General features: G+C 71.8%; 39 protein-coding genes (2 of these 39 cut by a window edge). 27 read left to right on the top strand and 12 right to left on the bottom strand.

Going from position 1 to position 57,671, the window contains the following annotated elements:
• Together J5X86_RS32720 and J5X86_RS32725 are read left to right on the top strand one after the other, a co-directional pair.
• A protein-coding gene (locus tag J5X86_RS32720; RefSeq protein WP_208520326.1) for an NAD-dependent epimerase/dehydratase family protein crosses the window boundary here: on the top strand, window positions 1-36 show its end. 906 nt of this gene lie to the left of the window's left edge; the window shows 36 of its 942 coding nt (coding positions 907-942); the start codon falls outside the window, past its left edge; the stop codon is at window positions 34-36.
• A 41-nt stretch (window positions 37-77) separates the two neighbouring features.
• The gene (locus J5X86_RS32725) at window positions 78-3,518 is read left to right on the top strand and encodes an aminotransferase class I/II-fold pyridoxal phosphate-dependent enzyme (RefSeq protein ID WP_208520327.1); all 3,441 of its coding nucleotides are present in this window, start codon (window positions 78-80) and stop codon (window positions 3,516-3,518) included.
• A gap of 22 nt (window positions 3,519-3,540) precedes the next feature.
• Here the strand turns inward: J5X86_RS32725 and J5X86_RS32730 are convergent, their stop codons facing one another.
• From J5X86_RS32730 to J5X86_RS32745, 4 genes are all read right to left on the bottom strand, one after another.
• On the bottom strand, window positions 3,541-4,110 hold the full coding sequence (locus J5X86_RS32730; RefSeq protein WP_208520328.1) for a toxin: 570 nt from the start codon (window positions 4,108-4,110) through the stop codon (window positions 3,541-3,543).
• 13 nt (window positions 4,111-4,123) lie between these two features.
• Window positions 4,124-4,564, bottom strand: a complete 441-nt coding sequence (locus J5X86_RS32735; RefSeq protein WP_208520329.1) for a helix-turn-helix domain-containing protein — start codon at window positions 4,562-4,564, stop codon at window positions 4,124-4,126.
• 308 nt (window positions 4,565-4,872) lie between these two features.
• Window positions 4,873-6,027: an MAB_1171c family putative transporter gene (locus J5X86_RS32740; protein WP_208520330.1), complete on the bottom strand. Its 1,155-nt coding sequence runs from the start codon at window positions 6,025-6,027 to the stop codon at window positions 4,873-4,875.
• A 29-nt stretch (window positions 6,028-6,056) separates the two neighbouring features.
• A complete protein-coding gene (locus J5X86_RS32745) occupies window positions 6,057-6,785 on the bottom strand; it encodes a TetR-like C-terminal domain-containing protein (RefSeq protein ID WP_208520331.1) in 729 nt (242 codons plus the stop codon).
• Window positions 6,786-6,931: 146 nt separating this feature from the next.
• Here J5X86_RS32745 and J5X86_RS32750 point away from each other — a divergent pair, with 146 nt between their 5' ends.
• From J5X86_RS32750 to J5X86_RS32760, 3 genes are all read left to right on the top strand, one after another.
• Window positions 6,932-10,150, top strand: coding sequence for an NACHT domain-containing NTPase (locus J5X86_RS32750; RefSeq protein WP_208520332.1), 3,219 nt, complete (start codon window positions 6,932-6,934; stop codon window positions 10,148-10,150).
• Window positions 10,151-10,344: 194 nt separating this feature from the next.
• The gene (locus tag J5X86_RS32755; protein ID WP_208520333.1) at window positions 10,345-12,405 is read left to right on the top strand and encodes an ATP-binding protein; all 2,061 of its coding nucleotides are present in this window, start codon (window positions 10,345-10,347) and stop codon (window positions 12,403-12,405) included.
• Window positions 12,406-12,411: 6 nt separating this feature from the next.
• Window positions 12,412-13,995, top strand: coding sequence for an ABC transporter substrate-binding protein (locus J5X86_RS32760; RefSeq protein ID WP_208520334.1), 1,584 nt, complete (start codon window positions 12,412-12,414; stop codon window positions 13,993-13,995).
• 15 nt (window positions 13,996-14,010) lie between these two features.
• Here the strand turns inward: J5X86_RS32760 and J5X86_RS32765 are convergent, their stop codons facing one another.
• A complete protein-coding gene (locus J5X86_RS32765) occupies window positions 14,011-14,808 on the bottom strand; it encodes an SAM-dependent methyltransferase (RefSeq protein WP_208520335.1) in 798 nt (265 codons plus the stop codon).
• 118 nt (window positions 14,809-14,926) lie between these two features.
• Entirely contained in the window at window positions 14,927-15,856 is a 930-nt protein-coding gene (locus J5X86_RS32770) for a VC0807 family protein (RefSeq protein ID WP_243982029.1), read from the bottom strand.
• 419 nt (window positions 15,857-16,275) lie between these two features.
• Between J5X86_RS32770 and J5X86_RS32775 the strand changes: the two genes are divergently transcribed.
• Window positions 16,276-18,516 (top strand): MMPL family transporter, encoded by a 2,241-nt coding sequence (locus tag J5X86_RS32775; RefSeq protein ID WP_208520336.1) that lies wholly within the window; start codon window positions 16,276-16,278, stop codon window positions 18,514-18,516.
• Here J5X86_RS32775 and J5X86_RS32780 read toward each other — a convergent pair.
• The gene (locus tag J5X86_RS32780) at window positions 18,493-19,089 is read right to left on the bottom strand and encodes a hypothetical protein (RefSeq protein WP_208520337.1); all 597 of its coding nucleotides are present in this window, start codon (window positions 19,087-19,089) and stop codon (window positions 18,493-18,495) included. The two genes, J5X86_RS32775 and J5X86_RS32780, sit on opposite strands and share 24 nt — an antisense overlap.
• A gap of 249 nt (window positions 19,090-19,338) precedes the next feature.
• Between J5X86_RS32780 and J5X86_RS32785 the strand changes: the two genes are divergently transcribed.
• Window positions 19,339-20,685, top strand: coding sequence for a WS/DGAT domain-containing protein (locus tag J5X86_RS32785; RefSeq protein WP_208520338.1), 1,347 nt, complete (start codon window positions 19,339-19,341; stop codon window positions 20,683-20,685).
• 151 nt (window positions 20,686-20,836) lie between these two features.
• Here J5X86_RS32785 and J5X86_RS32790 read toward each other — a convergent pair whose 3' ends face one another.
• Window positions 20,837-21,994, bottom strand: a complete 1,158-nt coding sequence (locus J5X86_RS32790) for an SDR family oxidoreductase (RefSeq protein WP_208520339.1) — start codon at window positions 21,992-21,994, stop codon at window positions 20,837-20,839.
• 451 nt (window positions 21,995-22,445) lie between these two features.
• Between J5X86_RS32790 and J5X86_RS32795 the strand changes: the two genes are divergently transcribed.
• Window positions 22,446-30,743 carry a type I polyketide synthase gene (locus J5X86_RS32795; RefSeq protein WP_208520340.1) on the top strand — a complete coding sequence of 2,766 codons (8,298 nt, stop codon included), beginning with the start codon at window positions 22,446-22,448 and terminating at the stop codon, window positions 30,741-30,743.
• Complete coding sequence (locus J5X86_RS32800; RefSeq protein WP_208520341.1) at window positions 30,740-31,675, top strand: diiron oxygenase; 936 nt, start codon at window positions 30,740-30,742, stop codon at window positions 31,673-31,675. The genes J5X86_RS32795 and J5X86_RS32800 overlap by 4 nt, the downstream gene beginning before the upstream one ends.
• A gap of 24 nt (window positions 31,676-31,699) precedes the next feature.
• Here the strand turns inward: J5X86_RS32800 and J5X86_RS32805 are convergent, their stop codons facing one another.
• Window positions 31,700-32,173: a hypothetical protein gene (locus tag J5X86_RS32805; RefSeq protein WP_208520342.1), complete on the bottom strand. Its 474-nt coding sequence runs from the start codon at window positions 32,171-32,173 to the stop codon at window positions 31,700-31,702.
• A gap of 221 nt (window positions 32,174-32,394) precedes the next feature.
• Here J5X86_RS32805 and J5X86_RS32810 point away from each other — a divergent pair, with 221 nt between their 5' ends.
• Complete coding sequence (locus J5X86_RS32810; protein WP_208520343.1) at window positions 32,395-34,659, top strand: hypothetical protein; 2,265 nt, start codon at window positions 32,395-32,397, stop codon at window positions 34,657-34,659.
• An 81-nt stretch (window positions 34,660-34,740) separates the two neighbouring features.
• On the opposite strand, the gene J5X86_RS32815 is transcribed toward J5X86_RS32810, so the two are convergent.
• Window positions 34,741-35,697 carry a hypothetical protein gene (locus J5X86_RS32815; RefSeq protein WP_208520344.1) on the bottom strand — a complete coding sequence of 319 codons (957 nt, stop codon included), beginning with the start codon at window positions 35,695-35,697 and terminating at the stop codon, window positions 34,741-34,743.
• A gap of 298 nt (window positions 35,698-35,995) precedes the next feature.
• Here J5X86_RS32815 and J5X86_RS32820 point away from each other — a divergent pair, with 298 nt between their 5' ends.
• The 10 genes from J5X86_RS32820 (at window position 35,996) to J5X86_RS32865 (ending at window position 46,406) form a co-directional block, all read left to right on the top strand.
• Window positions 35,996-38,167 (top strand): HAMP domain-containing protein, encoded by a 2,172-nt coding sequence (locus tag J5X86_RS32820; RefSeq protein ID WP_208520345.1) that lies wholly within the window; start codon window positions 35,996-35,998, stop codon window positions 38,165-38,167.
• A gap of 10 nt (window positions 38,168-38,177) precedes the next feature.
• Window positions 38,178-39,710, top strand: a complete 1,533-nt coding sequence (pgsB, locus tag J5X86_RS32825) for a poly-gamma-glutamate synthase PgsB (protein ID WP_208520346.1) — start codon at window positions 38,178-38,180, stop codon at window positions 39,708-39,710.
• Window positions 39,707-40,189: a poly-gamma-glutamate biosynthesis protein PgsC/CapC gene (locus J5X86_RS32830; protein ID WP_014056460.1), complete on the top strand. Its 483-nt coding sequence runs from the start codon at window positions 39,707-39,709 to the stop codon at window positions 40,187-40,189. Before pgsB ends, J5X86_RS32830 begins: the two co-directional genes overlap by 4 nt.
• Window positions 40,190-40,210: 21 nt before the next feature.
• Complete coding sequence (locus J5X86_RS32835) at window positions 40,211-41,272, top strand: NlpC/P60 family protein (protein WP_208520347.1); 1,062 nt, start codon at window positions 40,211-40,213, stop codon at window positions 41,270-41,272.
• A 114-nt stretch (window positions 41,273-41,386) separates the two neighbouring features.
• On the top strand, window positions 41,387-41,824 hold the full coding sequence (locus J5X86_RS32840; RefSeq protein ID WP_208520348.1) for a Fur family transcriptional regulator: 438 nt from the start codon (window positions 41,387-41,389) through the stop codon (window positions 41,822-41,824).
• 33 nt (window positions 41,825-41,857) lie between these two features.
• Window positions 41,858-44,086, top strand: coding sequence for a catalase/peroxidase HPI (gene katG, locus J5X86_RS32845; protein WP_208520349.1), 2,229 nt, complete (start codon window positions 41,858-41,860; stop codon window positions 44,084-44,086).
• A gap of 219 nt (window positions 44,087-44,305) precedes the next feature.
• A complete protein-coding gene (locus tag J5X86_RS32850) occupies window positions 44,306-44,716 on the top strand; it encodes a Tat pathway signal sequence domain protein (protein ID WP_208520350.1) in 411 nt (136 codons plus the stop codon).
• Window positions 44,713-45,327: a class F sortase gene (locus J5X86_RS32855; RefSeq protein ID WP_208520351.1), complete on the top strand. Its 615-nt coding sequence runs from the start codon at window positions 44,713-44,715 to the stop codon at window positions 45,325-45,327. The genes J5X86_RS32850 and J5X86_RS32855 overlap by 4 nt, the downstream gene beginning before the upstream one ends.
• A gap of 85 nt (window positions 45,328-45,412) precedes the next feature.
• Window positions 45,413-45,904: an RNA polymerase sigma factor gene (locus tag J5X86_RS32860; protein ID WP_014056466.1), complete on the top strand. Its 492-nt coding sequence runs from the start codon at window positions 45,413-45,415 to the stop codon at window positions 45,902-45,904.
• Entirely contained in the window at window positions 45,888-46,406 is a 519-nt protein-coding gene (locus tag J5X86_RS32865) for a hypothetical protein (protein WP_208520352.1), read from the top strand. Before J5X86_RS32860 ends, J5X86_RS32865 begins: the two co-directional genes overlap by 17 nt.
• 51 nt (window positions 46,407-46,457) lie before the next feature.
• On the opposite strand, the gene J5X86_RS32870 is transcribed toward J5X86_RS32865, so the two are convergent.
• A complete protein-coding gene (locus J5X86_RS32870) occupies window positions 46,458-48,053 on the bottom strand; it encodes a cation acetate symporter (RefSeq protein ID WP_078639624.1) in 1,596 nt (531 codons plus the stop codon).
• Entirely contained in the window at window positions 48,050-48,445 is a 396-nt protein-coding gene (locus J5X86_RS32875) for a DUF485 domain-containing protein (protein ID WP_208520353.1), read from the bottom strand. The genes J5X86_RS32870 and J5X86_RS32875 overlap by 4 nt, the downstream gene beginning before the upstream one ends.
• A 537-nt stretch (window positions 48,446-48,982) precedes the next feature.
• On the opposite strand from J5X86_RS32875, the gene J5X86_RS32880 reads away from it, so the two are divergent.
• The 7 genes from J5X86_RS32880 to J5X86_RS32910 form a co-directional block, all read left to right on the top strand.
• Entirely contained in the window at window positions 48,983-50,368 is a 1,386-nt protein-coding gene (locus tag J5X86_RS32880; RefSeq protein ID WP_208520354.1) for an OFA family MFS transporter, read from the top strand.
• Window positions 50,369-50,660: 292 nt separating this feature from the next.
• Window positions 50,661-53,504 carry a nitrate- and nitrite sensing domain-containing protein gene (locus tag J5X86_RS32885; protein ID WP_208520355.1) on the top strand — a complete coding sequence of 948 codons (2,844 nt, stop codon included), beginning with the start codon at window positions 50,661-50,663 and terminating at the stop codon, window positions 53,502-53,504.
• 30 nt (window positions 53,505-53,534) lie between these two features.
• Window positions 53,535-53,984: a roadblock/LC7 domain-containing protein gene (locus tag J5X86_RS32890; RefSeq protein ID WP_078639620.1), complete on the top strand. Its 450-nt coding sequence runs from the start codon at window positions 53,535-53,537 to the stop codon at window positions 53,982-53,984.
• A gap of 16 nt (window positions 53,985-54,000) precedes the next feature.
• On the top strand, window positions 54,001-54,612 hold the full coding sequence (locus J5X86_RS32895; RefSeq protein ID WP_208520356.1) for a DUF742 domain-containing protein: 612 nt from the start codon (window positions 54,001-54,003) through the stop codon (window positions 54,610-54,612).
• 304 nt (window positions 54,613-54,916) lie between these two features.
• Window positions 54,917-55,756 (top strand): endo alpha-1,4 polygalactosaminidase, encoded by an 840-nt coding sequence (locus J5X86_RS32900; protein WP_208520357.1) that lies wholly within the window; start codon window positions 54,917-54,919, stop codon window positions 55,754-55,756.
• 71 nt (window positions 55,757-55,827) lie between these two features.
• Complete coding sequence (locus J5X86_RS32905) at window positions 55,828-57,156, top strand: ABC transporter substrate-binding protein (RefSeq protein WP_208520358.1); 1,329 nt, start codon at window positions 55,828-55,830, stop codon at window positions 57,154-57,156.
• Between the two features lie 10 nt (window positions 57,157-57,166).
• Window positions 57,167-57,671: the 5' portion of a carbohydrate ABC transporter permease gene (locus J5X86_RS32910; protein WP_137968514.1), read on the top strand. Its footprint extends 446 nt past the window's final position; only the first 505 of its 951 coding nucleotides appear in the window; it begins with the start codon at window positions 57,167-57,169; its stop codon lies beyond the right edge, outside the window.

The raw sequence follows: 57,671 nt of genomic DNA on the forward strand, positions 1-57,671 counted from the left end.
GAGTGGTGGCGTGAGCGACTGTCCACCGCCGGGTGACATCTGTGACAGCGAAGGGATCCCAAGTGGGTTCAGCTGGTATGCGGCGTGATGACGTCGCGATCGTGGGAATGGCCTGCCGGTTCCCGGGGGCGCGCAACGTCAACCAGTACTGGCGGCTCCTCAGCGAGCCGCGGGCGCAGTTCGCCACCGTCCCCGACTCGCGGTGGCGCACCGCCACCTTCCTCAGCGACAACTTACGCGACTCGTCCTCGGCCTATACGGACACCATGGCCCTGCTGCCGGACGTGGGCCACTTCGACGCGGCGCACTACGGCATCCCGCCACGGCGGGCCAGATCGATGGATCCGCAGGGCCGGCTGCTGATCGACCTGGCCCGGGAGGCGATCCAGGACGCGGGATGGGAGGCCGAGGGCTTCGATCGCGAGGAGACCTCGGTGATCACGGCGCTCACCGAGAGCGGCTACCGCGAACTCAGCACCATGCAGATCCGGATGCGCCAGCTCACCGGCGGCGAGTTCGGGGCGCGGGCGAGCGACCCCCGGTGGCCGGAGACGGTCCGCGCGGTGGACGGGCTGCACGGCTCCTCGGTGGCCGGGCTGCTGCTCAACATGGGCCCGAACACGGTCAGTTCGGTCTTCGATCTGCACGGCGAGAGCTATGCGCTGGACTCGGCGTGCTCCGGGGGACTCATGGCCGTGGCCAACGCCGTGTTCGCGCTGCGCGCGGGCCGGTGCCGGATCGCGCTCGCGGGCGGCGCCCAGTTGATCCTCGCCCCGGACCTGCTGGTGGGGCTGTGCCGGATCGGCGCCATCTCGCGCAGCGGCAGATGCCTGCCGTTCGGCGCGGAGGCCGATGGCTTCGTCCTGGGGGAGGGCGCCGGGGTCCTGGCGCTGCGCCCGCTGGCCGACGCGCTGGCCGCCGGTGACCGGGTCTACGCGGTGATCCGGGGCGTGGGGACGGCCAACGACGGGACCGTGCAGGGCGGTATGCACCCCCAGGCGGCCGGTCAGCTCAGGGCCCTGCGCCGGGCCTACCGCGACGCGGACCTGGCCCCGGACGCGGTGGGATACCTCGAGGCGCACGGCACCGGGACCACGGTCGGCGATCCGGTCGAGGTCGGTGTGCTGCGGGAGCTGCGGGGCGAGCGGGGCGCACCGGCGTTCCTCGGCGCGGTGAAGGCGGTCGTCGGCCACGCGCTCAACGCCGCGGGGATCGCCGGACTCGTCAAGACCGTGCTGGCCGTGCACCGGGGGGTGATACCGCCGCAGCCGGACTTCGACCTGGCCGACCGCTTCGGACTCGACGCCGCGCGGCTGACCATCCCGACGAAGCCGACCGGCTGGCCCGACGCCGGGCAGCCGCGCCGGGCGGGGGTGAGCGCCTTCGGCTTCGGCGGCACCGGTGTCCATGTGGTGGTGGAGGAGTGCGTCACGACGCCGGCCCGTCCCACACCGGACGGCGGGCCGCATCTGCTGGTGCTCAGCGCCCGCGACCGGGCCGGGCTGGCCCGTTATGCCCGGGAGCTGGCGCACACTCTCGCCGATGACCGGCCGCCGCTGGCCGGGGTGGCGGACACCCTGGCCCGCCGGGCTCCCCTCGCCGAACGCCTCGCCCTGGTGGCGGAGGACGCCGCCGACGCCGCCACCCAACTGACCGTGGCGGCCGAGGCCGTGGCGGCCGGGCGTACCGGAGAGCTCGGGGCGGGGCTGGCGGTCGGCACGGTGCCACCCGGTGAGCTGCCCGAGGCCGCCGTGCCGGAGCCGGGCTCGCTGCCCGCCGACGCGCACTCGGCCGCACTGGCCCAGCTCGCGCGGCGCGCGGTCACCGGCGCGGGGCTTCGCCCGGTGAGGGAGCGCATACCCCCCATCACCCTGCCGCCGAGCCCGCTCGCCCCGCGCCACCACTGGGTGGTGGACGAGTCGGCGCGCGCTCCCGAGGACGAGGGCACCGCCCACGACCTCGGGGCTATGGGGGAGGGCCGGACCGGGCCGGTGGGCTCGCCCGCGGCGGCGCGGGCCGACGGGGCGTCCGCCGGGTCCATCGTGCTCGAAGAGCTGTCGCGGACCGGCGTCTTCCCGCTCGCCGACCTGACCGAGCGGATGGGGCTGGTGACCGACCTCGGCTTCGACTCCCTGATGCTGCAGGAGCTGGAGGTCAACATCGGCAAGCGCATACCGGGATTCCGCACCGAGGAGATCTTCTCGCCCGACCTCACCGTGGAACGGCTGGTCGCGCTGGTCGATCCGCACCTCACGCAGGAGCCGGCCGCCGGTGCGCCGCTGCCCCAGCAGACGCGGGCGGACTGGGACGCGGCGAGTGCCTGCGCCGATGACTTCCCCGAGGTGCGGCAGTTCGAGGAGCGCTTGAGCGCGATCGCCGGCAGTGGCGCGGACTTCCCGTACTTCCGGGTCCATCAGGGCAACATCCGCGACACGACCATGATCGACGGACGGCCTTACCTGTCCTTCGGCAGCTACAACTACCTGGGGCTCTCCGGCCATCCGGCGGTCAACGAGGCCGTGCACCAGGCGGTGGACCGGTACGGCACCTCGGTCTCCGCGAGCCGGGTGCTCTCCGGCGAACGGGAGCTGACCGTACGGCTGGAGCGGGCGCTCGCCGACTTCCTCGGCGTCCCCGACTGCCTGGCGCTGGTGAGCGGCCACGCCACCAATGTCACCGCGATAGGGCATCTCGTCGGCGCTCGGGACCTCGTGATGCACGACGCGCTCGCCCACGACAGCATCCTCCAGGGCTGCGCCCTGTCCGGGGCGGCGCGGCGCCCGTTCCCCCACAACGACATCGAGGGGCTGGAGGACGCGCTGCGGCGCAACCGGTCCCGGTTCAGACGGGTGCTGATCGCCGTCGAGGGCGCCTACAGCATGGACGGCGACCTGGTCGACCTGCCCGCCGTGATCGAGCTGAAGCGGCGCTACGGCGCCCTGCTGATGGTGGACGAGGCGCACAGCATCGGCACGGTGGGCGAACGCGGCCGTGGGGTGGGCGAGTTCTTCGGCGTCGACCGGTCCGGTGTGGATCTGTGGATGGGCACCCTCTCCAAGACGTTCGCCAGTTGCGGCGGCTATCTCGGCGGCTCGGCCCGGATGGTGCGGTGGCTGCGGCATACGCTGCCCGGCTTCGTCTACAGCGTCGGCCTGACCCCCGCCAACGCGGCCGCGGCGCTGGCCGCCACCGAGCTGATCCTCGCGGAACCGCACCGGGTGGCCGCCCTGCGGCGCAACGCGGAGCTCTTCCTGGGCCTGGCCGCCGCGGCCGGTCTGGCGACCGGCTCCAGCGCCCACACCCCGATCGTGCCGTGTGTCCTCGGCGACTCGGCGCGGACCCTGCGCGTCGCGGACCGGCTGTTCGAGCGCGGTGTCATCGCCGATCCGATCTTCCACCCGGCCGTCGAGGAGGGGCTCGCCAGGCTGCGGTTCTTCGTCACCAGCGAGCATCGTGAGGACGACATCCGCCGCACCGTGGCGATCCTGGCCGAGGAGGTGGCAGCCGCCGGGGGATGAGGGGGACACCGTCGGATCCACGTCAGATCAGGGTGCGTTCGATCCGGCTGAGCATGGCGTCCTGTCCGGATTCCCCGGAGTCCTCGGCCGGGGCGGTGCCATGCCGCTCCTCGATGCCGCCCACCCGCTGGGAGAGCAGATAGGCGATGATCTCCGCCTCCTGCTCCTGGACGTCGTCGTAGGTCGCGCGCAGGAGCATGTCACGCACGAGGTCGGGGTCGAGGTTGGGGAAGAGAAGGCGGGCGCTCGCCTCGTCCAGCCAACCCGCCCCGCGATGGCAGCAGATGATGTGGCCCAGCTCATGCAAGATGATGTGCTCCTGATGCGCGCTGGTCGTGTTGGCGTCGTAGAAGATGAGGTCCTCGTCGCGGGCGGCGACCCACATGCCGCACGGGTGCGTCGCGGGCATCTGCATCGGGACCAGCGTGATGGGGCGGCCGCGGACCTCGCCGAGATGGCGGCAGAGCTCGGCCACATCGGCCACCTCCGGCAGGTCGAGGTCGGCGATCCGCCGCGCACCGGCCTTCCGGAGCTTCTTGAGCTGACTGCGCCGGTCGTGGTCGGCCGACCGTCCCTTGTTGGCGCCCCTCACCCAGCCGCACCCCTCATTCCTGGTCCGAGGTGTCGGTGACGGGCGGAAGGCCCTGAAGCTGCCGGTACTGGTCCATGATGGTCGTGATGGCCGCGAGGTTCTCCTTCTTCATCCCGGCCGCCCGCATCGCCACGGCGCGCACCCCGGCCTGCCGGAGCGCCTCGATGGCGGCGACCTCGCTGAGCACCGATTCGGCGACCTGGTCGTCGAAGAAGTAGGCCACCGACACGCCGAAGAAGCGCGCCAGGGCGGCCAGCAGGTCCGGTGAGGGATTGGAGCGCTTGCCCGTCCGCAACTGCGACAGATACACGCCCCCGACCTTGAGCTCGGGGCTGGCCTGCTTCAGCTCCTCAGCCACCTCGGCGTTGGTCCAGTGCCTGCCCTTGGGACGAACCGTCTTGAAGAGGTTGTCCAGACGCACTGCCAGCGTGGGCCGGTCGTCAGTCTCGGACATGCGAATCTCCCTCCCTCACCTCCTCGGCTTTGCCCCCGGCTAATCGTCAGTTTCGCAGATTAGCGGTCAGTTGACAATCTGGCCCAACTCCGCCAACGTGGACCTTGTCGATAGCTGCCAGCTAACTCCGCTCACGGGGGTGGCCGAGTGGGTTGTCAGTCCTATCGGCCCGGCTCGGCCCGGCTCTCAGGGCTGTGCCGAGCTGGGCCGGGCGGGGGCCACCCGCTCGGCCCGGAAGAGGAAAACGGGGGAATCACGGGGGAAATCCCGCTCGGCCTGACGGGGGCAGACCGGGCGGGATCCCTCTCTCAGCGCGCTTTGGCGAGCCGCCGGTAGGCGGATGCCACCTTGGTGAGCCAGACGACCTCGGCGGTGAAGTTGTCCGTGTCGCGGTCCTCGAAGTCGCCGGTGTCCGCGTTGTCATCGGGAATGGTGCCGGTGCGCTTGGCGTGCAGGGCCTGCCTGATCTGCGCCGCTTCGGCGAACGCCTGCCGGGACTCCTCGCTCCCCTTGGGGGCCGCCTGGCCGTCGCCGCCCGAGGTGCGGTCGATGTAGGGGCGCAACTCCCGCCAGCCGTCCCGTATTTCGATGACCCGCCGGTGGAGCCGGTAGTTGAGGTCGGAGACCGCGGCCCCCGGCGGCTCCAGGACGATGTCCGGGGAGGACTCGTACAGATCCCGCCACAGCGGATACAGGGCCCGGTAGGACCGGTAACCGCGCGCCCATTCCAGCAGCTTGGTGGCCGAGGGCCCCCAGGAGGAGATCGTCAGGGCGAGCGAGAGGGTGACGATGCCCAGCGCGCTGAAGACGGAGGCGGCGAGCGTCCAGCCGCCGATGTCGAGCCCGCCCGCGGCCGTGAGGACGTTGACCACCCTGGCCAGGCAGTAGAGGAAGAGGATCACCGCGGCGACGGAGAGCATCCGCAGCGCCTGCCCCAGCGAGGTCTTGCCCGCCATCCGGGCGTAGGGCACGCACTGGCGCAGGATGGTGACGCACGGAACCGCCTGGGAGACCATGAAGACCAGGAGGTAGGTGAGGATCAGCGGCTTGCCGCTGCCGGTGTTGAAGTCCTCGGCCGGCCGCCCGGGACCGTCGGCGATGAAGAACAGCGCCGTCAGCAGCGCGTCGAGGGCGACGCCGATGATCAGCCAGTAGCGGGCCCTGCGCCCCGACTCCTCGGTGGCGGACGCCCAGTGCAGCAGGATGATCTGCGCGCTGACGCAGAAGGCGACCGCCGACAGATGCATCACCAGGATCGCGAGGTTGCCGACGCCCAGGAAGCGCTCGCTCCCCATGGCGAAGGCACCCATCGTGAAGGTGAGGCACTGCAGCAGCAGGGTGATCACGAGTGTGCGGTAGGCGGTGTCCCGCCAGCTGCGCCTGATCTGGAACAGTCGGTAGATCAGCGCGGCATACGACGAGAGCGCCGCGATGACGAAGCAGAGAGTTTTGATGGTGGTCACGGCCCTTTCCCCCACAGGTGCCGAACGGTTCAGTCGGTGTGCTCGCCCAAGGGAACCACGAGTCCGATTCCTTCGGCCGCCACCGCGATGGCGTAGTCGAAGAACGCGGTCTCGTCCCGGACGCTGTCATGGGTACGGCTGAAGACCTGGAAGACCAGGAGCCCGACCAGGCTGCTCCACAGCACGATGCCGCGCTCGATGAGGTCCGAGAACGGGGCCTCGGGCACCCCGCCGAAGAGCGCCTCGGCCTCCGGCAGGAGCAGCGGCGGCCCCGGCATCTGACGCCGGGGCGCGGTGAGTTCACCGGCCTCCAGCGCCGAACGCACGATGCCGGCCAGCACCGCGGGGGTGCGTGAGGCGGGCGGGACCGTGTCCTGCGGGGCGTGGTAGTCCGGCACGGGCGAGCCGTAGACCAGCGTGAACTCGGCGGGGTTGGCGAACGACCACCGCCGTAGCGCGCGGGTGGCCGCGAGGAGCCGCGCGCCCGCCGGCGCGCCGGCGTCCCTGGCGGCCTGATCGGCCTGCTCCATCGCGGCGCCGGAGTCGTTGTAGGCGTCGATGAGCAGCGCGGTCAGCAGGTCGTCCCGATGCGGAAAGACGGCCTCCACATCGCTGACGGCGAGTCCGCCCTCACGGGCGACGGCGTCCAGGGTCAGCCCTCCGGCCCCCAGTTTCACCAGCAGTTGGCGCGCGGTGGTCTTGATGACCGCCTGCGGCCTGGTGTTTTCATCGGCGGAAGCTGTTCCGGAAACATCCATGGGCCAAACCGTACCGGTGCGACCGCGCTTCGCGCCCTGTGGACCCTCACCCTGGAGGGGTCTTCGCGGCTATGGTGAGCGGGAGGTGAGGGGTTGCACGGGGCTCGGCCGGGAACGCGCGCCGACGCCGCGAGGGAGGGGCTGCTGTGGACGGCGGCACGGTGGGGCTGCGGATCGCATCGGCAGTGGTCGTACCGGTGGTCAAACGGCTGCTGCTGCCGCCCGCGAGCGCGCCGGGGGCGGAGTACGGCGAGCGGCCCGTGCCGATCCGCCGGCTGGTGTCCTTCGCCCGGGAGCACCGCACTCTCACCGAGGACGATCTGCACAAGCTCGCCCGCGAGTTGGTCCGCCGCGCCGTGCGGGCCGCCGGGCCGCACGATCCGCCGATCGGTGCCGACGAGCACGACTCCGTCGGGCAGGCGCTGACCCGCACCCTGCACGCCCTCGGCGATCTCGACATGGACGACGTCCACGCCTTCGCGCTCGGCCCCGAGCGGCTGGCCGCGGAGCTGTCCCGGCGCGCGGGCCCCGACACGCGCAGGCTGCTGAGTGACGACGCCGCCCGCTTCCACGACCGGCTCCTGGAGACGGCCTGCCTCCACCTCATGCGCTTCTTCAGCCAGCGGCCCGGATTCGCGGCCCGAGCCCAGATCGAGCAGAGCCGCGAGATCCGGGAGCAGAGCGAGAAATTGGACTCAATCCTGCGGCGGCTGCCGGACATCAGCCACCAGGACATCCAGTTCGAGGAGGAGTACGCGCGCTACGTCGTCGAGTGCCACGGCAGGCTCACGATCTACGGCGTCGACCTCCGCGAACCGGACGGCCAGGACTGGCCGCTGGAGACCGCCTATCTGAGCCTGGAGGCCAGGCCGTACCGCGACGGCACCGACCGGGTCCCGGTGGTGAACGGCGAGCCCGGCGCCGACCGGGACACCGAGGCCGAGCGGGCCGCGGGCCCCGCCGAGGCGGTCTTCGCCAGCCATGAGCGTGTCCTGCTGCGCGGCGTCGCCGGCACCGGCAAGACCACCCTCGTCCAGTGGCTGGCCCTCTCCACGGCGCAGCAGGAGCGGGTGCCGGGCGGCCTGTCGCAGCTGTTCGGGCGCGTCCCCTTCGTCCTGCCGCTGCGCACCCTGGCGCGCAGGGACACCGAACTGCCCATGCCCGAGGACTTCCTGCGCTGGATCGGCTGCCCGCTGGTGGGCACCGAGCCCGACGGCTGGGCCGCGCGGGTGCTGCGGCACGGGCGCGGCGTGCTCCTGATCGACGGGGCCGACGAGATCCCGAAGGACGACCGGACCCGTGTGCGGGCCTGGCTGAAGAAGCTGCTCGCGGTCTTCCCCGGCAATCTGTGGCTGCTCACCTCCCGCCCCTCGGCCCTGGAGCGGGGCTGGCTGGCCCGCGAGGGCTTCCAGGAGTTCGCGCTCGCCGCGATGCGGCCCGCCGACATGAAGCAGTTCATCCGGCGCTGGCACATCGCGGCCGGAGCCTCGCAGGAGCTCGGCGAGTCCCTCTCGCTGTCCCTGCGCAGCAGCCCCGAGCTGAGCCGCCTGGCGACCAATCCGCTGATGTGCGGCCTGATCTGCGCCCTGCACCGGGAGCGGCGCGGCTTCCTGCCCCAGGGCCGCGCCTCCCTCTACGAGGCGGCGCTCTCCATGCTCCTGGAGCGCCGCGACCTGGAGCGCGAGGTCTACGGCCGCGGCCGTCCGGCACTGGACCAGAAGTCGGCCACCGAGCCGCTCCAGAGGCTCGCGTACTGGCTGATCCGCAACGAGCGGACGCAACTGGACCGCCCCGACGCGGTGAACGTGGTGCGGCGGCTGCAGCCCTCCGTCCCCCGCCTCGCGGACGTCGGAACGGCGGAAGAGGCCCTGCAGCATCTGCTGGAGCGCTCCGGTCTGCTGCGCGAACCGGCCCCGGGCGCGGTCGACTTCATCCACCGCACCTTCCAGGACTTCCTGGGCGCCAGGGCCGTGCTGGAAGAGCGCGACATGGGCATGCTGGTGAACAACGCACACCTGGACCAGTGGGAGGACGTGGTGCAGATGGCCGTCGCACAGGCTCGTCACCAAGAGCGTGCCGACCTGCTGACCCGCCTGCGCGAGCGGGGCGACCGGGAGCAGGACGCCACGGTCCAGGCGCGGCTGCGGCTCCTCGCCCTCGCCTCCCTCGAACAGGCCACCCGCCTGGAGCCGACGGTGCGCGAGGCCATCGAGGACCGGGCCGCCCGGCTGCTGCCGCCGCGCAGCCTGCGGGAGGCCAGGTCACTGGCCCAGACGGGCCCGCTGCTCCTGGGCCTGCTGCCCGACGCCAAGGACCTGGAGGGCGACGAGGAGCTGGCCACCGTCCACGCGATCTGCCAGATCGGCGGGGACGCCGCCATACCCAGGCTCCGGGAGTTCCTCGGCACCGGCCAGCCCGCGGTGCGCGCCCAGCTCCTCGCCCACTGGGACCGGTTCGACACGAAGGTGTACGCGGAGGAGATCGTACGGCCGCTCCTCGACACCGCCCCCGAGGAGATCGTCACGGTGCGCTCACCCGCCGAGCTGGAGGCGCTGCGCACCATCTCCGGCTATCAACGCGTGGGCCTGCACGGCGACTTCGCCCCGGAGGACATCCGCGCCGCGCTCGACCCGCGCCACCTGCGCGAGCTGCGCCTGCGGGGCACCCTGCAACTGGAGGACCTCACCCTGCTCTCCGCCTACCCCGAGCTGGAGACGGTCGCCCTGCAGGGATGCCGGAACGTCAAGGACCCCACGCCGCTGACCCGGCTGCCCCATCTGCGGAGGCTGGAGCTGCGGGACCTCCCCCAGTTCGAGCCGCTGCTGAAGCTGGCCGACTGCCCCCGGCTGGAGGGGCTCCTCGTCGGACCGGAGGTGCCCTGGCGCGGTCTGCCCGACCTCCCGCGCCCCGCCGAGCTGCGGCTGCTCTCCCTGCCGTCATCGGCGGCGCAGCTCGCGGGGATCGTGGAGTGCCGGGGGCTGGAGGAGCTGCGTCTGCAGGACGCCAGCGAGCGCCTGGCGCCGGACGAATGGGGCTCCCTCATCGCCGAGTTGCCTCAGCTGCGCAAACTGACGCTCTCGCCGCAGCAGCTGAGCATGCTGCTCTTCGCCCCCCGCACCGAGATCCCCCAGGTCACGCACCTGGATGTATGGGCCAGGGCCGGTTCCGCGGTACCGCTGCGGCGGATCGCCCGGCGCCTTCCCGGGCTCGAGGAGATCCATCTGTCGCAGGTCGCGGAGCTCGATCTCGCCTCCCTCGCCGGGCTGCCCCGGCTGCGCCGGGTGCGGCTCGTCTACCCGGGCGAGATCCGCGGCGCGGACTCGCTCCCCGACAGCGTGGAACTCGACATATACCCGCACCCCTGACCGGCACCCCCTCAACCCGGCTCACACCCGGTGCCGCGATTACCTGGTGGGATGTTTACCCAACGGGTAAGTTCATAAATGTAGGCGTAGTTGGTACGGATGTCAGCGGCTGATGTCTCGGGGGAGCGGTGCCGCCCGTCTCCGAGGTCACGGCTGCCGGGCAGCAGAGGACGACTGAGGCGGGACGCAGCAGGATGCGCGTATCGGAAGGGTCACCGCTCTATGGCCGCGACCCTCTGCTGCGTTCGCTCGTTCCCCGGCTGACCGGCCTGGCCTACGACGAGCGGTCCCGGGTGGGCCGGGAGCACCAGGGCGACCTGCCCGTGGTGCTGGTCACGGGATACCACGGCATGGGGCGCAGCGCGGTGCTCGAAGAGCTCGCCGCGCGCTACCGCGACCGGCTGCCGCTGGCCCACGTCCGCGCCGTGGCCACCGAACCCGAGACCTTCCCGCCCGCCCCGGCCGACGGCCGCGCCCCCACCGCCTCGACCCTCGTCGAGATCCTCGCGGAGCTGGTGTGCGGGCTCGCCCCCGATGTGCGCCGCCGCTTCCCGGTCCTGGTGCCCGGCCTGTTCGCCGTCTCCGGCTGGTACCGCGGCAACGGCGAGCAGCGCGACGTGGCGTGCCTGACGTTCGCCCGGCTGCTGCTCGCCTGCCGCCTCGCCGACGGTGATGAGAACGCGCTGAGACACGCCTGGGCCACCGCCGTCGAAGGCCGGCTGGAGACGATTGGCGCGCAGACCGACGCGGAGTGGGGCCGGGATTCGGTCACCGCCGCCGTGGTGGCGGAGTACACCGACCGGTATCAGCCGGCCGCGGCACAGGAGTGGTACCGGCGGCGCTTCCCACGGGGCGCGGACGGCCAGGATCCGCTGGTGCTGCTCGGGGAGTGGTTCCAGCGGGGCGGCGACTACCGGCACGCGGCCGAGCAGAGCCTGATGGCCGCCTTCCTCCACGATGTCGCCTCCTCCTACGGCAGGCTGCAGCGGTGGAACCGGGAGCCCTGGCCGCTCATCCTGCTCGACGACGCCCACTGCCTCCCGGGGCAGGACTTCCTCGACCTGCTGCTCGAACACCGCGCGCTGCCCGAACGCCCCGACCACGAGGAGCTCGTCGTCGTGGCCACCCGCCTCGGCGGCTTACCGGAGAACGCGTCCGCCGCCATCCGCCGCGACCTGCCCGACCTGGTGAAGTCCTCCGGCTGGCAGCGCAAGGGCCTGGCCCCGTCCGCCGGACTGCTCGCCGTCCCGCTCACCCCGCTGAGCCGGGACGACATCCTCCCCCTCCTGGTGCCGGACTGGCCCGCCCGGCCGCTCCACCCCTATCTGGCCTCCGCCGTGCACTCCCTGACCGGCGGGCATCCCGCGGTGACCACCGTCCTGTGCGCGGCGGTCCTGGACGCCACCAAGCGGGGCCGTGGCGTGGGCCCGCGCGACCTCCTGGAACTGCACGCCAAGGACGGCCGCGCCGTCACCGAAGCGCTCCTGGAGCGGCTGCTTCCCAACCGGCGCCAGCGCGACCGGCTGACCCTGCTCTCGCTCGCCCGCGACAGCACCGCGGCGGAGGCGCTGGCCGAGAATCTGCGTCTCCAGGGCCCGGACCAGCTCCCCGCCAACTCCGCCACCGACTACCTCGAAGAGCAGCAGTGGCAGCAACTCACCCCGCCCGACCAGCCGTTGGTCGCCGACGCGCTGCTGCGGACGCTGCTCGTGCACGAGGCGCGCCGCACCTCGTCACGGGCCGAGGACGGGCGTAGCTGGCAGGACATCCACCGCTTCCTGCGGATGCACCACGCCCAGCGCGGGGGTAGCGGCGAGGCGGACGCCCTGCGGCACACCCTCGCGGCCGGAAACGCGGAGACGGTGGTGGCCATGCTGACGGAGGAGTTCCAGTCGGAGAAGAACCCCCAGGCCGCCGCGCACTGGCTGCTGTGCCTGCGGTACGCCGCCACCGCGCCCACCCCACCGGCCGGAGAGTGGACCGACGAACGGATGCAGATCGCCCTCGGCGCGCACGACGGCCGGTACGCCGAACTGCATGAGATCGAGCGCTGTGTGAACCGGCTGCTGCACGCCCTGTGGCATGTGTCCGAGCCGCATGCCGAGCCGGACCCCGATATGTGCAAGGCGGTCGGCGAAGAGCTGGCCTACCTCTCCCCGCGCCACCCGTCCTGGCACGCCGTCCTGGGTCAGGCCGCCCGCAGTTGGCCTGCGGCGGCACGGAAGAAGCGCCCCTTCCCTATCTCCGGTCAGTGAGGAAGCATGCTGTTCCGTCTGTTCCGCCGTCACCCTCGCGAGTGGGGACCGCTCGAATGGCTGGCCGTTGTCGGACTCGGCGCCCTGGTCGCCGTCGCGATCACCGTCGTTGTCAACGTGGTGCAGGGCCCCGGCAGGTGCGGTGACGATCTGCGGGACATCGAGGGCGACTGCGTGGGCGTCACCGCGGAAGCCTTCGAGGCGGACCCGGGCATCGAAAGCCTCATCGAGGCGGTGGCGGACGAGAACGCGCGGGTGCGGCAGGACTGGGAGGATCCGCCGAGCGGACCCAAGATCCCGTACGTGCGGATCGCGCTGATGATGCCCTTCACCGCGGACGACCACAGCGCCATGACGGTGGACATGATCCGCCGCGGACTCGCCGGTGCCCTGGCCGCCCAACGGCAGGCCAACCGCTTCGGCGGACCGCACTACCAGCTCCTGCTCGCCCCCGACGGCCGGAACCTCGACCGCTGGGAGCCCGTCGTCGATCGCCTCGCCGAGCTGTCCAAGGACACCCGGGCGCCGCTGGTCGGCGTGACCGGCATCCCGAGCAGCACCCCGGATACCCGGAAGGCGATCGCCGCGCTCAGCAAGCACCGCATCCCCACCGTCGGCCCGGTCATCACCGCGGCCAACATGAACTCCCCGTACTTCTTCAAGACCTCGCCCAACAACGACCAGTTCGCCCGCGCCCTCAAGCTCTACCTGGAGAAGAAGCCGGCGGGGCACCGGGGCTTCCTGGTCTGGGACAACCGCAGCGAGGACGTCTACTCCCAGAATCTGCGCAGCGTCTTCAAGCGGCACTTCGGCGACGCGTACGACCTGACCAACCACAACTCGAACTTCACCGGCACCTCCGGAACGGACAAGGGCATCCCCCAGCGGTTCACCGACGCCGTGCAGAAGATCTGCAACGAGAAGTCCGACACCGTCTTCTTCGCGGGCCGCGACCAGGACCTGCCCGCGTTCATGGAGCGCATGGCGCAGGAGGGAAGCTGCGGGCGCACCACGACGCTGCGCATCCTGAAGGTCGGCATCGGCCTGGAGCCCACCCTCACCGCGGACGCGCCCACGCGATGGCTGGACGAGGCCCAGGCCACGATCGTGGACGCGTCCTCCGTCGACCCCGCCTGGTGGGCGGGGAAGCCCAAGAAGGCACTCGGCCGCTTCCTCGACCGCTTCGAGGAGATACAGAAGCAGCACAAGCTGGGCACGGACCCGCTGAATGACGGCTACGCCGTGATGTACCACGACGCCTTCGCGCTGCTCGCGGGCGCCGTGGACCGCACCTTCGCCGAGATCAACGAGGGCGGCAAGAAGGCCCCGGAGGCACTGAGCATCCCGACCAAGGATGATGTGTACAACACCCTCATCATCCCGAGCATCGCCGGCAACTCGTGCAGCTCCTGCCTGGTCGGTGCCGGAGGCACCTACGGCTTCGAGGGCCCGGGCAAGAACGACCAATGGGCCGTCTGCAAACCCGTACCCGTGGTCGAGTTCCCGCCGAGCGCCCGCTCCGGCCCCCCGGGCGCGGCCGCCCTCTACCGCACCTACCGCGGCGGCTCCAAGAGCGCCTGCCCCTCCTGACGCGACAGCGGCGGCTCAGCCCGTCTTGCGCGCCACGCCGCCGTAGTAGCCGATATCGCCGGGCCTGGTCTGCGGCGGGGCGTCCGGGCGCCAGAACGGGACCTCGGCCAGACCGGGCTCGACCAGGGTGAAGCCGTCGAAGAGCCGCTCGACCTCGGCGTGGGACCGCAGGTTCAGGGTGGCGGTGGCGTTGTCGTACACGGCCTGGGCCGCGCTGCGGTCGGCGAAGTCGCCCGTGGCGTGGGAGAGCACCAGGAAGCTCCCGGCCGGCAGCCCGTCGCGCAGGATGGCGAGGACCCGCTCGGGCTCCTCCGCCTCCGTGAGGAAGTGGACGATGGCGACCAGGAGCAACGCCACCGGCTCGTCGAAGTCGATGACCTGGCGGACCTCGGGGTGGTCCAGGATGGCCCGCGGGTCGCGCAGGTCGGCCAGTGCGATGCTGGTCGCGGCGGAGCCGCGGAGAATCACATTGGCGTAGGTGTTGACGATCGGGTCGTTGTCGACGTATGCGACACGCACGTCCGGCGCCAACTCCCGGGCGATCTCATGCACGTTGGGGGAGCTGGGCAGCCCGGTGCCGATGTCGAGGATCTGCCGGATGCCGTTGCCGACCACGTAGCGCACGGCGCGCCGCAGGAAGTCGCGGTTGGCCCGTACGCCGCGCCACACCTCGGGCGCCGCGGCGGCGAGCCGGTCACCCGCCTCGCGGTCCACCTCGTAGTTGTTCTTGCCGCCCAGCAGGTAGTCGTAGATCCGGGCAGGGTGCGGCCTGCTGGTATCGATCTCCTCGGCGCGGAAGCCGTTCTCCGTCACGCTGTTACTCCTCTCGACGGCCGTCACGGCCCCCGCATGCGTGTCCGGCTGTCGAACAGCTTCCCATATCGACGCCGCGCCCGGCCGCCGAAGTTCACCTGCGGCCGGCTACGCGGTGTCAGGCGGGCTCGGCCGCCTTCGCCTCAGCGGCTTTTGCCTCGGCGGGCGTTGCCTCAGCCGCTGCTGCCTCGGTCTCTGCCTCAGCATCGGCCACCGCCGCAGTCTCTGCCCCAGCCTCAGCTTCGGCCCCGGCCTCGGCCACTGTCTCAGCCTCCGCCTCGGCCCCGGCCGCTGCCTCAGCCTCCGCCTCGGCCGCTGCTGCCGCGGCGGCGCGCGCCTGGCCCTTGCGGCGCGACCGCTTGCCGTACACGCCCGTCCACACACCGAGGGAGGCGAGCACGGCGTAGATCAGGACCGGGCTCAGGACCACCATGGTGTCGGTTCTCAGCGTGTAGGACAGCACGATCCGGACCGCGGACTCCATGCAGTAGGCCACGCCCCAGACGGTCGTCATCGTCAGCATGGCCTTGCGGAAGCCATCGACCTTCCACAGGCCGTTCCACCAGGCGGTGCTCGCCTCGGTGCCGTCGGTGGCGAACTTGCGGCCCAAGTAGAACATCAGCGGGCGCGGCGTCAGCAGCGTCGCCAGGCACAGCAGCCCGAACAGCCCGGTGACGGCCGAGTCCTTGATCAGCAGGGCGCGGGCGGAGTGCGCGCCGACGGTCGACACCACGGCGGTGATCACGATGAACACCAGGGTGACGATGGCGAGTTCATCGAGGCGGCGGCGCCAGACGATGTGGACGGCGCCGTCGACCACCGGCCAGGCGCTGCTGAGCAGCAGGGCGGCGAATTCGCTCCAGCCGTGGTCGCGCAGCGCGTTGTAGGTGAGGATCGGTGCGGCGACGTTGAGGGTGAGAGTGACGACCCAGCCGAGAATGGCGGCGCCCCTGGACCGGGCGGGCGCGGCCGGCCGGTCGCTGATCGGTGGTGCTTGTGGATCCGGTGCGCTCGAAGCGCCTTGCGTGGTGGTGTCCTGAGTGAGCACGGTTCCCCTGTAAGCGTTTCTGGTGGTGCGAGAAAAGAGAAACGTAAAGCAGCCATGTCGTAAGAGGACAGTGCCGGGACATCAAATGTCGCCAAAATCTCGGCAGAAGGTTGTTTCAAGGGGCCGGTAACGGTCAAATGGCTGCTCGGAGCGGTATTCCATGGCCCTCTCCGGTGTTTTGGGGCGTCGAAGGCCATTGCGGTGAGAGGCCCTGAGAAAAGCCGTTTGCGAACACGATCCGGTAAACGACAGTTTCCGTTGTGTACGGGTGCACCGGAAAATCCGGCCGCTACCCCTGATAGCGGGTCATTGTGGGGCTTCTCCGCACACCTGGGTGACCTGGAGGAGTGTCGTTCGTTGGGCGTCCTGCGCGGGCCGTCCCACCGTGGGCGCCGGCGCGGTGAGCCAGGGAGGGTGGCATGTTCGTCCGGCTGGGGCGTTTCGACGTCGCGCGCAGGGTCTGGGTGCTCGCGGGGGCGGTACTGGTGCTGGTGGTCTCCTGCTGGGCGTGTTCCGGGCTGTCCGGGCGGCTCAGCTACGGCGGCTTCATGGCACCGGCCGCCGAGGCGACCCGGGCGGCGGACGCGATCCGGACCGAGGTGGGGGAGGGTGGCGCGGATGTCCTGGTCACCTTCCGCAGCAAGGAGTTGACCGCCGCCCGGCCCGCCTTCCGGGAGGCGGTGGAGGACGCGCTGCGCCGGGCGCCCAAGGGCACGGTGGACCGGGCCACGACGGCCTGGTCCTCGGCCAATCCGCTGCTGGTCTCCCTCGACCAGCACGCGACCGTGGTGCCCATCCTGCTGAAGGGCGACGGGGAGACCGGCCGCACCCAGAGCTATCTGGCGCTGCGGGACGCCCTGCGCACACCGGGGTTCGAGGTCAGCTGGACCGGGCCGAGCGCGATCATCTCGGAGATCGTCCAACGGTCCCAACGCGACTTGGTGCGCACCGAGTTGATGGTGCTGCCGCTGATGATGCTGCTGATGGTGTTCGTCTTCCGCGGGGTGGTCGCCGCACTGCTGCCGGTGGTCACCGGAGTCCTGGCGACGGCCGCGGCCCTCGCCGCGCTGCGCGCGGTGGCCGATGTCATCGAGGTCCCGTATGTGACGGTCAACCTCGTGGTGGCCATCGGATTGGCGGCAGGCGTCGACGCCGGTCTGCTCATCGTCAGCAGATTCCGGGAGGAGCTGCGGGCGGGACGCACCCCGGCGGAGGCCGTCGCCATCACCGTCGACACCGCCGGGCGGACGGTGGCACTGTCCGGCGTCGTCATGACCTTCATCGCCGTGGGCCTCGCCTTCTTCCCGCTCGGTTTCGTCCGCGCACTGGGCATCGGCGCGGCGGCCGGGCTGCTGGTGGGAGCCCTGGTGACGGTGACGGTGCTGCCCGCGCTGCTGTTCTGCCTGGGCGAGCGCGTGGACGCGCTCTCACCGGCCTGGCTGCGGCGCCAGGGCGGTCGCCGGGACGGCGCGTTGTGGGGCCGCGTGGCCCGTGCGGTGATGCAGAAGCCCATCGCCTACACCTGCGCCGTCTCCGCGCTCCTGCTCGCCCTCGCGGTGCCGTTCCTGCACACCGTCATCGGCTTCCCCGACCAGCGGATGCTGCCCGCCGGGGCGCCGGCCCGGGTGGCGGCCGAACGCATGGAACACGACTTCGCCGTCTCGGGCCTCGGCACCCTGCAGGCCATCGCCACCTTCGACCACCCCGTGGACCGCGGCCGGGGCCACGCCGACCTGCTGGCCTGGACGCGGAACGTCTCCGAACTGCCCGATGCCCGGGGCGTGCTGGTGGCCGGGACCACCGGGAACAAGGCCGTCATCTACGTCGGCCAGGACCACCGGGTGGAGAGCGACTCGGCCAAGTCACTGGTACGGGCGGTGCGCGCGCTGCCCGTACCCGGCGGCAGCGGTGTGCTGGTGGGCGGCGCGTCGGCCCTCGCCGTGGACACCATGGACACCTTCTACCGGCTGTTGCCCCGGGTGCTCGCGTTCATGGTGGTCACGAGCTTCGTGCTGCTCACCGTCGCGCTGCGCTCGCTCGTGCTTCCCCTCAAGGCGCTGGTGATGAACGGCCTGTCCATCGGCGCCTCTTTCGGCGCCCTCACCTGGATCTTCCAGGACGGACACGCCAGCAGGCTGCTCGGAGCCGAACCGACGGGTTACGTGGACGCGCTGGCACCCATCGTCATGCTGTTCCTCCTCATCGCGGTGTCCATGGACTACGAGCTGTTCCTGCTGCTGCGCATCCGCGAGCAGTACCGCCTGCTCGGGGACGACCGGGAGTCGGTGGCGGTGGGGATCGAGCGCTCGGGACGGGTGATCAGCGCCGCGGCGGCGGCCGTTCTGGTGGTGACGGCCTGCTTCGCGACCAGCAGCGTGGTCATGGTGAAGGAGATCTGCGTCGGTGTCTTCCTGGCGGTGCTGATCGACGCGGTGCTCGTACGGGCGGTGCTGGTACCCGCCGTCATGCGGCTGCTCGGCGCGGCGAACTGGTGGTGGCCCGGCTTCTCCCGGAACTCCGGCGAGCCCGGGAAGTCCCGCTCGGGCAAAGGCGGGCGGAAATCGCGTACCGGCAAGGGCGGGCGACCGGAGGCCGCCCCGGAACACGCGGCACGGCTTCCGGCCCCCGCCGAGGCGTCAGCCGAACGTCAGCCGCGCTGAGCCGCTGCCCGAGCCACCGGCCAGCCTGCCCTGCGTCCAGCAGTCCCGGCTCACACCGCGGTCGTCCACCGTGATGTCGACGCCCACGGAGCCCGCGAAGAGGCCCCTGGCGATCTGCACGTTCTCGGCCCTGAAGGTGACGTTGCCGTCGGCGTCATTGGTGAAGCGGAGCTTGCCGCCGCCGGTGCTTGTGCCGACCCGCGCACCGCCCGGCCCGATCCACTCCGCCGTTCCCGTGCCGGTGCCGATGGCCGTGCCGCAGGTGCCCTCGGCCATGCCCTCCACGGTGACCCGCACCTTGGAGACCACGGCGGAGCCGAGGCAGTTTCCGGTGATGGTGGCCCGGTAGCCCGCGACGCCGCTTTCGTCGCGCACGAGCACCAGGTCGGGGTTGGTGGGTTCCACCGTGGCCGTGCCCTTGCAGGTCAACGGCAGCGGAACGGCCGGTGCTTCGGCGGCCGCGCGGGCCGGGGGCTGCTGCCCCAGTAAGGCCACGGCGGTCGCCGAGGCCGCCAGCAGCCCCAGGGCTGCCGTATGGACGAGGGCGCGCCTGCGCCCGTTCGCTGAAGTCACGCACTTCTCCCAGGTCGGGCCACCCGAAGAGTGGCCACTTCCGATGATTGATCCGTCCGATGATGGCGGCCCGGGGAGCGGTGGCCGTTGGTCCGTGCGGGTGATTCACCCGCACGGTCACCAAGGTGTACCCGTTGTCGTGAAGGCGCTCGTCGGCCGCTGACGCGGCAGCCCCTGGCGGTGACTTGGGCGCCGCCCGGGCGTTGTTCCGGCTGCCGGTCGGTGTGACCGGCGGAGGGGTGGTGGAGGATGACGGGGAAGCCTGAGAAGCCGACCGGGAAGCCGACCGGGAAGCCGACGGGGAAACTGCCGTTTCCGGACGCGGCGCTTGTGGCGTACGGGAAGGCGCATCCCGGCACCGGACTGACCATCGGCGTGGTGCTGGAGCTGGAGGGTCCTCCTCCCGACCGGCGCCAACTCGCCGCCTCGCTGCGGCCGGTGGCGGAGCTGCTGGGCACCGGGCCCTCGGACGACGGCCCGTGGCGTGGCGCGGACGAGTACGCCGAGGCGGGTCCGGAGCGGGGCCTGTCCGACGTGGCGCATGAGGCGCTGGCCAGGCCGCTGGAGCCGCACCGCTGGTCCTGCTCCACACTGGCGGGACTGCCCGGCGACACGTCCGCCCTGGTATGGCGGGCGGATCACCGGCTGCTCGACGGGGCGGGAGTGGTCGGCGTACTGGCCGCCTGGACGGGCGCCCATGGCCCGGGCGCCCATGGCCCGGGCGCCTATGGCCCGGGCGCCGCCACGGCGTCCCCCGCGCGGGCCGAACCATGGCGGGCGCGCGGCGCCCTGCACCGTGCCGTCACCGATCCGCTGCGCGCGGCCTGGCTGTGCGGGACGCCCCTGCTGGAGCGGCGCCGGGGCAGCGCGGCGGAAGCCGACGGTGGCCCGCCCGCCACCCTCTCCTACGCCTGCGCGGAGACGGATCTCGGCCTGCTGCGTGGCATCGCCCGCCGCCACGGCACGACCGTCAACGACGTATACCTGGCCGCGCTGAGCGGAGCGCTGCGCACCCGGCCCGAACTCCGCGGCCCCGACGGGCAGATGCGCGCCCTGGTCCCGGTGAACGTCCGGGGCCCGGGAGACGCGGCCGTGCTGCGCAACCGCCACATCCCGCTCCGTATCCCGCTCCCCGTGGCGGAGCCCGACGCCGTACGCCGCCTCGCCCTGGTCGCCGCCCGCACGGCGGGCCGGGCCCGCGCGCTGCGCCATCCGCTGGTGCGCGTGGTGTTCCGGTCCGTCCCCGCCGCGGCCGGGGGATGGTGTTTCGAGCGGTACTTCGACCCGGCCCGCGCCACCCTGCTCGCCAGCAATGTGCGGGGCCCCTCGTCCGCGCTGGTGGTGGCCGGGCGGCGGGTCCGGCGCGTGCTGCCGCTGAACTTCCTCCCGGCCGGACACCGCCTGTCCACCGTCCTGGCCACCGCCCAGGACCAGGCCGTGGCCGGCTTCACCACCACCGAGCCCCGCCGGGCCGCCGAGTCGTTCGCCGCTGCCTGGCTGGAGGAGCTGCGGGTGCTGGCCACGGCGGGGCCGTGGGGGAGGGTGCAGGCGGCCGGGGCGGGGGCGACCGTCTCTCCGGCGGCGTCGGCGAGGTAGGCGGCGTCCGGGGGGCTTGGGGTCGGGCGGCCAGTCGGTGTCCTCGAGTAGGTTGCTTCGGTCGTACGTCCCGGGCTGGGGCGGTGGAGTTGAGCAGCGTTGGCTTCACCACCTCCGCGCCCCACCGGGCCGCCGAGTCGTGGGGGAGGGTTCAGGCTGCCGAGGCGGGGGCGACTGCCTCTCCGGCCGCGTCGCCGAGGTAGGCGGCGTCCAGGGGCTTGGGGTCGGGCAGGCCCGCCGTGTCCTGGAGCAGGTTGCTCCGGTCGTACGTCCTGCGTTGCGCGGTGAAGACCAGCAGCGAGGCCAGGTGATGCGCGAACAGCGACTCGTACGGATCCGGGTCGTCCAGGTCGTCCACGAGGTCCAGGGACAGCCCCGGGTACAGCCGCTCCAGGACCTTCACCGCCGTCGCGAAGGGCGTGTTGTGCGGATGGGTCAGGTGCACCGTGCGCACCCCCGCCGTGGCGCCAGGACGGGCCGCCGCCGCCCGCGCGGCGCACACCGCCGCGCGGGCCGCGTACTCCACCGGGACCAGGTTGAGCGCCCCGCCACCCCCCGCGCGGACCCGCACCCGCAGACCGCTGCCGTGGGCGTCGCCACCGTCGAGGAGGGAGGCGAGCGCCGGGTCGTCCTCGGCCCTGCGGCGCAGCGCCTCGTGGATGAGGAACGCCAGCACCGCCAGCGGCTGGCGCTGCCCGCTGCCATGGATGGGCCGGTCGGAGACGAGCAGCGACGGCCGCAGGATCGTGGCGCCCCGGCCGGTGCGGGCGCTCCAGGCGTGCACCGCGCGTTCGGCGGTGTACTTGCTCTCCTCGTACGGCGTCAGGAAGCCGTGGCCGCCGTCCAGGTCGTCCTCGCGGATGTGCCCCTCGGCGCGTCCCCCGGCGACGTACGCGGTGCTCAGGTGGACGACCCGCGCCCCGGCCGCTTCCGTGGCCAGGTCGAGGACGCGCCGGGTGCCGAGGACGTTCGCCTTGAACAGCGGCACCGGGTCGTCGTGCAGCGCGAGGTGCGCGGCACAGTGCCAGACCACCGAGCACATGTCGGTGAGGGCGCGGCGCTCGCCGTCGGTCAGGCCGAGGCCGGGCAGGGTGAGGTCGGCGGACACGTACCGCAGGCGCCCGCGCGGCGTCGCGGCGCCCGCCAGGCCGTCGAGCCCGTCGAGGTCCGTCTCGACCCGCGCCCGCAGACTCCCTTCCCCGCCCCGGCCGAGGACGGTGACGGGCCGGTCGTCGCCGTCCTCGGCGAGCAGGTTGCGCAGGATGCGGCTGCCGAGGAAACCGGTCGCGCCGGTGAAGAGTACGGCCATGGCGGGCTCCAGACGTCGAGGGGCGGGTGAGGGGCATGGGGATCCGGCGGCACGATCCGGCGGCGGATCTGAGGGGCCACGCGATCCGGCGGCAGATCCCAACGCGCCGGAACCGCGCCGGAACCGCGCCGGGACCGCACCGCACCGGGACCGCCGCCGGGGCGCGTGCCGAGGACACCACACCGACCGCACCCCGCCGCGCCGCCGGGCCCGCCGTACACGCGCTCTGTACGCGCGTTCTGTACGGGCCCCGTCGACACACATCACCCGAATGGGCTAAGCGGCCCGGGTCGGGGCCGTTCACCTCACCGAGTGCACTTCGCCGCCGTTCCCTCCAACGGGTGTACAGACGGCCTCGGCGGTGGCCCGTCTGGCCTAGTGTGCGTCGCTGCCGAGAGCGTGACGCGGGCTTCCCGCCGGTGTCGCGAAGTGACTTGAGAAAGGCCCCGGTATGCGTCAGGACGAGGCCGAACCGATCGCGGTGGTGGGGGCGGCCTGCCGGCTTCCCGGTGGCATCCGGGACCTGGACGGGCTCTGGGACGCCCTGGAGCAGGGCAGGGACCTGGTGGGGGAGGTGCCCGCGGACCGGTTCGACGCCCGCCTGTTCACCGACCCCGCCGTGCCGCGCCGGGGCAAGTCGTACACCGCGGCCGGTGGTTTCCTCGACGACGTGGCCGGGTTCGACGCCGCCTACTTCGGGATCTCCCCCAAGGAAGCGGCCCACATGGACCCCCAGCACCGGCTGCTGCTGGAGATGACCGCCGAGGCGCTGGACGACGCCGCCGTGGACCCCGCCACGCTGGCCGGTTCGGACACCGCGGTCTTCGTCGGCATCTCCGACGCCTCCTACGGCGCGCTCCAGATGTCCGCACTGCGCACGGTGGGCGCCTACACCATGTCGGGCGCCGCCTCGTCGATCGCCGCCAACCGGGTCTCGCACGCCTTCGATCTGCGCGGCCCCAGCATGGCGATCGACACCGCGTGCTCCTCCTCCCTGGTGGCCCTCGACCGCGCCTGCCGCACCCTGTGGGAGGGCGGTGGCCGAGCCGCCGTCTGCGGCGGGGTCAATGTGCTGCTCAGCCCGTTCCACTACGTGGGGTTCTCCCAGGCGTCGATGCTCTCCCAGCGGGGCCGGTGCGCCTCCTTCTCGGCACAGGCGGACGGATTCGTACGGGCCGAGGGCGGCGGCGTGGTGCTGCTGAAACGGCTGTCGGACGCCCTGGCCGACGGCGACCGGATCCACGGGCTCGTCCTGGGCACCGGCAGCAACAGCGACGGCAGGACCATGGGTCTTGCGCTGCCCAGCCCCGAGGCGCAGGAGCGGCTGCTGCGCGAGGTCTACGACCGCGCCCGGGTGCACCCCGACGAGTTGGTGTACTTCGAGGCGCACGGCACCGGCACCCCGGTCGGCGACCCGCTGGAGGCCCTCGCCATCGGCCGGGCCCTCGGCGTACGCCGGATCTCCGGCGCCCTCCCGCTCGGCTCGGTGAAGACCAACCTCGGCCATCTGGAGCCGGCGTCCGGCATGGCCGGTCTGCTCAAGGCCCTCCTGGTGCTGCGGCACTGCACGGCACCGGCCTCCCTCCACGCCGAACCGCCGCACCCCGACATCGACTTCGAGGGCCTCGGGCTGCGGCTCACCACCCGGCCCACGGCCCTCGCCCCCGCCACGAGCGGCGGGCGCGCCGTCGCCGGGGTCAACTCCTTCGGCTTCGGCGGCGCCAACGCCCACGCCATCGTGGCCGAACCCCCGCCCGCGCCGGACCGCCCTCGACCCCCGCGCTCACCGGTGCCCCTGCTCGTCTCCGCCCGCACCGCCAAGGCACTGTCGGAGGCGGCCGAGGCCACGGCCGCGCACCTGGACGAAACGACCCCCGCCGACTTCTACGACCTGGCCCACACCTCCTGCCTCCGCCGTGGCCGCCACGAACACCGCGCCGTCGTCTGGGCCACCACGCCGGGGGAAGCGGCGCGCGCACTGCGCGCCTTGACGGCGCCGGAGCCCGAGCCGGGGCTGCCAGGTGCGGACGGCCCTGGTGAGGGGCCGGTCGCGCCCGGTAATGAGTTGGCGGCGCTCGGTGGTGAGTTGGTTGCGCCGGGCGGGGAGTCGGCTGCAGGTGCCGGGGAGTCGGCCGTGCTCGCGGGGGAGCCGGTTGAGCCCGGTGGGGCGTCCGCCGCGCCCGTCGGGGAGCCGGTTGCGTCCGACGGGGAGCTGGCCGCGTTAGCCGGGGTGTCGATTCCGCCCGCGAGGAAGTCGGCCGCGCCGTCCGGTGAGCCGACTCTGCCCGGCGGGGAGCCGGTGGCGTCCGCTGGGCAATCGGCCATGCCGACCAGTGAACCGATGCTGCCCGGCAGGGAGTTGGCTGCGCCCGCTGCGGAGGCGACTGACGTCGCCTCGGAGTCGGCCGCGCCGACCGGTGAACCGATGTCGCCCGGCGGCGAGTTGGCCGCGCTCGACAGGGTGTTGGCCGCGCCAACCGGAGAATTTCCCGCGCCCGGCGGGAAGCGGATGACGCCCACCGGCGAGTCGACCCCGCCCGGCGGCAAGCCGATTGCCCCCACCCACGCGCCGGCCGCCCTCGGCGCGGTGAGTGCCGCCGCCGACAGCGGGCGCGTCGCCTTCGTGTTCTGCGGCAATGGCTCACAGTGGGCGGGCATGGGCGCGGACCTGTTCTCCGCCGACGCCGTCTTTCGTCGCGCGGTGCGCGAGGCCGACGCCGAGCTCGCGCCCCGTCTGGGCTGGTCGGTGGCCGATCGCCTCACCGCGCCCGCCGGGGAGGCGGACCTGGCCGCGACGGAGGTGGCCCAGCCCCTCCTGTTCGCCGTGCAGTTGGGCATCACCGCGGTGCTGCGCGCCCGGGGGATCGAGCCCGCCATGATCGTCGGCCACAGCGTCGGGGAGGTGGCCGCCGCCCACATCTGCGGGGCGCTGTCCCTGCCGGACGCGGCGCGGGTGATCGCCGAACGTGGCCGGGTGCAGGGGACCACCGTCGGCAGTGGCCGGATGGCCGCCGTCGGGCTGTCCGCCGACCGGGCCGCGAAGGCCCTCGCGGGATACGGGGAGAAGCTGGAGATCGCCGGTGTCAACAGCGCCGAGGACGTCACGGTGGCCGGTGACAGCGAGGCCCTCAATCTGCTCGGCGCGGAACTCGCCGCCGAGGGCGTCTTCTTCCGCGACCTGGGCCTTGACTACGCCTTCCACAGCCGCCACATGGACCCCACCGAGGACGAACTCCGCACCCGCTTGGCCGACGTGACGCCGTCGCCGGTCCGGGTGCCGTTCTACTCGACCGTCACCGGTTTCCGCGCCCGTGGCACCGATCTGGACGCGGCGTACTGGTGGCAGAACGTGCGCCGCCCGGTGCTCTTCGCGGACGCGGTGCGGCGCGCCCTCGCGGACGGGGCCGGCATCCTCCTGGAGATCGGCCCCCATCCCGTCCTGCGCGCCTATCTCCGGCGCGTGGCGTCCCGGCGCGGAAGGACTGGCATGGGGACCGGCATCGGGAACGGCCTTGGGACCGGCATCGGCACTCGCACCGGCAGCACTGTCGTTCTGTCCACCCTGCGCCGCGGGGTGGACGGTCCCGCCGCCCTCGGCGCGGCGGCGGCCGGAGCGCTCGCGGCCGGGGCCTCGGCCGATCTCACCCGGCACTTCCCGGTGCCGGGCCGGGTCACCCGGCTCCCCGCCTACCCGTGGCAGTACGAGCGCCACTGGTCCGGCACCCCCCGCTCCTGGGCCAACTCCAGCGGGGACGGCGTCATCGTCCACCCCCTGCTCGGCGAGCGCATGCCCACCGCCGTCCCCAGTTGGGAGGGCGCGATCGAGCCCGTCCTCGTGCCCTGGCTCGCCGACCACCGGCTCGGCGGATCCGTCGTCATGCCGGCCACCGGATACGCCGAAGCGCTCCTCGCCGCGGGGCGCGCCGTGCACGGACGGCCGGTGGAGGTGGCACACCTCGACGTCAGCGCCAGCCTCGTGGTGCCCTGGGCCGACGCCTCCGCCGTACGGCTGCGGGTCGGCCTCGACCCCGATACCACGCTCGCCACGGTCACCAGCACCGACGAGCGCGGCCCGGAGCCACGGGCGCACGCGCGGGCCCGGGTGCGCCCGCTGCTGAGCCCCCGGCCCGAGCCGGTCGACCCGGAGCGGCTGCGCGCCCGGTGCGCGACGCGCGTCAGCGGCGAGGAACACTACGCCGCCTGCGCCGAGGTGGGGCTCGTCTACGGGCCCGCCTTCCGGATGCTGGACGAGGTGCGCCTGGGGGCGCGGACCTCGGTCGCCACCTACCGCCACGAGGCCCCGGGCGCCCCGTACACCGCGCATCCGGCGCTGCTCGACGGAGCCCTCCAGACCGGTGTCGCCCTCCTCTACGACCGGCTGCGGGAGCGGGGCGCCTATCTGCCCGCGTCCATCGGCGCGGTGCGGGTGTGGTCGGCGCCGTCGCCCACCGGGATCATGTGGGTCACCGAACGCGACGCCACCGACAGCGAGGTCTGCTGGGACATCACGGTCGCGGACGCCGACGGCACCGTCACGGCCCGCCTGGAGGAGTGCCGGCTGCGCCTCTTCCCGATCGCCCGCACCACCCCCGTCACCCTCCACCACACCGTTCCGCGGGCCGCTCCCCGTGCCCACCTCCCGGCCGCGCCCTCACCCCTGCCGCCCCCCGAGGCCATCCTCCGGGACGCCGCCCCGCGCCTGGACGCCGTACGGGAGCGGTGGCGCGCGGCCCGCTACGACCTGACCTCGCGTCACGACGAGGAGCTGACCGCGCGCTCCGCCGCCGCCGCGCTGGCCCGGCTGCTGCCCGACCCCGCGGCGCCGTTCACCGCCGACGACCTCGTGGCGGCCGGTATGGAGGAGCGGCACCGCCCCCTGATCGCCCTGCTCGAACTCCTGCTGCTGCGCCGCGGCCTGCTCACCGAGACCCCCGGCGGCCGGTGCCTGACGCCTGACGCCCGCCACACCCCGCCGCCGGTGCGCGAGGCCCTTGTCCGGGCGCCCGGGGATGTGCACCGGATCGCCCTGGCGACACACCTGACCCGGCATCTGGCGGACGTCCTCACCGGCCGCGCGAGCGCCCTGGCACTGCTCAACGCCGAATCGGCCGGGCACCTCCTGGAGCAGTACTACGACACCGCGCCGATCTCCCGCTTTCACAACCGCCTCGCCCAGGCCCTGCTCCGGGCCCTGCTGGCCCACTGGCCCGCCGACCGCGCGCTGCGCGTCCTGGAGATCGGCGCCGGCACCGGCGGCATGACCGCGGCGCTGCTGCCCCTGCTGCCCGCCGACCGCACCCGCTACCGCTTCACCGATGTCTCACCGGCCTATCCGACCCGCGCCCGCAACCGCTTCGGCGACTACGACTTCGTCGAGTACGGCACCTTCGACCTGGACCGGGACCTCGCCGAACAGGGCTACCACCCACAGGGCTTCGACCTCGTCGTCGCCGCCAACGCGCTGCACACGGCCAAGGACCTGGAGCCCGCCCTCCGCCGCGTAGCCTCGCTCCTCGCGCCCGGCGGACACCTGCTGGCCTTCGAATGCCATGAGCCGGAGATCCTGCTCCCCGTCTTCGGCGCCCTCGACAGCTTCCACCACCGCACCGACACCGGCCTGCGGCCCGGCTCCCCGCTGCTGGCCCGCGAGCAGTGGCCCGCGCTCCTGCGCCGGAGCGGCTTCACCTCCTGTGTCCGCACCGGCGACACCGAGCCGCCCGGACGCGACCACGCCTCCGTCTTCCTCGCCGCGGCCGGTGGCACCCCCGCCGCCGCACCGCCACCCCCTGCCCCGTCCGCCGCGTACATCGTCTGCGGCGACACGGCCGACGACCCGCTGCCCCACGCCCTCACCGAGGCGCTGACCGCACACGGCGCCGGGCACAGCGTCGTCACCGACGCCCACACCGACGCCGCCGCGTGGAGCCGGGCGCTGACCGAGGCCGGCACCGGCGAGACGACCGTCGTCCTGATCCTGGGCGGCGCCGAACCCGACGACGCCGAGGAGGCCGTCGCCCGCGCCACCCACGCCGGTCAGACGCTGCGGGCCGTCGCGGAGGCGCACCGGTCCCTCGGTTCGCCCGCCGGGGTCCGGCTATGGCTCGTCACCCGGCCGCACGGCGCCGAGGCCACCCCCGGACCGATCACCCACCCCACCGACGCCGCCGCCTGGGGCGTGGCACGCTGCCTGGCCAACGAGGAACCCGACCTGCGCGGACGCCGCCTGAGCCTGTGCCGGGACGGCGACCCGGCCACGGACGCCGCCCGGCTGGTCCGCGAACTCCTCGACACCGAGGCCCCGGACGCCCCCGATACCGCCGATGCCGACGACGAGGACGAGATCGTGCTCACCGCGCACGACCGCTTCGTCCCGCGCGAGCGCGCTCTGCCGCCCGCCGTCCCCCTCGCCGACGGCGCGGCCCCGCCGCCGTTCGCCCTGCGGGTGCGCCGGCCCGGCCTCTCCTACCGCCTCGCCTGGCAGGAGATCCCCCCGCCGGTCGCGGGTCCCGGAGAGGTGGTCGTCGAGGTGCGCGCCGCTTCCCTGAACTACCGGGACATCATGCAGACGGTCGGGCTGCTGCCCACGGAGGCACTGGCCGGCAGCCCACGCGAGGAAAACCTCGGGCTCGAATGTGCGGGCGTGGTCACCGCCTGCGGGCCCGGCGTGGACCGCTTCGCGCCCGGGGACCGGGTCGTCGGGCTGCTGACCGGGGCGCTCTCCTCCCACGTGGTCAGCCCGGCCCGGAACCTGTGGCCGATCCCCGCGGGAGTCACCTTCGCGGAGGCCGCCAGCGTGCCGGTCGCCCTCTGCACGGTCCACTACAGCCTGCTGTACACCGCCCGGATGCGGGCGGGGGAGACCGTGCTCGTGCACGGCGCGGCCGGTGGCGTCGGCCTCGCGGCCCTCCACTACGCACGGGCACACGGCGCCACGGTCATCGCCACGGCGGGCAGCGAGCCCAAACGCGACCTGCTGCGCGCACTCGGTGTGGCACACGTCCTCGACTCGCGCTCGCTGGACTTCACCGTCCAGGTCATGGACCTCACCGACGGCAGGGGAGTGGACATCGTCCTCAACTCCCTCTCCGGACAGGCCCTGGCGCGGGGCCTGGAGGTGCTCCGCCCCGGCGGCCGCTTCATCGAACTCGGCAAGCGCGACTTCTACGAGGACCGGACCCTGCCGCTGCGCCCCTTCGGTTCCCACATCTCCTTCCACGGCGTGGATCTGACCACCGTGCTGCGCGACCCCCGGCTGCTGGGAGACCTCCTGGAGGACGTGGGGCGGACCCTGGGGGACGGCCAGGCGCCGGAGAAAGGGGCGGAGTTCCAGCCGCTGCCGCACACCGTCTTCCCCGCCGCCCGCGTGGCGGACGCCTTCGTGCTGATGCGCCACTCACGCCACATCGGCAAGGTCGTCGTCACGTTCGACCCGCTGGACGAGCCCTGCGCCGTCGAACCCGCCTCCTTGTCCGCTCCTCCGCCCGCGCGTGCGACGCCCACCGCGCCCCGCGCACCCCGCCTCGACCCCGACGCCTCCTATCTGGTCACGGGCGGCACCAGCGGCTTCGGCGCCGCCACCGCACAGTGGCTCGCCGGGCTCGGCGCCCGGCATCTCGCCCTGGTGAGCCGCAGCGGGGACCGCGGTCCGGAGGCCGCCGCCGTGCGCGACGCGCTCGCCCCGGACGGGGTGCGGGTCACCGCGTACGCCGCGGACGCCGCCGACGCGGAGGCGATGCGCCGGGTGCTGAAGGACGTCGAGGAGAACGGCCATCCGCTGCGCGGTGTGGTCCACGCGGCCATGGCCCTGGACGACGCGCCCCTCGCCGAGCTGACCGCCGAGCGGATGAGCGCCGTCCTGCGGCCCAAGATCGCCGGAGCCCATGTCCTGGACACCCTGACCCGCGGGCGTCCGCTGGACTTCTTCCTGTGCTACTCCTCCACGACCGCCATGGTGGGCAACTTCAAGCAGTCGGCCTATACGGCGGGCAACCTCTACCTGGAGGGCCTGGCCCGGCTGCGCCGCCGGGACGGCGAACCGGCGCTCACCCTCGCCTGGGGCGCCATCGACGAGATCGGTTACGCGGCCCGCAACGACCTGCTCGACTCCCTCCACGGCCTGGGCATCGAGCCCCTCGCCCCGCACACCGCCCTCGACCACGGCCGGCGGCTGCTCGGCGACGACCGGCCGGACGCCCCCGCGGTGGTGGGCGTCTCCCGGACGGACTGGTCGCGCGCCGCCGTTCTGCTGCCCCTGCTGCGCGCCCCGCGCCTCGGTGACCTCGTACCGCCCCAGGTGGGGGCCGGGGAGGCCACCCGCGAGGAACTCCTGCGCCGGCTCTCCCTCATGGACGAGGAGACCGCCCTCGCCCACCTCGTCGACCAGCTCACCCGCCTGCTCGCGGAGGTTCTGCAGATGGACCACGAGACACTCGACCCGCACCGGCGCCTGGACTCCTACGGCATGGACTCCCTGATGGCCGCTCAGGTGCTCGTCTCGCTCAACCAGCGCTACGAACTCGACATCCCGCCCATGGAACTGCTGCGCAGCAACGGCACCATCGCCGAATTCGCCAGGATCGTGCAGCTCCGGCTGGGGTTGCAGGTCACGGCTCCCCCCGGCGCCCCACCGGGCCCCGGCCCCGCGACGGAATCCCCCGCCGCCACGGAAGTCCAAGCACCGGCAGGACCCCTGCCCGTCCCGGCCCAGGCCGGACCACACCGCTCCGTCCCGGCAGGCGGTGCGCGGTGAGGGAACCACATCCGCGCGGGCGGTCCGCGCCCGCCCCGACGGGCACGCCACGCCAGACACCGGCCGAGGTGGCCGGACGCCTGCTGCGCACCGCGGCCAAGCACACCTACGACCCGGCCCTCGCCATCGACTGGAACGCCCCGCCCGAGCCCGGTCACTGGTATCTCCAGCCGGAGCGGATGTCGCTGTACGCCACCCCCACCTGGCACCGGCTGAGTGAGGAGCGGCGCCTCGCGCTCTCCCGCAGCGAGTGGGCCAACATGATCAGCATGGCCACCTGGTTCGAGCTGACCTTGATGCAGATGCTCACCGGCTATCTGACCGCCCGCGATCCTGCGTCGCCACGCACCCACTACGCACTGAGCGAGGTGGCCGACGAGACCCGGCACGTCGCCATGTTCGGCCGGGCCCTCGGCACCCTCGGCTGCCCGGTCTACCGGCCGCCCGCCCTCGTCCGGCACCTGGGCCGGGCGGTGCTCCCGCAGTTGCGCGGCGCGAGCCTGTTCGCGGCCGCCCTCCTGATCGAGGAGGTCTACGACCGGTTCCAGCGCGAGGCCATGGGCGACGAGCGGGTGCAGCCCCTCGTACGGCAGGTGTCGCGCCTGCATGTGATGGAGGAGTCGCGGCACATCCGCTTCGCCCACTCCGAACTCCTGGACGCCCGGCGCGGCAGGTCGGGAGCCGTCCTGGAGTTCCACCGGCAACTGACCGCCTGGTGCGCGATGCTGGCCATGACCACGTACACCAACGCCCCGATCTACCGCGCCGTGGGCCTCGACCCGCGCCGCGCCGCCCGCGAGGCCCGCGCCAATCCGCACTTCCGGCGGACCATGCGCTGGGCGGGCGAGCGCCTCGTCGCCTTCCTCACCGAAGCCGGAATGATCACCGCGCTCCAGCGCCCGCTATGGCGCCGGAGCCTGCTGCTCGGCTGAACGCCCCCCGGGGGGCACGGCACTTCAGCTGAAGATCGCGATGGCCTCGATGGTCAGCTCACCGGTCCCCGGGTTCCAGTCCCGCACCTTGCCCAGGCAGCGCGCCGGAAACGTGCCCTCGTGGCTGTCGTCGTTGCGCAGTCCGTCCGTGGTGCACAGGACACGGACCTGCGGCCCCTCGGCCGGATCCTCCGGGTCGCCGTACGGGGCGAGGAAGTCGGTGCGCTCGGGGGTCTGCCCGGCCTTGCGGAACCGGCCCCGGATGGAGACGAAGTCCTCGATGTCGCGCAGCCGGACGCTGTCCGCGGCCCCCGGACCGGGGCGGTCGATCGTGTCCAGCGCCCGGGCCAGGGCGTGGTTCCAGGTGATGGTGCCGGTCCTGAGATCGCCGTGGACGATGGCGTCGGTCCGCTCCAGGGTGTCCACGATGAGGTCGATCGCGTGCTGGACCTCTCGCTCCAGCGCCTTCTCGTAACGGCCCATCTCGTACAGGTTCATGATGGCCCGGTCGTGGAGGTAGAGGCAGATGCGTTCGGTCGGCTTCTCGTGGTAAAGCGGCGCTTTTCGGCCACCTTTGGTCCGTACCTGGCAGGGATCTCTTTCGGTGGCGAACCTGTGGGGCGTAAAAGTGCCCACTGATCCCGCGTCATGTCGTCCCCCGTCATCCCCTTCATATTGCCCCCGTCACGTTGATCCACCGTCAAGGAAGGATCCGCCTCATGCGGTACCGACGGATCAGACAGACCGCAGTGCACCGCGCCGGAGCGCGCGGCGCCCGCGCCCTCGCGTCCGGCTGTGTCCTGGCCGCCCTCGGGCTGGCGGCGGGCCCCGCGCCCGGCGCCCTGGCCGCCCCCGCCCCGATGCCAGGCGCCGCCACGGCCGCGTCCGCCGTGCCGGGCGCACCCGCCGTGCCGGGCGCATCCGAGACGACGGCGCACACCGTCACCCTGGTCACCGGCGAGCGCGTCACGCTCCGCGCGGACGGGAGCGTCGTGGTGGCGCCGCGGCCGGGTGCCGAAGCGGACTATGTCACCCGGCGGTTGGACAACGATGTCTTCGTCATTCCGCTGACCGCGCTGCCGTACCTCGGCCGCACCCTGGACCCCGCGCTGTTCAACGTCTCCGCCCTCGCCGAGGCCGGTGTCACCACCACCCCGGTGCGGGTCGAGGCCACCGCGGGCGCCACGGCACCGCCCTCGGGCCCCGCCTTCGGCGCGGCGCTGGCGCGGCAGATCGGTGCCGAGGCGGCGAAGGGATCCGTGGGCGAGGGCCCGCTGTTCGGCGGCGTCACCTCCGTCGTACCGGCGGTCGCCACGGACGGTGTGCGGGCCGCCCCGCGCCCGTCGGCGCGGGCGGACCACCCGGTGAAGGTCACCGTGCTCGGTACGGACGGCAAACCCCTCCCGGGCACCACGTCCTTCGCCCTGGCCAACGCCGACGACGCCACCCTCTATCGGGAGCCGTTCCTCGATGCCGTAGACGGCGAAACGCGGGTCGAGGTCCCCGCGGGCCACTACACCGCCATGGTCTCCGCCCCGGCCTTCGACAGCGCCGGTGAGCCGGCCGGTGTACGCATGGCCACCGCCGAGTTCACCGTCCCCGACGGCAGCACCGGCACCGAGGCCGTGCTCGACCTGCGCAAGGCGACCGAGCGGGTCACCTTCGCGACCCCGAGGCCCGCGGAGGAACACCAGCTCATCCTTCACTACCTGCGCCAGGACACGAAGGGCGCGGTGGCGGTCAACGGCGGCGTCGGCGTCTCCGGCGGCTCGCCCGTCCAGGTGCAGCCCTCCAGCCGTCCCGTCACCACCGGCGACCTGCGCTTCAACGTGTACACCCACCGCAAGGCGCCCGCGGACGCGGCCACGCCCTACTCCTACGACCTCAAGCTGGCCAACCCCGCCGGAACGATCGCGAAGAACCAGCACTACAAGGTCACCGGACGCCAACTGGCCACGGTACGCACCAACTACCACAGCGATACACCGGGCCGCGCCGAAGAGGTCGCGCGCCTGATGTACCTGCCGTACGAGACGAGCGGCGAGGCGCTGTCCGAGCCGTTCAAGACACCGGCGCGGCGGACCGAATACGTCGGCGGCTCCGCCGGTGCCTCCTACGCGGACTGGCTCAAGGCCGGGGAGCGGCGCTTCGTGTCCCAGGAGCAGCCCCTCGTGCCCGGCCGGACCACCACCGTCGACTGGCTGCGCGGCCCGCTGGTCCCGGGCTTCACCGAGCCCGCGCCGGGCGCCGCCGCGGACGAGACGTGGTACTGCGCGGCCTGCCGCAAGGGCGACGCCCTCACCTTCTCGCTGGCCACGGCCACGGTCATGGACTCCGCCGGCCACCACGTCCTCGCGGTCCCGTCCGACATCACCTCCTCGCACTTCGCGGTGGTCTCCGGTGACACGACCCTGTACGAGGGCGACGGCGTCCCCGGTGGCGTCCTGACCGTGCCGTCCAAGAAGGCCCCGTACACGGTGGTGTACGACCAGACCAGGACGAACGGCGACTTCCGCCAGTCGCTGACCACGCACACCGAGTGGACCTTCGCCTCGGGGCACTCGGGCGGCCGGACCGTGCCGGACAACTGGACGTGCGTGTCGGAGGCGGGCGAGTACGACGGGCCCGCCGAGTGCTCGGCGCTGCCGGTCGTCGTCCCGCACTACCAGCTCGACACCGGGCTGGACGGCACGAGCCCGGCCGGTGACGGCCATCTCGTCGTCGGCTTCGGACATGTGCCGGGCGTGGTGGCCCCGCCCGCGGTCACCAAGGCGGGGGTCGAGGTGTCCTTCGACGACGGTGAGCGATGGACCGCGGCGTCCACCACCGCGCTCGGCAAGGGCCGGTTCCGCGCGGACTGGACCACTCCGGACTCGGCGGCGGGCCGGGACGCGTCCCTGCGCGTCACCGGGACCGACGCGGACGGCAACACGGTGACGCAGACGGTGAAGAGCGCGTTCACCGTGGCCGCGGGCCAGAACTAGGCCGCAGGTCGGAGCCGTGGCCGCGGGCCAGAGCTGGGCCGCGGGTCGGAGCCGGGGCCGCGAGCGAGAACCAGGCCGCGCTCAGCCGTCCTTCGCCCACCGCGCGGTCACCGTGCCGATGGCCGCCGCCGCATGCCGGATCCCCGTGTCGCTCGCGCGCACCGACCGCGCGAACTCGACATGCAGGAACGGCACCTGGTCGGCGGCGGCCCTGCGGCCCTGGACGTTGTCGCGGCCCTCCAGGGGGCAGCTACGGACCCAGGCGCGGCAGACGGTGAAGTGCCGTGCGGTCAGGGCGGCCGCGAGGCGGCGGGCGTCCGCGCGGCCCGCCGAGCCCTTGCCGGTGGAGGCGACGGCGTCCCGGCCCGGCGCCGAGTCGTCGGCGAAACCGTGCACCTGGACACCGGGCAGACCGCGCCGGGCGAGCTCGTCGCAGACCGCGTCGAAGACGGAGTCCGTACGGTGGGCGGCGTCGGCCGCGTCGCCGTCCCCGGCTCTGCGGTGGGCGCCCGCGAGCACCAGGACGCCGCCGGGGGTGTCCAGGAGTACGCGCGCGCCGAGCCGTTCGGTGTCCGCGTCGGAGACCGGGTGCGGCACCTGGACCGACCAGCGGGCGGGTGCGGACAGGTCCACGTAGACGCGGCCCCAGCCGCGCGGGGCGGGTCCGTCCTCGGTGCGGTCGGACAGTTCGGCGTAGCGGCGGCCGGTGCCGGTGCCGGTGAGGGTACGGAGCCGGAAGCCGGCGTCGGCGAGCGGCGGGCGGGCGCGGTCCGGGTGTCCGTCGAGGACCAGGCCCACCGCGTCGGCGACGGCCCGGCGTTCGGCGCGGCGTGGCTCCCGGTAGCCGGAGTCGGGGCCCAGCCCGGCCGTGAAGTCGGTGATCCTGCGCTCCAGCGCGACCTCGGGGGCATCCGCACCGCCCGAGGCGGGACCCCCGCCCGATCGGCCGATCGTATACGCGCTCAATCCCGCCAGGAGCAGACCGAACGCGACCGTGACAGCCGCCGCCGTGATCGACTTCGCTCGTATCTCCGCCATGACCGTCTCATCGTAACGACCCCTTTTGCGGGGGCATATCGGGAGGATGCTGGCGAAGAATGACGTCCAGATGAACGACCGGCAAAGGGCGGAAGACCGTCGTTTGCCCGGACTTGGTCAATGACAAACACGTTTTCTCGCTTTTTCTTTACGATGTGCAACCCTTTGATCCGTCTGGCTGTCTGACGGTCCGGATCGCACTCGAGTGCGCTCTGTGTGGTGTGAGTTGCATGAGAGGAGCCCATCCGTGGCCGCTTCGCGCTCGAAGCGGCGGCACAAGGTCCGCCGAAGGGCCGACATGTCGCTTCTGGGAGGTATCCGGCCCCCCATAGCGGTGCTGTCGGTTCTGCTCCTCTCCCTCGCGGGAATCACCGCCCTCACCCTGGGCAAACCGGACAACGCCCTGGTCCCCAAGGCGGTCCTGACCTCACAGCAGTACGTCGCCGAAGACGGCGCCATCGCGCTGCGGGCGTCACTGGACGAGTCGGTCACCGATCTCACCAGCACCGCGACCCTCTTCAACGAGGGCCGGCCGGTCTCCGCCGACACCGTCCTGGACAAGGTCGGGAACGTCTACCAGAAGTGGCGCGGCACCGCCGTCATCGAGATCAAATCGGGCAAGATGCTCGCCGCCCGCGGCGAGAACGTCCCGCTGACCGCGATCGATCTCACCAAGCTCTCCCGCAGCGACGGGCTGGACCCGCGCATGGTGCGGCTGGAGAACGGCCAGACCCGGCTGATCATCGTCGCCCTGCTGTCCTGGAAGGGCCGGCCGCAGCAACTGCTCGTCGCCTCCAGCACCCTCAGCTTCCCCGGCGTCGACCTCGGCCCCGGCCGCGCCATCGGCGTCGTCGACTCCACCGGTCATCTGCTCTCCAGCCACGGCGCCCTGGACAGCGAGCGGGCGCGGAAGCAGCTCACCTCGTTCGCCAAGACCGCCGCGCGCAAGGGCCGGCAGCACCCCGTCAAGGCCAAGGAGCCCGGCGCGGGCGGCTACACCGGCGTCAGCGGCCACCTCACCGGGGGCGCCGCCAAGGAGGTCCGCACCGTCGGCGGCTACGCCACCCTCGCAGCCCCCCAGGCCGGTGGCGCCACCACCGCCAGCAGCCTCGGCCTGACCGTCGTCACCGAGGTCGACGTCTCCGCCAAGGTCTCCCAGATCACCCGCCCCGCCTTCGGTGTGGCCGCCGCCGGTGCCCTGCTGGTCATCGGCGGGCTCGCGGTGATCGTGCTGCTGGGCACCGTGCAGCGCCCGCTGATCCGGCTGTTCCTGGAGAGCCGCCGCCTCACCCGCGGCGACCTGGCCCGCCCGGTGAGCGTGCCGAGGGCCGGGGAGGCCGCCCGGGTGGGCGCCGCTCTGGAGCGGCTGCGCGGGCAACTCCAGGGCGAGCCCGCGGACGTCGAGGGCCCGGCCGTGCGCAAGGGTCTGGGCGCCCGCGCCCTGCTCGCCGTCTGCGCCGTGCTGCTGCTCGTCTGGTCGGTTCCGCTGATGCTGCTGCTCAACCGCGCCGACTCCGCCGTCAAAGTCCCGGTCCAGATCGTCCACGACCAGAACTCCCGCACCATCACCCTCAGCGACCGGGTCCGCCGCGCGCTCAACGAGGGCCACGCGGATCTGTCCGCGGTCGCCGCCCTGATCGGGGGCCGCACCACGCCCGAGGACATGAAGCAGGTGCTGGAGCGCACCATGCAGGACCACGACCGCTATGAGTCGGTGTACGTCCTCCGCGCCGACGGCGAGATCCTCGCGCGGGCCGGCCACTCCCCGCACCACGCGGACGGCAAGGGCCCCTCGAAGCAGGCCCTCGAGGTGACCGGCGAGGGCGGCAAGAAGCCCGTCGTCACCGCCACCGCCCAGGCACCCGGCCGGGGCGGCGCCGCCGTCGTCGGCGAGTTCCGCATCGAGTTCGTCAACGCGCTGCTGGGCCGCCAGGGCATGGGCGAGGTCCGCGTCGTGGACACCAAGGGCCGGGTCATCGGCGGCGACTCGGGTTACATCGCCTTCGAGAAGGCGCCCTCGCATCTGACCTCGCTGCTCGCCACCAAGCAGGCGCACGCCACCGTCCAGCGCGGCGGCACGGTGCGGGTCGCGGCCGTCGCGCCGTTCAGCGGCGGCGGCGCGGCCAAGTCGCTCCAGTGGTCCCTGGCGAGCTGGCAGCCCGCATCCAGCCTGGCGATCCCGGAGTACAGCCTGCAGAACCGGACCGTACTGGCCGGACTGCTGGGGCTGACCGCCGCGGCCGCCTGCCTGGGCTGGCTGCACATCGTCGTCGTACGGCCGCTGCGCGCCCTGGCCGGGCTGGCCGAGGCGCTCGCCGCCGGCGACCGCAAGACCGTGCTGTTCCCGCGCCACCACGACGAGGTCGGCGCCGTCGTCCGCAGTCTGGAGCTGATCCGGCAGCAGCTCCAGGAGCAGCCCCGCAAACGGGACGGCGGCAGCCGGACCCCCGCCGGAGTCGGAAGGAACTGAGGCCCTCACCGTGCTCTTCCTCTACACCGTGCTCGTGGTGTGCGAGGCCGTCCTGCTGATCGCCGGCATCGTCGAACAGCGGCGGCACCAGACCAACCTCGACATGATCCCCACCCGGGTCCTGGTCAACGGCATCCGCGGCAAGTCCTCCATCACCCGGCTGTGCGCGGGCGCCCTGCGCGGCGGCGGGCTGACCACCGTCGCCAAGACCACCGGTACGGCGGCCCGCTTCATCCACCCGGACGCCACCGAGGAACCCGTCTACCGGAAGTTCGGCATCGCCAACGTCGTCGAGCAGATCGGCATCGTGCGCCGCGCAGCCGCCTACAACCCGGAGGCGCTCGTCATCGAGTGCATGGCGGTCATGCCGGCGCTCCAGGAGATCAACCAGTCCAAGCTGATCCGCTCCACGATCGGCGTGCTGTGCAACGTCCGCGAGGACCACCTGGCCGAAATGGGCCCGACGCTGGATGACGTGGCGCGCTCCCTGTGCCGGTCCATGCCCGAGAACGGCATCTGCGTCACCGCCGAGCAGGACCGTTTCGACATCCTCCAGGAGGAGGCGGACGCCCGGAACTGCCAGTTGATCTACGCCGACCCCAAGACGGTCAGCGACGAGGAGCTGCGCGGCTTCAGCTGGTTCACCTTCAAGGAGAACGTGGCCATCGCGCTCACCGTCGCCGAGCTGGTGGGCGTCGACCGCGAGACCGCCCTCAAGGGCATGTACGACGCCCCGCCGGACCCCGGTGTCCTGTCCGTCGAGCGGTACGCCACCGAGGACGGCAAGAAGCTGCGCTTCGCCAACGTCTTCGCGGCCAACGACCCCGAGTCGACGCTGATGAACATCAACCAGCTCCTCGACCTCGGCGCCATCCACCGCCCGCTCAACGTCGTCATCAACTGCCGCCCCGACCGCGTCGAGCGCAATGGCCAGATGGGCGAGATCATCCCCGACCTCGACCCCGAGCAGGTCTTCGTCATCGGGCATCCGGCCAAGTCCGCCATCGACGCCATCCCGGCCGAGTACCGGGGCCGCGCGGTGGACCTCGGCGGCGACCGCCGGGACCCCGAGGAGTTCATGGCCGAGCTGCTCGGCCATCTCGGCCCCGACTGCTCCCTGGTAGCCATCGGCAACATCCACGGCCAGGGCGAGCTCCTCCTGGAACACCTCGCCGAGCTGCCGGCCGACGACAGCGCCGACGACAGCGCCGACGAGGTACCGGCGGCCCCGGCGGCGGACGAGCGCCATGTCGAGTACGTGGACACGATCCAGCTCTACGCGCCCCGCCTGGACCCCTACCAGCGGTACCCGGAGGCGTACGAGAGCCGGTACGCGCCCCAGGCGCACGTACCGCATCAGCGCACCTCCGAGCAGCCGTCCCCGCGGCAGTCCTACGGCCAGGACTCCAGGGAGCCCTGGCCCGCGGTGGTACCCACCCCCGAATCCCCGCAGCCCCGCGGCCTGTTCGAGCCGCGCGTCCCGCCCGCCCCGCCCGCCGACGACTCCCAGCAGGGGCAGAACCCAGGAGAGCAGCACCGTTGATCCCCGCCGTCCTCACCCCTGAGATCGCCGCCATCGGCATCGCGATCGGGCTGCTCTTCTCGCTGGTCTGCTATCTGACCACCAACCTCTCGCCCGGCGGCATGATCACCCCGGGCTGGCTGGCGCTGACCCTCGTCGAGGATCTGCAGCGGGCCGCCATGGTGGTCGGCGTGACCGTGCTCACCTACGTGGGCACGCTGCTGATGCAGAAGTTCGTGATCCTCTACGGCAAGCGGCTGTTCGCCGCGGTCGTGCTGCTCGGTGTGACGCTCCAGGCGACCGTGATGATCATCCTGTCGCTGGAGTTCCCGCTGATGTACGCGAACCAGACGCTCGGCTTCATCGTCCCCGGACTGATCGCCTACCAGTTGGTCCGCCAGCCCCGGGGGGCCACCCTGCTGTCCACCGGGTCGGTGACGCTGATGGCCTATGTCGTCCTCACCGCCGGAATCCTCCTCGGCGTCATGCCGTCCGCCTGACCCACGACCGGAGCCGATCCCATGCCACCCAAGAAGAAACGCCCCGTCCTGCACGCCGCCACCGTGCTCGCGCTGCTCGGCGCCAGCGGCTATCTGACCGTGGAGCTCAGAAAGGACGAGCAGGCCAAGACGCCCGCCACACAGGCGGTCATCGACGAGCCGAACCTGGAAGGCGGCACCGGCCGGCCGGGCGGCAAGCAGACCTGGGAGCGGCTGAAGAACCCCGAGCGCACCATCCTGCGCGGCGAGAACGGCCAGATCCTCGCCACCTTCACCGACCGCGCCCGCACCGCCACCCTGCGTGGCCCATCCCGCACCTTCAGCGAGCCCGCGAACACCAAATCCAAGGTGATCACCGAGGACTGGGTGCGGCTGATGCCGGAGGCATGGACCGCGGGCGCCGAGAAGGAGCAGTGGTTCAAGAGCTGGTTCAAGGAGAACTACGGCAGCGAGAAGGAGGACCTCTTCGCGATCGCCTTCCAGTATGTGCAGGGCGCGCCGGTCAAGAAGGACGCCCAGGGCATCCCGTACGCGGGCGACGCGGTCTTCGGACCGTTCAAGCCGGACGGCGTGGACCGTCTGGAGCAGAACGACTTCTACGACTACCTCGGCATCTCCTACACCTTCCGCAGCGGCACCACGCTGGCCCCGCGGCAGGACCGCTATCGGGCGCTGGACTGCTCCGGCTTCATCCGCATGGTGATGGGCTACCGTGCCCGCTTCCCCCTGATGGCGACCAACGCCCTCGGTGACGGCCTGCCGCGCACCGCCGACGGCATGGCCCGCTCCAAGACCGGCGTCGACGTCATCAAGATGCAGGGCCCCGCCCCCTGGTACACCCGGCCCACCAACATCGACGTTCTGCAACCCGGTGACCTGCTGTTCTTCAAGATGGATCACCGCACCGGCAACCATATGGACCATGTCGCGTTGTACCTGGGGCTGGACACCGACGGCCACCGGGTCTTCGTCTCCAGCCGCAAGGAGCAGAACGGCCCCACCATCGGCGACAACGGCGGTGTCTCCCGTATCGACGGCAACGGCTTCTACGCCGGGCTCTTCCGTAGCGCCAAGCGCCTCTGAGGGCTCGCGAGGAGAAAGCACCCGAAAATCGGGCAAAACTTTTCCGCGTTGCGGCAGACTTTAACGCCTCGTTTCCTTGTAGCGTTCGTGTTTATGCGGGTAGGTTCTAGCGGCATGACCGCATCCCAGACTCCGACCCCTGCCGAGGAGCTGCGCGGTGCCGGCCTGAGGGTGACGGCCGCCCGTGTCGCGCTGCTCGAAACCGTCCGGGACGGCGACCACCTCGGCGTCGAGGCGATCGCCTCCGGGGTACGCGATCGCGTCGGCCACATCTCCCTTCAGGCCGTGTACGAGGCCCTTCACGCGATGACCGCGGCGGGCCTCGTACGCCGCATCGAACCGGCCGGTAACCCCGTCCGGTTCGAAGGACGCGTCGGCGACAACCACCACCACGTCGTGTGCCGGTCGTGTGGTGCCGTCGCCGATGTCGACTGTGCCGCCGGTGAGGCGCCCTGCCTGACCGCGTCCGACGACCACGGCTTCTCGATCGACGAGGCCGAGGTCATCTACTGGGGCCTGTGCTCCGACTGTTCCACCGCCACGAGTTCCTGAGCACCATGATCCGCCCAGCTTGGAAGGATTCCCATGTCCGAGAACCATGAGGCAATCGTCACAGACGCGAAGACGGAGGAGGCGGGGGGCTGCCCGGTCGCGCACGAGCGCGCTCCGCATCCGACTCAGGGGGGCGGCAACCGTCAGTGGTGGCCGGAGCGGCTCAATCTTAAGATCCTGGCCAAGAACCCCGCAGTGGCGAACCCCCTGGACGAAGGGTTCGACTACGCGGAGGCATTCCAGGGGCTCGACCTCGCGGCGGTCAAGCAGGACATCGCCGAGGTGCTGACGACCTCGCAGGACTGGTGGCCGGCCGACTTCGGCCACTACGGCCCGTTCATGATCCGTATGGCGTGGCACAGCGCGGGCACCTACCGGATCAGTGACGGCCGTGGTGGCGCGGGCGCCGGTCAGCAGCGCTTCGCCCCGCTCAACAGCTGGCCGGACAACGGCAACCTGGACAAGGCGCGCCGTCTGCTGTGGCCGGTGAAGAAGAAGTACGGGCAGGCCTTGTCCTGGGCCGACCTGATGATCCTCACCGGCAATGTCGCCCTGGAGTCGATGGGCTTCACCACCTTCGGCTTCGGCGGCGGGCGCGAGGACGTCTGGGAGTCCGAGGAGGATGTGTACTGGGGCCCGGAGAGCACCTGGCTCGGGGACGAGCGCTACACCGGTGACCGGGAGCTGGAGAACCCGCTCGGCGCCGTGCAGATGGGTCTGATCTACGTCAACCCGGAGGGCCCGAACGGAAACCCGGACCCGATCGCGGCGGCCCGCGACATCCGTGAGACCTTCCGCCGGATGGCGATGAACGACGAGGAGACCGTCGCGCTGATCGCGGGCGGCCACACCTTCGGCAAGACCCACGGCGCGGGCCCGGCCGACCACGTCGGCGCGGACCCCGAGGCCGCCTCCATCGAGGAGCAGGGCCTGGGCTGGCGGAACACCTACGGCACCGGCAAGGGCGCGGACGCCATCACCTCCGGCCTGGAGGTCACCTGGACCACCACGCCCACCCAGTGGAGCAACAACTTCTTCGAGAACCTCTTCGGCTACGAGTGGGAGCTGACCAAGAGCCCGGCCGGCGCCCACCAGTGGCGGCCGAAGGAGGGCGCGGGCGAGGGCACGGTGCCGCACGCCCACGACTCCGCGAAGAAGATCGCCCCGAACATGCTCACCACCGACCTGGCGCTGCGCTTCGACCCGGTCTACGAGCCGATCTCCCGCCGGTTCTACGAGCACCCCGACCAGTTCGCGGACGCCTTCGCCCGCGCCTGGTTCAAGCTGACCCACCGCGACATGGGCCCCAAGTCGCTGTACCTGGGCCCGGAGGTCCCGGCGGAGACCCTGCTGTGGCAGGACCCGCTGCCGGAGGCCGAGGGCCAGGTCATCGACGCCGCGGACATCACGGCCCTCAAGGCCAAGCTCCTCGACGCGGGCCTGAGCGTCGCCCAGCTTGTCTCCACGGCGTGGGCGTCGGCCTCGACCTACCGCGGCAGCGACAAGCGCGGCGGCGCCAACGGCGCGCGCATCCGCCTCGAGCCGCAGCGCGACTGGGAGGTCAACGAGCCCGGTGAGCTCGCCACCGTGCTGCGCGCCCTCGAGGGCGTTCAGCAGGAGTTCAACGCCGGTGCCGGTGCGAAGAAGGTGTCGCTGGCCGACCTGATCGTGCTCGGCGGTGCGGCCGCCGTGGAGAAGGCCGCCAAGGACGCCGGATACGACATCGAGGTGCCCTTCACCCCGGGCCGTGTCGACGCGACCGAGGAGCAGACCGACGCGGAGTCCTTCGTCGCGCTGGAGCCGACCTCCGACGGGTTCCGCAACTACGTCGGCAAGGGCAACCGGCTGCCGGCCGAGTACCTGCTGCTCGACCGGGCCAACCTGCTGACCCTGAGCGGTCCGGAGATGACGGCCCTCGTCGGTGGCCTGCGGGTGCTGGGCGCCAACTACCAGCAGTCGGCGGCCGGTGTCCTCACCGAGACGCCCGGAGTGCTGACCAACGACTTCTTCGTCAACCTGCTCGACATGGGCACGACGTGGAAGGCGACCTCGGAGGACCAGAGCACCTTCGAGGGCCGTGACGGCGCCACCGGTGCGGTCAAGTGGACCGGTACCCGGGCCGACCTGGTCTTCGGCTCCAACTCCGAGCTGCGGGCGCTCGCCGAGGTCTACGCGAGCGATGACGCGAAGGAGAAGTTCGTGAAGGACTTCGTCGCCGCCTGGGTCAAGGTCTCCAACCTCGACCGGTTCGACCTCGTCTGACACACCTGAGCACGACGTCCAGGCCGGCCCGCACGGGCCGGCCTGGACGTTTTTCGTCCGGCGTGCACTCCGGCGGTCAGCCCGAACTTCGGCCCGAACAGGACCGACCGACACACTTTGCCAGCTCTTTACAACGCGTCGCACCGCTGCCTCGTCTCTCCGCTCGATCCGTAACCCGCCCGCCGCATAGCGGGCGGACCGACGAAAGAGAGCGATTCCATGCGCCGCACTGTCCTCAGCGCGATGACACTCGCGTGTACCGCCGTCCTGGTGAGCACCGCGCCCGCGTTCGCCGACGAGAAGACTCCGGCCCCCCGCGACCCCTCGTCCGCCGCGGCCCCGGCCCAGAGCGCGGAACCCACCCGCGGCCCGGCCGCCAGCCCGGTCCCGAGCCAGCAGCGGACCCGGCCGGGCGCCGCCACCCCGGCCCCGAAGGAGGAGCCGACCAAGACGCGGGACCGCGGCCAGGTCGGCGTCATCCCGAGGGGCGCGCCGAACACCGGCGTGACGGCCGAGTCCTCCGGCTCCGACGCCGAGGGCCAACTGATCGGCGGGGGCGCCGCCGCGGCGCTCGTCGCGGGTGGCGCGGCGGTCTTCGTCGTCCGTCGCCGGCGGGCGACCGGGGCATGACCCCGTTCTCCAGGCGCGCGTTCACCACGGCGGCGATGGCCTCGCTGCTCGTGGGCTGCGGCGGCCACCCGGCCCGGCAGACCACGGCCGCACCAGGTTCCGGGAGGACCTCACCGCCTTCCCCGACCCCCGTGAAGGCGGCGCGTCCCCTGGGGCGTTCGGTCCCGGTCCGGCTGCTGATCCCGGCCATCGACGTCGACACCCCGGTCATGCGGCTGGGGCTGGCGCCGGACGGAAGTGTGCGGGTGCCGCCGGTCACGAAGCACGACCAGGCGGGCTGGTACCGGCACTCACCGACACCGGGACAGGTCGGCCCGTCGGTCATCCTCGGCCATGTCACGGTCGGCGACTACGGTGACGGGGTCTTCCGTCACCTCGCGCGGCTGCGCCGGGGCGACCGGGTCGTGGCGCGCCTGGAGAACGGCACGGCGGCGGCGTTCGCCATCACCGCCGTACGGACGGTGGCCAAGGCGGACTTCCCGGCGGACGACGTCTACGGGGACGTGGACCGTCCGGAGTTGCGGCTGATCACCTGTGGCGGCCCGCGCTCCGGCGACGGCTACCTCGACAACGTCATCGTCTTCGCCGCGCTGACCACCGCCGGCTCCTGACCCACCCCTGGATCCCGGGCCGACGGAACCTCCGCCGACGGCTCGGGGTCTTCCCCTCCGAGTGCCATCACGACCATGGAGTGCGTTGAAACGGTCCCGTGACAGGGCGGCGTCCGAGCTGTTCGCCGCCCTCTACCCACGCCTCGCCGGCTGGTGCCGCCGTCTCGTCGACGACGACGAGACGGCCCATGAGATCGCCTCCGAGGCATTCACCCGGCTCTGGGCCCGCTGGACGTCCGTGGAAGAGCCCCGTGGCTTCCTCTACGTCACCGCGGCCAATCTCGTCCGGGACCACTGGCGCAAGATGGAGCGCGAGCGCAAGGCCATGCGCCGGGCCACCTCCGAAGCCGCCCTCCGCCCCCACGCCGAACAGTCCGACCCGTCGGTACGCCTGCTCGTACAGTCGCTGCCGGAACGACTGCGCGTTCCGATCCTGCTGCACTACTACGCTGATATGCCGATCCGGGAGGTGTCCGTACTGACCGGGCGCAAGGAAGGAACCGTCAAGGCCGACCTCCACGCGGCCAGAGAACTGCTCCGCGTCCACCTGAGGAGAAGCCTTGACCCCACACTTTGACGACGGCCCGGAGCTGGAACCCGACGACCCCCTCGCGGTGATCCTGCGGCCCACCTCCGACTACCTCGGCCCGCCCCCCGGCCGCTACGAGGCGATCCGCCGCGCCGCGGCCCGGCGCCGGCTGCTGCGCACCGCGGCCGGGGTCGGCGTGTCCTGCGCCGTCGCCGCCCTCATCGCACTGCCGCTGCGTCTGACGGCGCCCGAGACACCCGCGCGCCCGACGGTGCCGCTCGCCCCGCCGCCCGCGACGGGCCGTACGGCGCCCCCGCTCCCGTCGCCGCCCGCCGGTCGTCCCTCGGTGTCGCCCACCCCGTCGGCGCCGTCCAAGGCCCCGGAGCAGCGCGCCACCCGCGGGCCCCGAGGCGAGACCGCCGGCCCCCGGGACAGCGGGGACGTCCCTCTCCGCGGGCGGTCGACGGCACCGAGCTCCTCGGCGCGGGCCGAACCGTCGGAGCGCCGGAGCGGCGCCCTCCCCACCCCCGGCGCCATCCGCCGGCCGTAGGCGGCCCCGAGCGGGGCCGCCCGGAGCGGTTGGTGCGGCTTACGGTGCGGCTTACACCTTCGAACCGATGCCGGTCAGCGACCGGACCTCCATCTCCGCCTGCTTCTTGGAGTCCGAGGAATCCTTGCTGAAGATCGTGCCGAGGAATCCGCAGAGGAAGGAGAGCGGAATCGACACCAGGCCGGGGTTGGTGAGGGGGAACCAGTGGAAGTCCATGCCCTTGATGATCGACGTGGAGCCGCCCGAGATCGCCGGCGAGAAGATGATGAGCACCAGGCCGGACCCCAGACCGCCGTAGATGCTCCACAGCGTCCCGGTCGTGTTGAACCGCTTCCAGAACAGCGTGTAGAGGATCGTCGGCAGATTGGCCGACGCGGCGAGCGCCAGGGCCAACGACACCAGGAAGGCCACGTTCTGGCCGTTGGTGACGATGCCGCCGAGGATGGCCATGAAACCGATCACGAGCGCCGTCAGCCGCGCGACCCGGATCTCCGAGCGCGGGTCGGCCTTGCCGTTGCGGATCACGTTGGCGTACACGTCATGGGCGAACGAGGCCGAGGCGGCCAGAGTCAGCCCGGCCACCACCGCGAGGATCGTCGCGAAGGCCACCGCGGAGACGACGCCCAGCAGCATCGCGCCGCCGATCTCGAAGGCGAGCAGGGGAGCGGCGGAGTTCTCGCCGCCCGGGGCGTTGACGATCCGGTCCGAGCCGACCAGCGCGGTGGCGCCGTATCCGACGATCAGGATCGACAGGTAGAAGATGAACATCGACCAGGAGCACCAGACCACCGAACGCCGGGCCTCCTTGGCGTCGGGCACGGTGTAGAAGCGCATCAGCACATGCGGCAGGCTGGAGATGCCGAGAACCAGTGACAGGGACAGCGAGACGAAGTCGAGCTTGGTCATCGCGTTCTCGCCGTACCAGCCACCGGGGTTGAGCAGATCGGCGCCCAGCGAGCTGTTCTGCGCCGCCTGGTCGAGGATCGCCGAGAAGCTGAACCCGAACTTGCCGAGCAGGAACACGCTCATGAAGGTCACGCAGATCAGGAGCAGGCCCGCCTTGATGATCTGCACCCAGGTCGTGCCCTTCATGCCGCCCACCAGGACGTAGAAGACCATGACGAGGCCGACACCGGTGATGATGAGGGCCTGCCCGCCCTTGCTGTGCACATTGAGCAGCAGGGCGATCAGACCACCCGCACCGGCCATCTGGGCGAGCATGTAGAAGAACGTGATGACCAGGGTGGAGTTGGCCGCCGCCGCGCGCACCGGGCGCTGCTTCATGCGGTAGGCCATCACATCGCCGACCGTGAACCGCCCGGTGTTGCGCAGCCGCTCCCCGACGAGCAGGAGGGCGACCAGCCACGCCACGAGCCACCCCACGGAGTAGAGGAACCCGTCGTAGCCGTGGACGGCGATCGCCCCCGAGATGCCGAGGAACGAGGCCGCGGAGAGGAAGTCGCCGGACAGGGCGATACCGTTCTGGACGCCGGTGAAGGCGCTGCCCGCGGCGTAGTAGTCCGAGGTCGTCGAATTTCTGTTGGTGGCCTTGTAGACGACGAACAGCGTGATGAGGACGAAAGCGAAGAAGACGCTCAGGTTGATTATCGGGCTGCCGGTCGTGCGGGCTGCGATCTGCAATGTCATTCCTTGCCGACTCCCGCCAGCTCGTGGATCGTGTCCACCTGCGGGTCAAGTTTCTTGCGCGCGAAGCGCCGGTACGTCAGGACGATCGCCATCGTCGATACGAACTGCAGCAGGCCGAAGACGGTGCCGGTGTTGACCGCGCCGAACAGCTTGCGGCTCATGAACTCGTGGTCATAGGCCGAGAAGAGCACGAAGGTCATGTACCAGCACAAGAAGAAGGCGCTCATCGGGAAGATGAACCAGAGCAGTCTCTTGCGGAGAAGTTTGAACTCCGGGCTCTGCTGAATCGCTTCGAAATCGGGCTCCCCGATGTCTTCACCGCGATCGGCGAACCCCGTTCCGGTGGCCCGCTCGGATGGCAAGGAAGCGGGCGGTCGCACCGATTTATTCATGGTCTTCTCCGGGGTGTTTCTGACGAGGCGTCGGTTCGGAGCGCCCGCGCTCGAGCGGCAGGGGGAGGGGCGACCGGCGGGCCCTTGACGCCGCAAGTGTAGTGAGGCGCCGGACACAGTCAACGCCGCCCCCGGCTCTCACCGGTGCAGGTGGGCGGGTGTCATGGTAAGCATCGGGCGTCGGCGCCCTCGCGAATATGGCGGGAGTGGTCGCTGAACCAATACTTTGTCTCTCCTTCCCGTGTTGTCCATTTTGACTTGGTGTCAGGTTGACGATGGCCGCTGAGGGTTGCGTCTTGAGGACATTTCGGGACCCGGCGTTGTGTCCCAAGTGTCGCCACTGGTAGAACCTCACCTCGGGTAGAACGTCCCATCGTGCGTGAGCATGAGTGCTGTGAGCGTGCCGCTGTGCAGTGAGTCTGCCACTGGCATATGACGGCAGCCCTGTGCTGGCCACTGCCTCCCCCGAGGTGTTTGGATAGGTTGAGGAATGCAGTCTGCGGGGGTGCTCTCAAGAAGCCGGAGGTAGGTTGATCTGTGGGTTTCCTCGATCGCTCTCGCATCATCGCAGGGGCGGGATGGAATCGTTGGCTGATTCCACCGGCGGCGCTTGCGATCCACTTCTCCATCGGCCAGGCGTACGCCTGGAGCGTCTTTAAGATACCTCTGGAAGATTCCCTAGACATCTCGGGGACGGCTAGCGCCCTCCCCTTCCAGATCGGCATTCTGGTGCTCGGGCTCTCTGCCGCGTTCGGGGGAACGCTGGTCGAGAGAAAAGGTCCGCGCTGGGCCATGTTCGTCTCGCTCGTGGCCTTCTCCACCGGCTTCCTGGTCGCCGCCCTCGGCGTCGCCACGCGCAATTACTGGCTGGTCGTTCTCGGGTACGGCGGCATCGGCGGGGTCGGCCTCGGCATCGGCTATATCGCGCCGGTGTCCACCTTGATGAAGTGGTTCCCGGACCGGCCGGGTATGGCCACCGGTACGGCGATCATGGGGTTCGGCGGCGGCGCGCTGATCGCCTCGCCCTGGTCGACGGAGATGCTCAAGGCGTTCGGCAGCGACACCAGCGGCATCGCGAAGACCTTCCTGGTGCACGGCCTGGCCTACGCCGCCTTCATGTCGCTGGGCGTGGTGCTGGTGCGGGTGCCGCCCGAGGGCTGGCGGCCGGCCGGCTGGACGCCCCGCGACGACTCGGGCAAGCGGCTCGTCACCACCGCGAACGTATCGGCGAAGAACGCGGTGCGGACGCCCCAGTTCTGGCTGCTCTGGGTCGTGCTGTGCATGAACGTTACTGCTGGTATCGGGATCCTGGAGAAGGCCGCCCCGATGATCCAGGACTTCTTCCAGGACACGGCCAGTCCGGTGAGCGCGAGCGCCGCCACCGGCTTCGTCGCGCTGCTGTCCCTGGCCAACATGGCCGGTCGCTTCGTATGGTCCTCGGTCTCCGACGTGGTCGGCCGGAAGAACATCTACCGCCTGTACCTGGGCGCCGGTGCCCTGCTCTACCTCACGATCATGCTCGAAAAGGACAGCAGCACCGCGTTGTTCGTCGCCTCGACCATGGTGATCCTGTCGTTCTACGGCGGTGGATTCGCCACCGTTCCGGCCTACCTCAAGGATCTGTTCGGCACCTACCAGGTCGGCGCGATCCACGGCCGGCTGCTGACCGCGTGGTCGGTCGCCGGAGTCGCCGGACCGCTCATCGTGGACTCCATCGCGGATTCCGCGCATGAGTCCGGGGACACCGGCCCGGCCCTCTACACCTTTTCGTTCACTCTCATGATGGGGCTCCTTGTCATCGGCTTCATCGCGAACGAGCTGGTGCGTCCGGTGAATCCGAAGTTCCATGAACCGGAGCCGGTCCAGGCGGAGTCGGCGCCCCCGGAGGAAACCCCCGACCCCCTTCCGGCAGAGAGGCGGTAAGCCGGTGACTGACGCAGACAGCCCTTCGCCGGACGTGGCCAAGACGGGTTCTCCCGTGGTCATGGTCGTGGCATGGCTGTGGGTAGCTGTGCCGTTTCTGTACGGTCTTTACCAACTGGCCGAGAAGAGCAGCAAGTTGTTCGAGTAAAGGCAGGCGCGCCGACGCATCGCCGAAAGCGATGTGCCGGCGCGCTGCCGGGCGTTCGACTTTCCCCATCCGGGGAAATTCCAGGAGAAACGGCATCGTGATACATCCCTGTGGGCAAGCCGGTCCGAGCGCGGAGCGCGCCTCATGACCCCGGGCAGGCATGCGGCCGCGCGCGATCGCTCACCGTCGTGGTGGGCCGGCGTCGTGGAATGGCGCAACTGGCGGCTGCCCGTGAAGCTGGGTGCCGTTCTGGTGGTGCCCGCCCTGCTCGCCGTCGCCTTGGGCGTCGTGCAGATCCAACGCGACGTCGAGCGCGCGAACACTTACGCGGACGTGCAGCGGCTGGTCAGACTGCGCGGTGGGCTGATGCCGTTGATCAGCGATCTGCAGATGGAACGGACGATGTCGGCCGAGCGGCTGAGAGACCGCGCGTCCGCCGATCCGGCCATGCTCCGGCAGCAGAACCAGCGCGTCGACCGCGCGCAGGCCGCCGTCACGCGCACCACCAGGCGGGCACAGGGTCTCGAAGGGGTTTCGGCGAACCGCTATCGCGACGCGTTCAAGCTGCTGGACGGGCTGCCCGCGCTGCGCAAGCAGGTGACGTCCACCGACATCGGCTCGTGGACCGCGGTGACCGAGTACAGCAAGATCATCAACAGTCTGCTCGACCTGGACCAGGCGCTGGGCAGCCGGTTCGGTGAACCTCAGCTCTCCGGACCGGCCACCGCGCTGTACGACCTGGAGCTGGTCCAGGAACAGGTCCACCTCCAGCACGTGATCGTCATGGACGCGCCCGACCCCGGCACGCTGAAGGACCCCAAGCTCATCAGGGCGCTCCAGGAGTCCGACATCCGCCTGCGGGACAAGCTGGGCGACTTCCGGGCCGTGGCCACCGCGGGGGACCAGCGCGCCTACCAGCGGACGGTCACCGGCCCGGAGGTCGAGCGGCGCACCCGGCTGCTGGATACCGTGCTGTCCCAGGCGGGTTCGCAGAGCTCCGGACAGAACGCCGCCGATGCCGCGCCGTTCTCCGTCCGCGACTGGAACCGCAGTTCGGAGGCGACCGGAACCCTCATCAACACGGTGGAGAAGCGGCTTGCCGACCGGCTCCGCGTGACCTCCGCCAAGCTGCAGGACGAGACGAGCGACCGGGCCGGTGCGGAGTCCGTGCTGCTCTTCGCCGTGCTCCTGCTCGCCTTCGCCATCGGTATCGCCATCGCCCGGCATCTGCTGCGGTCGCTGACCGTGCTGCGCTCCACCGCGCTCGACGTGGCCGAACGGCGGCTCCCCGAAGCGGTGTCGAGCATCCGCGAGGGCGAGATGGCGACCACGTCGATCAGCGCCGTGCCGGTCCACACCACCGAGGAGTTCGGGCAGCTCGCGAGGGCGTTCGACGCGGTGCACGGGCAGGCCGTCCGTCTGGCCGCCGAGCAGGCCGCGCTCCGCGGCGACCTGCGGGACACCCTGGTCAACCTCTCCCGGCGCAGCCAGAGCCTGGTGGACCGGCTGCTGCGCCTGATGGAACAGCTCGAACTGCACGAAGAGGACCCGGACCAGCTGGCCAGCTTCTTCAAGCTGGACCACCTGGCGACCCGGATGCGGCGCAACAACGAGAACCTGATGGTCCTGTGCGGCAGCACCCCGGTCCGCCCCTCCGAGCAGCGCGTGCCGCTCGACAATGTGCTGCGGGCCTCGGTCTCCGAGATCGAGCACTACCGGCGGGTGGTGGTGGAGCCCGTTCCCGCCGCCGAAGTGATCGGGTACGCTGCCGGTGACCTGGCGCGAATGATCGCTGAGCTGCTGGACAACGCCACCGCGTTCTCCCCGCCGGAGACCCAAGTGGTCGTCAGCAATACACTGCGCCTGGACGGTTCCGCACTGATCGAGGTCCGCGACGAGGGATTCGGGATGAGCGGCGCCGAATTGGCCAAGGCTCATCGGCGCGTAGCGGGGGACGTATCCGTGGAGGTACCTACGTCCCGGCAGATGGGCTTGACCGTCGTCGGCCGTCTGGCCCGTCGCCACGGCGTCACCGTGGAGCTGATCTCGGAGCGCGGCACCGGCGGTGGGCTGCGCGCGGGCGTGCTGGTCCCGGCCAGGCTGATGCTCGCGGACAAGCCCGCCCTCGAGGGCCGGGAGAGCTCCCTGCCCGTCCGGCGGAGCTCCGCCAGGACGGCCGAGCCGGTGGGCACACGCCGGGAGACCGGCGCGGCCCCGGCGGCGCCGCTGCCGCGCCGCGCGACCGATGGCGCCCGCTCGCTGCGCGCCGGGGATTCCCCGGCCGACTCCGGGGACACGGGCCGCTCCCTGCCGACCCGCTCCAGCGGCTCGCGGGCGTTCGTGGATGCCCCGCAGCCCGGCGGACTGCCGCGCCGGATACCTCCCGCCAAGGCCGGCGCCCCGGCCGGCGAGGACGCACCGGGGAAGGCCGCCGCCCTCGGGAACGGCAACGGCGAGGGGAACGGCAACGCCCCCGCGGACCGCCGTGCCGTACAGCGGCCGGGACAGCCCCCGCTGCCACCGCGGCGTTCACATCCGGCCGCCCGGGACGACGCCCCCTCGCCGTGGTTCGCCTCCACCGAGGCCGAGACGGCGCCGGCGGGCCCCCCGGTCGAGGAGCCGGCCGAGAGCCGTAAGCCGGCGGACCTCCCGGCGTCCGAGCTCCCCCGGCGGCCCGTCCCCGCCGCGCCCGCGTCCCCCGGCGAGAGCCGGCCGGATGCCGCCGACGACTCCGGCCAGATCGTCCACGAGCGGCCGGGCGCCGCGGACGCGGGCGGAGTCACGCAGGCCGGGCTGCCCCGGCGGGTGCCGCGCCAGGACCCGGGTACGGACCGGGCCAAGCCGCGCGCCGCCGAAGAGCGCCCCAAGCCGCGTGGAGCCGGGGACGAGGAATCCGCGCGGCGGAACGCCGGCCGCACCCATTCATTCCTCAGCAATTACCAGTCGGGCATCCGCCGGGGTCAGCCCGACGGACGCGACGAGACATAAGGTCTCAGCGAAGATGGACAGGAAGAACCAATGACCTCACCCCAGCTGCGGGAGGTGAGCCAGTTCGGATGGCTGGTCACCAATTTCACCGAGCGTGTGCCCAATGTGGCGCACGCCGTGGTGGTCTCGGCCGACGGGCTGTTGCTCACCGCGTCGGACGGGCTGGCGGCCGATCGGGCCGAGCAGGTCGCCACCATTGCCGCGGGGGCCATCAGCCTGATCCAGGGCGCCGCCCAGTGCCTGATGACCGGCGATGTGCGGTCCTCGGTCATCCAGATGGAGCTCGGGAACATGCTCCTGATGTCGATCGAGGACGGCTCGTGTCTCGTGGTGCTGGCGGCGCCGGACTGCGAGATCGGTCAGGTGGCCTACGAGATGACCGTACTGGTCGACCAGGTCGGCGAGATGCTGACCCCGGAGCTCCGCGCTGAGCTGCAGGAGCTGAACCTGCAGGGCGTGAAGCGGACATCAGCCCAATAGGCCGGACGGGGAGACGATGAGCACCGGTGAAGGCCCTTCCGGGCAGGGACCTGGGAGAGAACAGGGGGCGGAGGACGAGCAGACCTTCGCCGACGTGCTCAACGCCTTCAGCTTCGGCAAGGGGCGACGCGGGCGGAAGGCACCTCGGTCCGACGGGACGCCGGAGGCGCCCTCCCGCCGTGAGGGCGGGGACGGCCGGCCCGAGGAGCCCGGGGAATCCTTCCCGAGGGCGTCGTCGGAGCCTGAGGGGACGGCCGCCTGGGAGTCCGAGCACGACGAGAGCCAGGGCCCGGCCGCGCTCGTGCGCGCCTACTCATGGACGGGCGGCCGGACCAGGTCCCACCATCACTTCGAGGTCGAGACCCTGGTGACCACCACCGAGCTGGGTCACCGCTCCACCGACATCCTCCAGGCGGACCACCGCCCGGTGATCGCGCTGTGTCAGGAGCCGAGGTCGGTGGCCGAGGTGGCGGCCATGCTCCTGGTGCCGCTGGGGGTGGCCAAGGTGCTGCTCGGCGACATGGCGGAGCGCGGGCTGATCGTCGTCCACCGGACGGCCTCCGAGGAGGGCGCCGCGCCGGACCGCGCCCTGATGGAGAGAGTGCTGGTGGGACTTCGGCGGATCTAGTGTGTTCGGTGCGCGGGGACCGACGGGTTCCCGCGCATCGACATGCCCGCATCTGTACGTAATGTCCGCCGTGGAGCCCCTCCGCGCTGATCGCTTGTGCGTGTTCCAAGCCGACACTGAGCAGTTTCACGCTCTTGACGTGGCTCGCTCTGATCGGTTTACTCCCTGGCACGCCGATGTCGAATGCTCGGCGACAGAGGTACGCCCAGCCGGTATGCGGCCCGCCGCGAGTCCGGCCCGAGTCGCCAGGTCGCTGTCTGCGACCGAGGCGGGGCCGTGCCCACGGATCATGGAGCTCTCAGCGATGAGCCTGAACCGTTCGCGCATCCGTACCACTGTGGGCGCCGCCGTGGCATGCGCCGCGGCCGCCGCGGCCGGCGTTCTCGCCCCCGCCCCCGCCTCGGCCGCCTCGGCCGCCCTTCCGCCGGTCCACGCGGACTTCGACTACCAGATCGGCGGGGCGTACACCCCGCCGTCCGGGGTGCAGGTCGTCAGCCGCGACCACAGCGCCTCCCCGGCACCCGGTCTGTACAACATCTGTTACGTCAACGCCTTCCAGACGCAGAAGATCGGCCAGCCCGGCGGCCCCGCGGACTGGCCCTCCGACCTGCTGCTCAAGAACGACGACGGTGACGTCATCATCGACACGGACTGGGACGAGGCGATCCTCGACATCACCACCGAGAAGAAGCGGGAGGACATCGCGGAGAAGATCGACGCCCAGATCGACGAATGCGCCGCCAAGGGCTTCAACGCGCTGGAGCTGGACAACTTCGACACCTTCACCCGTGATGTCGTCGAGGGCAGGATCACCGAGGAGCACGCCCAGACCTACATCCGGATGCTGTCCGCCCACGGCCACGGCAAGGGCCTGGCGGTCGGTCAGAAGAACACCGTGGAGCTGGCCAGGAACCACGCGGCCAACGGCCTCGACTTCGCCATCGCCGAGGAATGCGGCAACCCCGAGTACAACGAGTGCGCCGACTACCTCGCGGAGTTCGGGAACAACGCCATCTTCATCGAGTACACGGACGCCGGGATGAAGAACGCCTGCGAGTACGGCGACCGGGTGAGCGTCGTCCAGCGCGACCGCGATGTCCTGCCCAAGGGCGAGGACGGTTACGTCCGCAAGACCTGCCCGTAGTCCTGGCCGGGGACGGTGTGGCCGCCGCGGACCGCGGCGGCCACGCATCCACCGAACATCTGGAGGCAGACATGGACGTGGTCCGCAGTGGCCGTGGCGGGCCCTCGCGCCGCGGCATCCTGCGCGGCGGAGGCGCGCTGGCCCTCACCGCGGCAGCGGGTACGGCGGTGGCGGGATGCGGGACCGGCCTCGGCGTGGACTCCGACGGAACCGTCCACATCGAGGTGTGGCACGGGCAGAACGGCCCCTCGCTGAAGGCGTTCAAACGGCTCGTGGCCGACTTCCACCGAAGCCACCCCGCCATCCGGGTCGACATCGGCGGCGGGGTGCTGGCGGACGACATGCTGCAGAAGGTGATGGCCGGTCTCGTCGCCCAGTCGCCACCCGACGTCGCCTACATCTTCGGCTCCGACCTGGCGAGTGTCGCCAGAAGTCCCCAGCTCGCGGACATGACGTCGGTCGTGGAATCCCAGCCGGTGCCCTGGAACCAGTACTGGCCGGCCGCCCGGGAGGGCGTCATGGTCGACGGTGTGGTCCGTGCGGTGCCCGCGGTGCTGGACTCGCTCGCCGTGGTGTGCAACAAGAAGCTCTTCCGCGAGGCCCGGCTGGAGCTGCCCGCACCGGGCTGGACCTGGCAGGACTTCACCGAGACGGCCCGGAAGCTGACCGACCGCGGCAAGGGCACGTTCGGCACCGGCTGGCCCGGCGCGGGCGACGAGGACACGGTGTGGCGGATGTGGCCCATGATCTGGGACCTGGGCGGCGAGGTCATCGCCAAGGGCAAGCGCGAGATCGGATTCACGGGCGAACCCGGCGTCCGCTCCCTGGATGTGCTCGCCGAACTCGCCAGGGACCGAAGCGTCTACGTCGACCCCAAGCCCGGCGGCGAGCAGATGTACCAGGCGTTCTCCACCGGCCGGCTGGGCATGGTCGCGACCGGTCCCTGGCAACTGCCCGACATCCGCCAGGCGAAGATCGACTATCACGTTGTCCCCCTGCCCGGCTTCCACGGCCGGTCGGTGACGATCTCCGGCCCCGACACCTGGAGCGTGTTCGACAACGGCTCCGCGCGGCTGACGGCCGCCCGTACGTTCATCGGCTGGCTCATGGAGCCCGAACAGGCGTATCTGTGGGACTCCGAGGCGGGCAGCCTGCCGCAGAGCCGGCCCGCCGAGCGCCGTCCGAAGTGGCGGAAGCACGCGGCCGAGGTGCCCGGTCTCCGGGTGTTCACCGAGGTGCTGGAGACCGCGCGGGTACGGCCCGTCGACCGCGCCTACCCCAAGATCTCCATGCCGTTCGGCGAGGCCATCACCGCCGTCCTGCTCGGGAAGAGCACACCGGCGAAGGCGCTGCGGCGGTGCGCGGACGAAGCCAACGCCGCCATGGCCAAGGTGCGTTGAGGAGCCCCACATGTCCCGTCTGCCCACCCCCATCACCCGTCCGGCGCCGCGAACACCGGCCGGGTCCGCACGCCGCAGAGGCCGCCGGGAGGCCGCGACGGCCTGGGCGTTCGTCCTCCCCTCCGTCCTGGTCATCCTGGGCCTGAGCGTCGTCCCCGTCCTGTGGTCGCTGCTGCTGTCGTTCCAGTACAGCGACCTCCTCACCCCGAGCGTCTGGGTGGGCTGGGACAACTACCGCCAGCTCGCCGACGATCCGCAGTTCGCCCAGGCCGTGCGCAACACACTCGTGTACACGGCGCTGTATGTGCCGCTGAGCATCGGCCTGGGGCTGGCGCTCGCGCTGGTCCTCAACCGCCGCATCCGGTTCTCCGGCCTGTACCGCACTCTGCTCTTCGTGCCGTTCGTGGTCTCGGCCGCCGCCCAGGGCGTCCTGTTCTCCTTCATCCTCGACCCGGAGTTCGGCGCGGCCAACGCGCTGCTGCACCGTCTCGGGCTCTCCCCACAGGGGTTTCTGT

It is taken from the genome of Streptomyces sp. NEAU-YJ-81, from assembly GCF_017592595.1.
Classification (GTDB): domain Bacteria; phylum Actinomycetota; class Actinomycetes; order Streptomycetales; family Streptomycetaceae; genus Streptomyces; species Streptomyces hygroscopicus_B.

Excerpts from the sequence above, each read along its gene's own strand:
- katG (WP_208520349.1), top strand. The coding sequence starts at position 41,858 with ATGTCCGAGAACCATGAGGCAATCGTCACAGACGCGAAGACGGAGGAG.
- J5X86_RS32735 (WP_208520329.1), bottom strand. The coding sequence starts at position 4,564 with ATGTCCGAGACTGACGACCGGCCCACGCTGGCAGTGCGTCTGGACAAC.
- J5X86_RS32790 (WP_208520339.1), bottom strand. The coding sequence starts at position 21,994 with ATGGCCGTACTCTTCACCGGCGCGACCGGTTTCCTCGGCAGCCGCATC.
- J5X86_RS32820 (WP_208520345.1), top strand. The coding sequence starts at position 35,996 with ATGTCGCTTCTGGGAGGTATCCGGCCCCCCATAGCGGTGCTGTCGGTT.
- J5X86_RS32760 (WP_208520334.1), top strand. The coding sequence starts at position 12,412 with ATGCTGTTCCGTCTGTTCCGCCGTCACCCTCGCGAGTGGGGACCGCTC.
- J5X86_RS32870 (WP_078639624.1), bottom strand. The coding sequence starts at position 48,053 with ATGACATTGCAGATCGCAGCCCGCACGACCGGCAGCCCGATAATCAAC.
- J5X86_RS32895 (WP_208520356.1), top strand. The coding sequence starts at position 54,001 with ATGAGCACCGGTGAAGGCCCTTCCGGGCAGGGACCTGGGAGAGAACAG.
- J5X86_RS32785 (WP_208520338.1), top strand. The coding sequence starts at position 19,339 with ATGACGGGGAAGCCTGAGAAGCCGACCGGGAAGCCGACCGGGAAGCCG.
- J5X86_RS32875 (WP_208520353.1), bottom strand. The coding sequence starts at position 48,445 with ATGAATAAATCGGTGCGACCGCCCGCTTCCTTGCCATCCGAGCGGGCC.
- J5X86_RS32900 (WP_208520357.1), top strand. The coding sequence starts at position 54,917 with ATGAGCCTGAACCGTTCGCGCATCCGTACCACTGTGGGCGCCGCCGTG.
- J5X86_RS32855 (WP_208520351.1), top strand. The coding sequence starts at position 44,713 with ATGACCCCGTTCTCCAGGCGCGCGTTCACCACGGCGGCGATGGCCTCG.
- J5X86_RS32775 (WP_208520336.1), top strand. The coding sequence starts at position 16,276 with ATGTTCGTCCGGCTGGGGCGTTTCGACGTCGCGCGCAGGGTCTGGGTG.
- J5X86_RS32890 (WP_078639620.1), top strand. The coding sequence starts at position 53,535 with ATGACCTCACCCCAGCTGCGGGAGGTGAGCCAGTTCGGATGGCTGGTC.
- J5X86_RS32795 (WP_208520340.1), top strand. The coding sequence starts at position 22,446 with ATGCGTCAGGACGAGGCCGAACCGATCGCGGTGGTGGGGGCGGCCTGC.
- J5X86_RS32810 (WP_208520343.1), top strand. The coding sequence starts at position 32,395 with ATGCGGTACCGACGGATCAGACAGACCGCAGTGCACCGCGCCGGAGCG.
- J5X86_RS32805 (WP_208520342.1), bottom strand. The coding sequence starts at position 32,173 with ATGAACCTGTACGAGATGGGCCGTTACGAGAAGGCGCTGGAGCGAGAG.
- J5X86_RS32725 (WP_208520327.1), top strand. The coding sequence starts at position 78 with ATGCGGCGTGATGACGTCGCGATCGTGGGAATGGCCTGCCGGTTCCCG.
- J5X86_RS32885 (WP_208520355.1), top strand. The coding sequence starts at position 50,661 with ATGACCCCGGGCAGGCATGCGGCCGCGCGCGATCGCTCACCGTCGTGG.
- J5X86_RS32850 (WP_208520350.1), top strand. The coding sequence starts at position 44,306 with ATGCGCCGCACTGTCCTCAGCGCGATGACACTCGCGTGTACCGCCGTC.
- J5X86_RS32835 (WP_208520347.1), top strand. The coding sequence starts at position 40,211 with ATGCCACCCAAGAAGAAACGCCCCGTCCTGCACGCCGCCACCGTGCTC.
- J5X86_RS32745 (WP_208520331.1), bottom strand. The coding sequence starts at position 6,785 with ATGGATGTTTCCGGAACAGCTTCCGCCGATGAAAACACCAGGCCGCAG.
- J5X86_RS32755 (WP_208520333.1), top strand. The coding sequence starts at position 10,345 with ATGCGCGTATCGGAAGGGTCACCGCTCTATGGCCGCGACCCTCTGCTG.
- J5X86_RS32905 (WP_208520358.1), top strand. The coding sequence starts at position 55,828 with ATGGACGTGGTCCGCAGTGGCCGTGGCGGGCCCTCGCGCCGCGGCATC.
- J5X86_RS32815 (WP_208520344.1), bottom strand. The coding sequence starts at position 35,697 with ATGGCGGAGATACGAGCGAAGTCGATCACGGCGGCGGCTGTCACGGTC.
- J5X86_RS32840 (WP_208520348.1), top strand. The coding sequence starts at position 41,387 with ATGACCGCATCCCAGACTCCGACCCCTGCCGAGGAGCTGCGCGGTGCC.